This window comes from Methylomicrobium lacus LW14 (assembly GCF_000527095.1).
GTDB lineage: Bacteria > Pseudomonadota > Gammaproteobacteria > Methylococcales > Methylomonadaceae > Methylomicrobium > Methylomicrobium lacus.
Genome location: NZ_AZUN01000001.1, coordinates 460,754 through 517,850, shown reverse-complemented (window position 1 = coordinate 517,850; position 57,097 = coordinate 460,754). Strand labels below are relative to the sequence as shown.

The 57,097-nt window shown below is 54.6% G+C and carries 52 protein-coding genes and 1 pseudogene (2 of these 53 cut by a window edge); 28 read left to right on the top strand and 25 right to left on the bottom strand.

Annotated features, from left to right (window positions below):
* Positions 1-481 carry the beginning of an IS110 family RNA-guided transposase gene (locus tag METLA_RS0102295; RefSeq protein WP_024296689.1) on the bottom strand. It extends 506 nt beyond the left edge of the window, so the window shows 481 of its 987 coding nt (coding positions 1-481); it begins with the start codon at positions 479-481; its stop codon lies beyond the left edge, outside the window.
* A 372-nt stretch (positions 482-853) separates the two neighbouring features.
* On the opposite strand from METLA_RS0102295, the gene METLA_RS0102290 reads away from it, so the two are divergent.
* The 7 genes and pseudogenes from METLA_RS0102290 to METLA_RS0102270 all read left to right on the top strand — a co-directional run bounded on the left by METLA_RS0102290 (position 854) and on the right by METLA_RS0102270 (position 4,512).
* Positions 854-1,342, top strand: coding sequence for a hypothetical protein (locus tag METLA_RS0102290; protein WP_036281369.1), 489 nt, complete (start codon positions 854-856; stop codon positions 1,340-1,342).
* A gap of 21 nt (positions 1,343-1,363) precedes the next feature.
* Positions 1,364-1,675: a hypothetical protein gene (locus METLA_RS0102285; protein WP_152539353.1), complete on the top strand. Its 312-nt coding sequence runs from the start codon at positions 1,364-1,366 to the stop codon at positions 1,673-1,675.
* A gap of 110 nt (positions 1,676-1,785) precedes the next feature.
* A complete protein-coding gene (locus METLA_RS0102280; RefSeq protein ID WP_024297014.1) occupies positions 1,786-2,412 on the top strand; it encodes a hypothetical protein in 627 nt (208 codons plus the stop codon).
* An 83-nt stretch (positions 2,413-2,495) separates the two neighbouring features.
* Positions 2,496-2,828, top strand: coding sequence for a hypothetical protein (locus METLA_RS22390; RefSeq protein ID WP_152539352.1), 333 nt, complete (start codon positions 2,496-2,498; stop codon positions 2,826-2,828).
* A gap of 584 nt (positions 2,829-3,412) precedes the next feature.
* A pseudogene (locus tag METLA_RS23895) lies at positions 3,413-3,598 on the top strand (type II toxin-antitoxin system RelE/ParE family toxin); the annotation flags it as partial.
* Entirely contained in the window at positions 3,591-3,875 is a 285-nt protein-coding gene (locus tag METLA_RS0102275; RefSeq protein ID WP_024297013.1) for a helix-turn-helix domain-containing protein, read from the top strand. The pseudogene METLA_RS23895 and the gene METLA_RS0102275, both read left to right, overlap by 8 nt.
* Positions 3,876-4,098: 223 nt before the next feature.
* Complete coding sequence (locus METLA_RS0102270) at positions 4,099-4,512, top strand: DUF3024 domain-containing protein (RefSeq protein WP_024297012.1); 414 nt, start codon at positions 4,099-4,101, stop codon at positions 4,510-4,512.
* A gap of 52 nt (positions 4,513-4,564) precedes the next feature.
* Here the strand turns inward: METLA_RS0102270 and METLA_RS0102265 are convergent, their stop codons facing one another.
* Together METLA_RS0102265 and METLA_RS0102260 are read right to left on the bottom strand one after the other, a co-directional pair.
* Positions 4,565-5,563: an SMP-30/gluconolactonase/LRE family protein gene (locus METLA_RS0102265; protein ID WP_024297011.1), complete on the bottom strand. Its 999-nt coding sequence runs from the start codon at positions 5,561-5,563 to the stop codon at positions 4,565-4,567.
* Between the two features lie 566 nt (positions 5,564-6,129).
* Positions 6,130-7,443: a histidine kinase gene (locus METLA_RS0102260; protein ID WP_024297010.1), complete on the bottom strand. Its 1,314-nt coding sequence runs from the start codon at positions 7,441-7,443 to the stop codon at positions 6,130-6,132.
* 486 nt (positions 7,444-7,929) lie between these two features.
* Between METLA_RS0102260 and METLA_RS0102255 the strand changes: the two genes are divergently transcribed.
* The 3 genes from METLA_RS0102255 to METLA_RS0102245 all read left to right on the top strand — a co-directional run bounded on the left by METLA_RS0102255 (position 7,930) and on the right by METLA_RS0102245 (position 13,090).
* Complete coding sequence (locus METLA_RS0102255; RefSeq protein WP_024297009.1) at positions 7,930-8,724, top strand: hypothetical protein; 795 nt, start codon at positions 7,930-7,932, stop codon at positions 8,722-8,724.
* Between the two features lie 199 nt (positions 8,725-8,923).
* A complete protein-coding gene (argH, locus tag METLA_RS0102250; RefSeq protein WP_024297008.1) occupies positions 8,924-10,318 on the top strand; it encodes an argininosuccinate lyase in 1,395 nt (464 codons plus the stop codon).
* Between the two features lie 117 nt (positions 10,319-10,435).
* Positions 10,436-13,090 carry a class I adenylate cyclase gene (locus METLA_RS0102245; RefSeq protein WP_029646332.1) on the top strand — a complete coding sequence of 885 codons (2,655 nt, stop codon included), beginning with the start codon at positions 10,436-10,438 and terminating at the stop codon, positions 13,088-13,090.
* Positions 13,091-13,135: 45 nt separating this feature from the next.
* Here METLA_RS0102245 and smbP read toward each other — a convergent pair whose 3' ends face one another.
* Positions 13,136-13,483, bottom strand: coding sequence for a small metal-binding protein SmbP (gene smbP, locus METLA_RS0102240; protein ID WP_024297006.1), 348 nt, complete (start codon positions 13,481-13,483; stop codon positions 13,136-13,138).
* Positions 13,484-13,659: 176 nt separating this feature from the next.
* On the opposite strand from smbP, the gene METLA_RS0102235 reads away from it, so the two are divergent.
* Together METLA_RS0102235 and METLA_RS0102225 are read left to right on the top strand one after the other, a co-directional pair.
* On the top strand, positions 13,660-15,975 hold the full coding sequence (locus METLA_RS0102235; RefSeq protein ID WP_024297005.1) for a M20/M25/M40 family metallo-hydrolase: 2,316 nt from the start codon (positions 13,660-13,662) through the stop codon (positions 15,973-15,975).
* Positions 15,976-16,314: 339 nt separating this feature from the next.
* A complete protein-coding gene (locus METLA_RS0102225; protein WP_024297004.1) occupies positions 16,315-16,983 on the top strand; it encodes a lytic transglycosylase domain-containing protein in 669 nt (222 codons plus the stop codon).
* Between the two features lie 5 nt (positions 16,984-16,988).
* Here METLA_RS0102225 and METLA_RS0102220 read toward each other — a convergent pair whose 3' ends face one another.
* Complete coding sequence (locus METLA_RS0102220; RefSeq protein WP_024297003.1) at positions 16,989-17,666, bottom strand: esterase/lipase family protein; 678 nt, start codon at positions 17,664-17,666, stop codon at positions 16,989-16,991.
* Positions 17,667-18,038: 372 nt separating this feature from the next.
* On the opposite strand from METLA_RS0102220, the gene METLA_RS0102215 reads away from it, so the two are divergent.
* Together METLA_RS0102215 and METLA_RS0102210 are read left to right on the top strand one after the other, a co-directional pair.
* Entirely contained in the window at positions 18,039-19,022 is a 984-nt protein-coding gene (locus METLA_RS0102215; RefSeq protein ID WP_024297002.1) for a hypothetical protein, read from the top strand.
* 181 nt (positions 19,023-19,203) lie between these two features.
* A complete protein-coding gene (locus METLA_RS0102210) occupies positions 19,204-19,404 on the top strand; it encodes a hypothetical protein (protein WP_024297001.1) in 201 nt (66 codons plus the stop codon).
* 553 nt (positions 19,405-19,957) lie between these two features.
* Here the strand turns inward: METLA_RS0102210 and METLA_RS0102200 are convergent.
* Positions 19,958-20,944 (bottom strand): IS110 family RNA-guided transposase, encoded by a 987-nt coding sequence (locus METLA_RS0102200; RefSeq protein ID WP_024296689.1) that lies wholly within the window; start codon positions 20,942-20,944, stop codon positions 19,958-19,960.
* Between the two features lie 406 nt (positions 20,945-21,350).
* Here METLA_RS0102200 and METLA_RS0102195 point away from each other — a divergent pair, with 406 nt between their 5' ends.
* From METLA_RS0102195 to METLA_RS0102180, 3 genes are all read left to right on the top strand, one after another.
* A complete protein-coding gene (locus METLA_RS0102195) occupies positions 21,351-21,995 on the top strand; it encodes a DUF6928 family protein (protein ID WP_024297000.1) in 645 nt (214 codons plus the stop codon).
* An 83-nt stretch (positions 21,996-22,078) separates the two neighbouring features.
* On the top strand, positions 22,079-22,471 hold the full coding sequence (locus METLA_RS23100; protein WP_024296999.1) for a hypothetical protein: 393 nt from the start codon (positions 22,079-22,081) through the stop codon (positions 22,469-22,471).
* A 514-nt stretch (positions 22,472-22,985) separates the two neighbouring features.
* Entirely contained in the window at positions 22,986-23,348 is a 363-nt protein-coding gene (locus METLA_RS0102180; protein WP_024296997.1) for a hypothetical protein, read from the top strand.
* 429 nt (positions 23,349-23,777) lie between these two features.
* Here the strand turns inward: METLA_RS0102180 and METLA_RS22375 are convergent, their stop codons facing one another.
* Positions 23,778-24,080 carry a hypothetical protein gene (locus tag METLA_RS22375; protein ID WP_024296996.1) on the bottom strand — a complete coding sequence of 101 codons (303 nt, stop codon included), beginning with the start codon at positions 24,078-24,080 and terminating at the stop codon, positions 23,778-23,780.
* A 100-nt stretch (positions 24,081-24,180) separates the two neighbouring features.
* A complete protein-coding gene (locus tag METLA_RS0102170; RefSeq protein ID WP_024296995.1) occupies positions 24,181-24,678 on the bottom strand; it encodes a transcriptional repressor in 498 nt (165 codons plus the stop codon).
* Positions 24,679-24,769: 91 nt separating this feature from the next.
* Between METLA_RS0102170 and hemF the strand changes: the two genes are divergently transcribed.
* On the top strand, positions 24,770-25,684 hold the full coding sequence (gene hemF, locus METLA_RS0102165) for an oxygen-dependent coproporphyrinogen oxidase (protein WP_024296994.1): 915 nt from the start codon (positions 24,770-24,772) through the stop codon (positions 25,682-25,684).
* Between the two features lie 163 nt (positions 25,685-25,847).
* Positions 25,848-26,900, top strand: a complete 1,053-nt coding sequence (locus METLA_RS0102160) for a GGDEF domain-containing protein (protein ID WP_024296993.1) — start codon at positions 25,848-25,850, stop codon at positions 26,898-26,900.
* Positions 26,901-26,931: 31 nt separating this feature from the next.
* Here METLA_RS0102160 and METLA_RS0102155 read toward each other — a convergent pair whose 3' ends face one another.
* Positions 26,932-27,267: an ASCH domain-containing protein gene (locus tag METLA_RS0102155; protein ID WP_024296992.1), complete on the bottom strand. Its 336-nt coding sequence runs from the start codon at positions 27,265-27,267 to the stop codon at positions 26,932-26,934.
* Between the two features lie 113 nt (positions 27,268-27,380).
* On the opposite strand from METLA_RS0102155, the gene putA reads away from it, so the two are divergent.
* Positions 27,381-30,461, top strand: coding sequence for a bifunctional proline dehydrogenase/L-glutamate gamma-semialdehyde dehydrogenase PutA (gene putA / locus METLA_RS0102150; RefSeq protein ID WP_024296991.1), 3,081 nt, complete (start codon positions 27,381-27,383; stop codon positions 30,459-30,461).
* On the opposite strand, the gene METLA_RS0102145 is transcribed toward putA, so the two are convergent.
* A complete protein-coding gene (locus METLA_RS0102145) occupies positions 30,458-31,627 on the bottom strand; it encodes a PilT/PilU family type 4a pilus ATPase (protein WP_024296990.1) in 1,170 nt (389 codons plus the stop codon). The genes putA and METLA_RS0102145 overlap by 4 nt on opposite strands.
* A 119-nt stretch (positions 31,628-31,746) precedes the next feature.
* Between METLA_RS0102145 and METLA_RS0102140 the strand changes: the two genes are divergently transcribed.
* From METLA_RS0102140 to METLA_RS0102125, 4 genes are read left to right on the top strand one after another with little or no spacing between them, the layout of a single operon-like run.
* Positions 31,747-32,787 carry a tRNA (5-methylaminomethyl-2-thiouridylate)-methyltransferase gene (locus tag METLA_RS0102140; RefSeq protein WP_024296989.1) on the top strand — a complete coding sequence of 347 codons (1,041 nt, stop codon included), beginning with the start codon at positions 31,747-31,749 and terminating at the stop codon, positions 32,785-32,787.
* Positions 32,784-33,011: a sulfurtransferase TusA family protein gene (locus METLA_RS0102135; RefSeq protein ID WP_024296988.1), complete on the top strand. Its 228-nt coding sequence runs from the start codon at positions 32,784-32,786 to the stop codon at positions 33,009-33,011. The genes METLA_RS0102140 and METLA_RS0102135 overlap by 4 nt, the downstream gene beginning before the upstream one ends.
* Positions 33,012-33,069: 58 nt before the next feature.
* Positions 33,070-34,284, top strand: a complete 1,215-nt coding sequence (gene argJ, locus METLA_RS0102130) for a bifunctional glutamate N-acetyltransferase/amino-acid acetyltransferase ArgJ (protein WP_024296987.1) — start codon at positions 33,070-33,072, stop codon at positions 34,282-34,284.
* An 18-nt stretch (positions 34,285-34,302) separates the two neighbouring features.
* On the top strand, positions 34,303-35,256 hold the full coding sequence (locus METLA_RS0102125) for a Nudix family hydrolase (RefSeq protein ID WP_024296986.1): 954 nt from the start codon (positions 34,303-34,305) through the stop codon (positions 35,254-35,256).
* An 11-nt stretch (positions 35,257-35,267) separates the two neighbouring features.
* Here the strand turns inward: METLA_RS0102125 and yacG are convergent, their stop codons facing one another.
* The 9 genes from yacG to METLA_RS0102080 all read right to left on the bottom strand — a co-directional run bounded on the left by yacG (position 35,268) and on the right by METLA_RS0102080 (position 45,638).
* Positions 35,268-35,450, bottom strand: coding sequence for a DNA gyrase inhibitor YacG (gene yacG, locus METLA_RS0102120; RefSeq protein ID WP_024296985.1), 183 nt, complete (start codon positions 35,448-35,450; stop codon positions 35,268-35,270).
* Positions 35,451-35,458: 8 nt separating this feature from the next.
* Complete coding sequence (zapD, locus tag METLA_RS0102115) at positions 35,459-36,229, bottom strand: cell division protein ZapD (protein ID WP_024296984.1); 771 nt, start codon at positions 36,227-36,229, stop codon at positions 35,459-35,461.
* Positions 36,207-36,839, bottom strand: a complete 633-nt coding sequence (gene coaE, locus METLA_RS0102110) for a dephospho-CoA kinase (protein WP_024296983.1) — start codon at positions 36,837-36,839, stop codon at positions 36,207-36,209. The genes zapD and coaE overlap by 23 nt, the downstream gene beginning before the upstream one ends.
* A 12-nt stretch (positions 36,840-36,851) precedes the next feature.
* A complete protein-coding gene (locus METLA_RS0102105) occupies positions 36,852-37,742 on the bottom strand; it encodes a prepilin peptidase (protein WP_024296982.1) in 891 nt (296 codons plus the stop codon).
* A 64-nt stretch (positions 37,743-37,806) separates the two neighbouring features.
* Entirely contained in the window at positions 37,807-39,027 is a 1,221-nt protein-coding gene (locus tag METLA_RS0102100) for a type II secretion system F family protein (RefSeq protein WP_024296981.1), read from the bottom strand.
* A 6-nt stretch (positions 39,028-39,033) separates the two neighbouring features.
* Complete coding sequence (pilB, locus tag METLA_RS0102095) at positions 39,034-40,746, bottom strand: type IV-A pilus assembly ATPase PilB (protein WP_024296980.1); 1,713 nt, start codon at positions 40,744-40,746, stop codon at positions 39,034-39,036.
* Between the two features lie 110 nt (positions 40,747-40,856).
* The gene (locus METLA_RS0102090; protein WP_024296979.1) at positions 40,857-43,652 is read right to left on the bottom strand and encodes a valine--tRNA ligase; all 2,796 of its coding nucleotides are present in this window, start codon (positions 43,650-43,652) and stop codon (positions 40,857-40,859) included.
* Positions 43,653-43,703: 51 nt separating this feature from the next.
* A complete protein-coding gene (locus tag METLA_RS0102085) occupies positions 43,704-44,132 on the bottom strand; it encodes a DNA polymerase III subunit chi (RefSeq protein WP_024296978.1) in 429 nt (142 codons plus the stop codon).
* A gap of 18 nt (positions 44,133-44,150) precedes the next feature.
* Positions 44,151-45,638 carry a leucyl aminopeptidase gene (locus METLA_RS0102080; RefSeq protein ID WP_024296977.1) on the bottom strand — a complete coding sequence of 496 codons (1,488 nt, stop codon included), beginning with the start codon at positions 45,636-45,638 and terminating at the stop codon, positions 44,151-44,153.
* Positions 45,639-45,742: 104 nt separating this feature from the next.
* Between METLA_RS0102080 and lptF the strand changes: the two genes are divergently transcribed.
* The gene (lptF, locus tag METLA_RS0102075; protein WP_029646328.1) at positions 45,743-46,903 is read left to right on the top strand and encodes an LPS export ABC transporter permease LptF; all 1,161 of its coding nucleotides are present in this window, start codon (positions 45,743-45,745) and stop codon (positions 46,901-46,903) included.
* Positions 46,900-47,970, top strand: coding sequence for an LPS export ABC transporter permease LptG (gene lptG, locus METLA_RS0102070; RefSeq protein WP_024296975.1), 1,071 nt, complete (start codon positions 46,900-46,902; stop codon positions 47,968-47,970). The genes lptF and lptG overlap by 4 nt, the downstream gene beginning before the upstream one ends.
* A gap of 9 nt (positions 47,971-47,979) precedes the next feature.
* On the opposite strand, the gene METLA_RS0102065 is transcribed toward lptG, so the two are convergent.
* From METLA_RS0102065 to METLA_RS0102055, 3 genes are all read right to left on the bottom strand, one after another.
* On the bottom strand, positions 47,980-48,606 hold the full coding sequence (locus METLA_RS0102065; RefSeq protein ID WP_024296974.1) for a hypothetical protein: 627 nt from the start codon (positions 48,604-48,606) through the stop codon (positions 47,980-47,982).
* 144 nt (positions 48,607-48,750) lie between these two features.
* Entirely contained in the window at positions 48,751-50,499 is a 1,749-nt protein-coding gene (locus METLA_RS0102060; RefSeq protein WP_024296973.1) for a ShlB/FhaC/HecB family hemolysin secretion/activation protein, read from the bottom strand.
* 97 nt (positions 50,500-50,596) lie between these two features.
* A complete protein-coding gene (locus tag METLA_RS0102055; protein WP_161635374.1) occupies positions 50,597-52,276 on the bottom strand; it encodes a ribosomal eL19 family protein in 1,680 nt (559 codons plus the stop codon).
* A gap of 398 nt (positions 52,277-52,674) precedes the next feature.
* Between METLA_RS0102055 and METLA_RS0102050 the strand changes: the two genes are divergently transcribed.
* A complete protein-coding gene (locus tag METLA_RS0102050; RefSeq protein WP_024296971.1) occupies positions 52,675-52,887 on the top strand; it encodes a DUF4177 domain-containing protein in 213 nt (70 codons plus the stop codon).
* Positions 52,884-53,099 (top strand): hypothetical protein, encoded by a 216-nt coding sequence (locus METLA_RS0102045; protein WP_024296970.1) that lies wholly within the window; start codon positions 52,884-52,886, stop codon positions 53,097-53,099. Before METLA_RS0102050 ends, METLA_RS0102045 begins: the two co-directional genes overlap by 4 nt.
* 271 nt (positions 53,100-53,370) lie before the next feature.
* Here METLA_RS0102045 and glpK read toward each other — a convergent pair whose 3' ends face one another.
* From glpK to METLA_RS0102030, 3 genes are all read right to left on the bottom strand, one after another.
* A complete protein-coding gene (gene glpK, locus METLA_RS0102040; protein ID WP_024296969.1) occupies positions 53,371-54,855 on the bottom strand; it encodes a glycerol kinase GlpK in 1,485 nt (494 codons plus the stop codon).
* Between the two features lie 4 nt (positions 54,856-54,859).
* The gene (locus METLA_RS0102035; protein ID WP_084480041.1) at positions 54,860-55,990 is read right to left on the bottom strand and encodes a GGDEF domain-containing protein; all 1,131 of its coding nucleotides are present in this window, start codon (positions 55,988-55,990) and stop codon (positions 54,860-54,862) included.
* Between the two features lie 112 nt (positions 55,991-56,102).
* Positions 56,103-57,097: the 3' portion of a helix-hairpin-helix domain-containing protein gene (locus tag METLA_RS0102030; protein WP_024296967.1), read on the bottom strand. Its footprint extends 910 nt past the window's final position; the window shows 995 of its 1,905 coding nt (coding positions 911-1,905); its start codon lies off the right edge, out of view — the gene reads right to left on this strand; its stop codon occupies positions 56,103-56,105.

Below are 57,097 nucleotides of genomic sequence, written 5' to 3'. Positions count from 1 at the left end.
GCGTATCGATAACATCGGCTTTTTCCAACCGGTTGCGCTCGCGTTGCAGGTCTTGGGCAATCGCTTCACGGCGGGACAATAAGACTTGTAAGGTTCGAGCCTCTCTGGACGGCGGGGTCCAAATCTTGGGCTTGAGCAAGGCGCCGTAGCGGGCTAAGATCAAACTATCGATGCCATCGGTTTTAGTGCGAACACCGAGACTACGGCCAAAGTCTTTGACTTGAGCCGGATTGACAATCGAGACGGTGACTCCGGCATCGGCTAAAGCCAGCGCCGCCTGTTCGTGATAGACTCCCGTGCCTTCCAGGATAGCGTGAAGTTCTTGAGTCATGGCGTGCTGTTTCGCACACCAGGACAGGAGTTCGCCGACGCCGGCTTTAGAATTGGCAACCGATTTGGCCCGGCGTTTACTGCTAGAGACATCCACTAACAGGCTGCAATCCAGCTTGGCTTTGGAAACATCAATGCCTATGAAAAACATAAAGTTACTCCGAATGGCTAAAGTAAACCAACTGAGCTCACTTGCCTTGTGCATTCAGGGTCGAGGCCCTTGGCTACCGTTCAGTGTTCAGATTGGCATCAGCAGCGAGACAGAAGGTTTTCTCTTTGACACAAGGTTAACCCTAGGGACGCGCACAAACTCATTCTGCCTCAGGTTATGGTAGCTAATCATAACCGCTGTTAAGATACAAGGGACGCGCCGCCCGTTGGCGGTTTTGAAGGTTTGTTTTTGAATCAGGTTTGGCGGTTTCGCTTGGCTGCTATGAGCGGCGCGCCCCTTACCTTTACGTTATGCAGTTGGGAGCATGGCCCATCCCTATCTTCGGGCCAACACTTGAAGAGGAGAATGTTCATGGTTCGTAAAGCTATTTTTGCATCAATGCTGGTTGTTTCCACTTTTGCTAATGCTGGCCCTGTCGAAGATTTAAGTGGTGTTCTAAATGGTCGTGTTGGCGGCTCATCCGAGGATCGCCGTTCAGATGTTAAGCAGCTTGGTATTAAGATTGGTTGCAAAGGTGACACCTTAGAAGCAAGTGTCCGAATCACTGGTGTCACGGGCGCACAAGAAGGTGACACTGCAGCAATGTCCGTTACTTATAGCGGCAAGTATTATCGTCAAGGCTGGGACATTCCTTGCCAAAAAGTTTCTTCCAATCTTGGCGGACTGGAAGAAAAGAACGTTTCTGGAACTTACACTTTCCGGGTTACTGGCAAGGCATTCCAAAAACCAACCATCACTTGGGGGCAAGGCTCAAACTTCAGTGAAGTTAACGACCCTGGACATGACTCCAATGTTTTCGCCATTCGTGCTGTGCAAAATGCAATTGCAAGCGCGTTCTAATCTAATTTGAGGAGATTAAAAATGAGTTCATCATTGTTTACTAAAATTGCTGCAACCGGTTTAGTAATTATGGTTCCTACCATTGCAGTCGGAGAAAGCTCATCGCCCTCAACAACAGAATATGGATCTAGTGCAGCATCTCAGACATCCTCTCTCCCTGTTTACCAAAACAAAGGAGGAACAACTTATAATTTGCAAAGCACAACAACAGTTAATGGGGGCTATCAATACGGTGGCAGCGGAAATGTTGTTCCATCTAATAATCCAAACAGCCAATCATCCACATCGTATGGTGTTGGAGTCACAATTCCGTTCTCAACTGGAAATAGATAAAGAGCAAACATTAAAGTCAGCATAACTTAACGCTCAAGCCGACCTGCTTCCGCTACGCTCCAGCGGTCGGCTTAGCTTTACGTTATGCATATTAAGAAACAGACATACGTATGATTGAATATGGTTTCATAGGTGCCGGCTATCGAATATTAAAAGATATTTTCAGTTTTGCCCGTGGCAAGAAACGATCGCTATCTTCCTCTGAGAAGGTACAGTTAAGGCAAAAGTGGAAAAAGGAATTTGAGGAAATTATAGCTATCCGGCATAGAGATAAACTAAGAATGGATGTAATCATTCGTGACATGAAGCGTATTGATAACTATCCCGATGTTGATAATAAGAAGAAAGGTATTTCATCTTGGTTCAAGGCCGGTTTAATGGGTACATATCATAAAGGCATACAGGCGGGACTAAGTTGGGGATCACTGAAAATTGACCAACAAACAGGAAAATACAGATTTGTTGGCCGTAAAAACAAGGAAGAAGGCGATATTAATGTGATGCTAATCGGACTTATACCATACGAAAATATCGAAGCAACTGATTGGGAGGGAGATGAATATGGCGGGCATCCACATATTTACTGTCACTTTACAGAGAAGAACAAACAACCCTATGAGAGGTTGATTTTTTGCGAACAAAGGCAGTTAGACCAATTTACATACTACAACGAAGTTGCCGATTATGAAGAAGTTAGAAAGCTTAGCAAAAAACACAAAATCGAGCATTTTGCATAACAATGCGCTGCACCTGATCGCAATTTCGCTCCGCTTCATTGCGCCAGGTGAGCGCAGTCGTTAGAAATCATACCGGAAGCAACATGCGAGCAATGATTGTGTTTTTTCTGCTGGCCGTTCTGTCGGCCAATCCACTCGCAGGAGAGATAAAGGGAGCGGGCGGTTCGACGTGTGGAGCCTGGCTCCAATATCGCAAATCAAATGATTATGCCAGTGAACTAAATTGGATACAGGGGTTTATCAGCTCCTACAACCAATTTGTATATTCCGGCCCAAACCCTAATGGTATTTTTGGTTCTGCCGACTATCGTTCAATTGCTGTATGGATGGACAATTACTGCATGACGCATCCATTAGAATCTGTATATCGTGGAACATTGGAGCTTGTTGAGGAATTGAAGCAACGGGCACACTGAAAAAAAATGCAAAAAACGGGGTCAGGTATTGCAATCAAGCATTTATAGGGCCGTAGATGGGTAGAGCGGCAGCTAAACCCATCAATTTAATCCGGTGAAGCATGATTGTGTGCGACAGATTGCGGACTGGCATTATTCGTCGGCTCATCGATTCGTTAAATTCTAGCATGCCAGGAGTTTACTCCGGTGACAATAATTAAATCAAACCTAACAAAACAGTCAATTCATTGCAGCAGACAAGCTGCTGAATGCGGCGTTAGGAGATGCACTTCTTCTTGTTTCCAGTAATCCATTGGATTATACTGGCAGTTATGTTGATCACTGTCACTGGTAAGTGTTCACTTCCCCCTTTGAAAAAGGGGGATAGAGGGGGATTTATTTAAAAAAATCTCCCCTAGCCCCTCTTTTTCAAAGAGGGGAACTAAACGGTTACCTGTCACTGAGCTTCCTGAATACATCCGACGTGCCAATGAACTGCTCAATGAAGCAGAGCGCAAGGCGATCATAGACTATCTTGCTGCTCACCCGCGTAGCGGAGACATCATGGAGGGAACCGGTGGTATTCGTAAACTCGCTGGGCACGTGGCAACAAAGGTAAAAGCGGTGGAGTCCGAATCATTTATTTCTACCATGACCAACGTATTCCGCTCTATTTGCTTACCGTTTTTGGAAAAAATGAACAAGCGAACATCTCAAAATCTGAACGCAAGGAACTCGCCAAGTTGGTTTCAATACTCGTTCAAGTTGCTCTAGAGAGGGAACATGGCTAACGCATTTGAAAGTATCGCACAGGGTTTGCGCGAGGCAATTGCCCTCAATGAAGGTGAAGCAGTCCCTGCAAACACTTATCGCCCGGAAGAAATTGATGTGGGGCAATTGCGCCGCAGTTTAGGGCTTACGCAAACTGAGTTTGCAGCTAAGTTTTGCATCAGCCTCGGTACGCTCCGGCATTGGGAACGCGGCGATCGCAAACCGCATGGTCCTGCACTGGCCCTGCTGCATGTGGTTGCAAAAGAGCCTCAAGCAGTGCTTCGGGCACTGGCGTAGGCGTAAGGGTCGCCAAACATCCGGGAGTGTTGCGCGCGTTTTTAGCATCAAATTCGTAATAGCATGGCTCCGTTCCCTTGGACGCGGAGCGCCATTGTTTAGCACAACAAAACGGTCAAGGGACGCGCCGCCCTTTGGCGGTTTTTAAAGGTGGATTTTTGAATTGGGTTCGGCGGCTTCGCAAATACTTGGCGATTAGATAGTAGTGGTGAGTTGATTACAAATGACGAAGTTACGAAAAACGTGGGTCTATAGTCCCCAAAAACCACCGGCTCCCAAAGTACCTGCCAGCGTCAAGGCTGAGGCAGAACAAAAGGCTCGTCAACTCATTGAGACGACGCTAATACCACAGTACATCAAGCCAGCGCCGAAGGATTACGGCTTCAATTACCTCGTAGACATCTACACTAAGTGGTATCGGCATTACTTTTATTTCTGCGCGAAGTATTGCTCTCCTGACCCGAATGCCCTGTCGCCTGATTTCGAAACGAAGTTTGCTCGACTGGAGTATGTGGGAGAGAATCGCTTCAATCTATCCTTCATGCGTCACACAGGTGAATGGATAGAAGTTTATCCGAATCTATCATTTGACGAATGTTTAACGGCCATCAAAGTTGACCCTTTCTTTCGTCCGTAAGCCTTGTAGGTCGGGCACAAAAAGCGTGCCCGACCTACAAGGCAACGTCGTGCTACGGAATCGGCAACCCGCCAATATTTACTTCGATCTTGGAGAGATTCGGGTGCGGGGCTCCCTGCTGTGCTCCCAAGGCTCGGCTTATGGCGAAGCTAGCAATATACAACGTCTTCTTGTCATCGGCCTTCTTTCCGAATACCAGCGACGATGGCCCATCCAGCGGTGTTCCTTGCGCCAGTGTGGATAGATGCCCATCTTGGTCGATGACCGCCAAAGCATCCTGCCCATTTACCGCCACGTAGAGATTGCCCGACTTGTCGAAGGCCAGCCCGTCATTGCCTTTCAAGCGGTCATCCTGCACCCACACGTTGGGCGTGCCTGCCTCGCCGTTGGGTAGTACGGGGATACGAATGATGGCGCCACTATCAATGTTGCCGATGTAGAGATTGGATTTTTCCTTATCGAAAGCAATGCCGTCGGCGCCGAACCAATGCCCCACCAAAACCGGGTTATCGTGGTCGCCTTCCAGTAACGGGTGTTGTAGCCAAACCTCATATTGGCCGTTCGGGTCGACCTTCCAGATTTGACCATTGAAGGGATCGGTTACGTAAGTATTGCCTTCTCCGTCGAATGCCAGATCGTTGGGAAATCCATTAGGGTCGAGATGAGCTAACGGCGTAGCTTCGCCAGTGCCGTCGATGCGGAAGACATAAGAAGCATTGTCCGCCGGGTCGAAACTGCCGCTCCCGGCATAGAGATACCCATCCGGCCCGAATTTAACCCCCAGTGCGAAGCTACTCGGCGGTATAGGCAATTCTACGAACTGGGAAAGCTGTCCATCGGGGGTGAGTTTCTGGATGGTATTAGCCATTGAGAAATAGAAATTACCGGCCCCGTCCATGGTAACCGATTCCGGTAATTGAAACTGGTTAGCGTCGAAGAAGGTCACGCTTTGAGGGGTGTAATCCACAGCGTCAGCATCGGCCAAGGATGGCGCTGGAGTGAGGAATTGTAAAACGGAAAGCAAAACAGCAGCGTTGATTTCGAATCGCATATGTTGTCCTCAAGTATATTTTTGAATTTCTAGGCCGCGAAGCCCTGGCAAATTGACTCCCTTAGCAGGTCCTCAATATGCAACCGGAGTGTCGCTACCTCGTGATAGATTTTGGGAGATCTGAATCATCAAAATCGACTCGCCGGCGCGAACACCCTTGTTTACCCAGCCGGCCCGCGTCATACGGATCGATCCAACAAGGGGTCGAGACCTCACTCCATTATGACATGACTCCCTTTCACAATGCTTTAATGGTCCCCACGCTCTGCGTCACTGCCATTAAGTTAAGGCGGTTATCTCCCTCTCCCTTCGGGAGAGGGTCGGGGTGAGGGGAATAAAATAAGGAAAAATACTTTATTTTGATCCCCTCATCCTAGCCTTCTCCCGGAGGGAGAAGGGACCGGCCATCCTTAACTTAATGGCAGTGACGCTCTGCGTGAGAACGATGAAAGTTTCTTAAGTTGATGCAGGGCCATCAGACAGTCTTCTGTCTGATCAGGCGGGGCGGAAAACATACCATAGAAATACTCCCCAATGCCCCAGGATCATCTTTTTTCGCCTGCCGATTAGCGCGCCAGCGGGATGCTCGCGACGATACGCATCCCGTGTTGCGGCCGGGTGTCGATGCTGAACTCCCCACCCAAACTTTGGATGCGCTCCCGCATCCCCAACAGGCCGAAACCGCTTTTGATGTTGCCGTCGGCGCAGCCCTGGCCGTTATCGCTCACCTCCAGCTTGAGCCGCTCTTCCGGATCTTGAACTATTTGCAGCGTGATCGATGCCTGACTGGCCTCCGCATGGCGTACGATATTGGTCAGACATTCCTGCACGACCCGGAAAATCTGAATGGTGACTTTCTGATTTAAGGCATCCACGCAATCGGTGCAATCGAGGCTCAGGTGCAATTCCGGATGCCTGGAAGCCCAATGCCCCAGCAAATCCTCGACCGCCGCCTTCAGGCCCAGCTCGGTCAAGACCAGAGGATGCAACTGGTGCATCATCGAACGCACCACGGTCATCAAATGATCGGAGATACTTACGATCGCCTCGGTGGTTTGCTGGATGTCGGCTTTTTGGTGCGCCGCGGTGACCGCCATCACCTTGATCGCGGTCAGCGATTGCCCCAATTCATCGTGCAGCTCCTGAGCCAAGCGTTGCCGCTCGTCTTCCTGTATTTCCAAGGAATGCTGGGTCAAGGCCCGGTTTTCCTGCTGCGCCTTGCGGAGTTCGTCGGTCATGTGATTGATCGCCTTCGCGATGCTGTCATATTCGAGGGTCGAAAACTCCGGCAATTTTTGCAGGTAGCGCCCTTTTTCGATGTTCTCCAGCGCATTCACGATGATCGCTATCGAGTTCAAGGCCTTGCTGAAAGCGAAATGCACCGCCAAAAAAGTCAGCAGCGTCAGCACCGACAGCGAGATGAAAAACGCGACGCTTTCCGCCCAGACTTCGGTAATTTCATCGAGCGGATTGGCCTGGATCAGCAAAATAAACTGCTTACCGTCCGCGGTCACGATCGGCTGTTCGGTTTGGCTATATTTACCGCCGACCAAGGCGATAAACCATTGCGGCGGCAGTTCCTCGCCGGCATCGCCCGGCGCAGTATGGGGCACGTTCAGAATCTGCCCGGAGGGCGTTTGCAGTTGAATATGCAGGTGGCGCGTTGCTTTTAACGAATTGATGCCGCGCAGCCAGTCGGCCTCGTTGAACTGCGTTTGCGAAAAGCCGAAGCGAATCAGTTGCGCCGCCAAACTGACCGAGGCATCGATTTCCTCATTGACCGCCTGCCGCGCCTGCCAGACCGCAATGCTGCCGCCGAGCAGCAAAATACATACGGACGAAAACAGGATTCTGATATTGATTTGATAACGTAAGCTCATTATTTTCCGTAAAACCGTTAACAATATAAGCCCATATTACCAAAGAAAGGCTCCCAATAAGGCATGGCCGCCAGCGCAGGCAAAATGCGGGGCCCGCTTTTCGAATCCACTATTCCCAGCGATTTCTCATCTTTTTGTTTTCTCCGGAAGGCGCATTGTGTATGATAAAAGCCAGTCGTTCGGGTTGGCTTGTCAATCTTTTCCCCTAGTGCAGAGCGCAAAGGCAAGATTATTCAGCAAACCCTCGGACAATAATTTGATTTCGCTTTAACCCAAACAGCAGCCACACGCACGTGTCTTTGGGAAACTCCGGCCGATCACTCAAATACCCGCATCGTTCCGTCAGGGTTGTCGAGTGCATTGGATCGAGGCATTAAAACAATAACAACCGTCCTCCCGCTTTTTCTTTCGGAACCTCCGTTTCCGCCTGTTGCCGTCATACAGCGAAGTTTCGACCGGCTTTTTCACTACCCTCACCACCGACCTATGGAAACCAACATCCCTCCCCATGCCCACGATCATCCGCTCAAGGGCATCAACCTGATCAGCTTTTCGACCTCGATCAAGCTGCTATTCAGCGGCTATCTGACGACCGTTGCGGTCGGTTATCTGATGGCCTTGACTCAGATCCTGTTTACGCACGGCATGGCCGACGGCCAGTTCGGCCTGTCGTTCGACGACATTGTGTATAGCTACTACGGCGATCGCTCAAGCTCCACGCTGGAAGGTAAATTGAACGGCTCGATGAAGGCCAACGCGCCGGACGAAGACCGTTTCCGCATCATCCAATGGGTTCGGGACGGCGCGGACAAACAGGAATACACGGTTTATATCAAGCCGATCATCGACGACCACTGCGTGATGTGTCACAACGCCGACGCCGGCGCGCTGCCCGATTTCAGCACTTACGAGAACCTGAAAAAATACACGGATACCAACACCGGCGCGACCTTTGAAGCGCTGGTCCGGGTCTCGCACATCCACATCTTCGGGATCAGCTTCATCTTCATGTTCGTCGGCCTGATCTTCAGCTTCAGCACCGGGGTCAACAAGCAGTACAAATATGCGGCGATCGTGATGCCGTACATATTCCTGCTGGTCGACATCTTCTCCTGGTGGCTGACCAAACTTTCTCCGCACTTTGCGATCTTTGTGATTCTGGCCGGCGCGGGGATGGGCCTGTCGTTCGCCTACATGTGGTGCGTGTCGATGTACCAGATGTGGATACTGGGGCCGGTGAAGCACCAGGAAGACGGCCGGAATGCGCTGCTGCGCGATTAGGTAACCGCCCCTGCGCGGCAACATGCCTTTCACCTTGAGCTTGCCGAATCCTTCCAGGCGCCGGCAAGCTCGACCTCATCGCACGGCTCGCACGGAGCCGCTTAAAGCCTTCGGAAACCTGCTATAATGGCCCGATTTTTGACTGGGCGCGGATGCTGAAACCCGCATGCGCGCGCATTGACCCGACCCCGCCGAATCCATGACCAACGTTAACACCGAAAAACTTTCCAGCGCCCGTTTTGCCGAGGCGACCGATGCCTTTGTCGAAGTCTTTACCGCTTCGGTCGATTTCGACAAACGCATGGCCGAGCAGGATATCCAGGGCTCGATCGCGCACGCGAAGATGCTCGCGAAGACCGGCATCTTGACCGACGACGAGTGCTCTGCGATCGAGAAGGGCCTGACCCAAATTGCCGGCGAAATCAGAAACGGCGAGTTCATCTGGTCGATCAAGCAGGAAGATGTGCACATGAACATCGAGGCGCGGCTGACCGATCTGATCGGCATCGCCGGCAAGAAACTGCATACCGGCCGTTCGCGCAACGATCAGGTCGCGACCGACATCCGCCTGTATCTGCGCAGCGAAGTCGGCCAGATCGAGCAGCAATTGACCCGCCTGCAAACCGCGATTTTGAATCTGGCCGAACAACATGCCGGCACGATCATGCCCGGCTTCACGCATTTGCAGGTCGCCCAGCCGATCACCTTCGGCCACCATTTGATGGCCTGGTTCGAGATGCTGCAGCGCGACCGCGAACGCTTCCAGGACTGCCTGAAGCGGATCAATATCATGCCGCTGGGCGCTGCGGCCTTGGCCGGCACCAGCTATCCGATCGACCGTGCGATCACCGCCGAACTGCTCGGCTTCAGCCGGCCGTCGGCCAATTCGCTCGACTCGGTCAGCGACCGCGATTTCGCGATCGAATTCACCGCCGCGGCAAGCCTGATCATGATGCATTTGTCGCGCTTCTCCGAGGAATTGATTCTCTGGTCCAGCGCCCAGTTCAACTTCATCGAAATCCCGGACGCCTTCTGCACCGGCTCCTCGATCATGCCGCAAAAGAAAAATCCGGACGTGCCGGAGTTGGTGCGCGGCAAATCGGGCCGGGTGACCGGTCATTTGGTGTCGTTGTTGATGTTGATGAAAAGCCAGCCCTTGGCTTACAACAAGGACAATCAGGAAGACAAGGAACCCTTGTTCGACACGGTCGATACCGTAATCAACTGCCTGCGCGCCTACGCGGACATGGTGCCGCACATCCAGGCCAAGAAAGACAACATGTATCAGTCGGCGAAAAAAGGTTTTGCGACCGCGACCGATCTGGCCGATTATCTGGTCCGCAAGGGCATGGCGTTCCGCGACGCGCATGAGGTGGTCGGCCTGGCGGTGCGCCTCGGCGTGACGACCGAGCGCGATCTGTCCGAACTGACTTTGGCCGAACTGCAACAGTTTTCGCCGCTGATCGGCGCCGAGGTATTCGATTCGCTGACGCTGGAAGGATCGGTCGCCGCGCGCAAACATTTGGGCGGCACCGCGCCGGATACGGTCAGACAAGCGATTCAGACGGCCCGCAAAATTTTAGCCGATTCATAAAATTTCCTGAGCGGCAGGCTTTCGCCGCTCCGTTTCGAGCGCGAACCGCCTGCCTCGTTCAATAAAAAACACCCCTTGTACTATACTGGGAAGGAAATATTATAATCACCTTAAATCGTGCCCAATCAACTCCCCCCCATACAGCTAGGCGTTCCCGGAGAAGAGATCAGTTTTAGAGATCTTTGGACCCTCTCCAAACGTTTTAAAAAACTGCACCAACTCAAAAGAGAGAGCATTCGGCACATTTTGAACAGTAGCCAGCGGCAATTTCTGGATGCGTTGCCGCTGATTCTGCACATGAACCACCCTGCATTGCCGGGCTTTATCTCCACGGCAACGCCCGCGGGCATTTTTGCTTACCAGCCCGATAAACGGGCCATCAACGCCGCGCGGCAAATCAACCGCAGCTTTAATCTTCGGCCGCAAAGACGCCGCGATCACCATGCGGCGATCGACGGTCTGTTTTTGATGGGCAGCGTCGGCAGCATCGCCTTTACCAAAGCCAGCGATATCGATATCTGGTTATGCCACAAGGCCGATCTGACGCAAGCGGCACTCGGCGAACTGCAAAAGAAAGTCCAAACCCTGGAGGATTGGGCCGCGTCGCTGCATCTGGAAGTGCACTTTTTCCTGATCAACAGCAAACAATTTCTGCTCGATCAAAAAACGCCGGTTTCCGCCGACAGCAGCGGCGAAACCCAGCATTATCTATTGCTCGAAGAATTCTACCGGACATCGGTGTATGTCGCCGGCAAGGTGCTGGCCTGGTGGTTGGTTCCCCCCGAACACGAAAACGATTATCAAGGCTATCTTGCGCATTTGCTGGAACGCCGGTTTGTCAACGCTAACCAGATTCTCGATCTGGGCGGACTCGCACATGCCCCCGCCGATGAATTCATCAGCGCGACGCAATGGCACATCTATAAGGCGCTGAATTCGCCGTACAAATCCTTGTTGAAGTTGTGCCTGCTGGAATGCTATGCGAGCGAGTATCCCTATACCAACTGGCTGTGCATCGCCATCAAGCGCGCGGTTTATCAAGGCCAATTGACCGGCCTCGAGATCGATCCCTATGTGCTGATCTACCGCAAATTGGAAGATTATCTGCTCAAAGCGCAGAGCCACGAAAGACTGGCGATGATTCGGCGGATTATCTGTCTCAAGGTGACCGAAGCGTCGGGTGATCATCGGCAAACTGGCCCACTGTCGCCTTACGAGAATTATTTTCGCGAGATGGCCGCAAGCTGGCAGTGGCCGAACAATCCGCTCAATACGCCATGCGATAGCAATGCTTGGGATATTGAAACATTACTGGCCGAAAATGCGGCGATCGTCGAACAATTGGCGCATTGCCATAATAAAATACTGCGTTTTGCGCACGAGCATATCGATCCTGATTTTCAGGAAAGCAACGACATGAAGTTGCTCGGCAGAAAACTGATCGCTTTTTTTGAAAGAAGGCAAGGCAAGATTGAAATTAGCACGACCCGAGGATACGGGCTGCCGATCAAGCATAGCCTGTCGATCGTCGAAAGTCAGTCCGCTGCGCCCGAGGCCGAATGGGCTTTATTTGTCGATCACAACAACGCCCAGGATGCGGCTCTGCGAACACCGCTGTATCGCCGGCCGACGCTGATCGAAATGTTATGCTGGCTCAGCGTCAACGGTTTTTATCGTCCACGCGCGCCGATTCAATGCAAGGTCGAATCGTTCAAGCTGACGCCGATCGAGCTGAACACGGTACTGGATCGCTTGGACAAGTTTTTCAAATGCCATTTCGATTTTTCGGACTCACTCGGCAATTATGAAGGCGATAACAGCTTAACGCACTCGCTGCTGCTGATCAATATAGGCCAAAGACTCCCGGATACGGAAGACGGCCCCTATGTGCTCAGCCCCAGGAATAACCCGTTGAGCCATGGCGCGCGGCGCGAATGCCTGGTGCGAACGATAGACCGGGTATCGCTCAGTCATTGGAATGAAGTGTTGACCAGCCACGAACAGGGTATCGAAGGCCTGCTCAATTGCCTGATCGAAATGATCAACGACACGAAGGAGCCTGTAGCGGCCGATTGCCTGACGGTCATGTGCCAAACACCGGGGCATGCCGATAACATCATCCGGCGCATCGAACAGTTGTTCGAGGCCTTGCTCGAACTCCATCGCGATGATCCGGCCAATCCGGCGCCCCGTTACGTGCTTGCGGGCGGCGAACGCTATTTCATTGTTTCGAAAAAAGATTCCAGTTTACAGTACCAGCCTTGCGCCAACGAAGGCCAATTAATCAAAGCGCTGTCCACGCCGCAAGCACTTTACGGATCGGTCGTTTTCGATGCCGAGGTGCTGGCAGAGACACCGATTCCTGCGCTTTACCGGGAAAACCGGCCGCACACCGTGCAGTGCTTCTTTTACCGGGAAGCCATCGGCGCCACGGTCTATATCCTGGATGAGCAAGGTTCACTGTATAGCCGGCAATATCAGGACGCCTCCTTGAACCCGCTCGTGAGCCAATACGCGCGTTTTTTGACTGCCGCTTCATCCCGAAAGCCAACCGCAGCGACCGCAATCGAATTTTTTGAACTGAAAAAAAATGCCGCGGGCGCTTGGTCGTGTATTGAGATCTCACGCTCTCTACCTCAGAAGCAGAGATGCAACGAACTTGATCTGCCGCCTTCGACATTTGCCATTACCGACGCGGCAAATCGACAAATGCTGCATTTTCTCGAATGCAAGAAAAGCCTCGAAGCGCGACTTGACGACAAACAAAATTGAGTTGTTTAAGGGCGGCCGTATAGCTTAGCCGCCCTACGTAAAGACTTACTTATTGGCCGCTTTTAAATGGTCGACCGCTTCCTCGGCGGCTTTTGTCGCGATGGGTTCATGGCCGGCGCCCTTTTTGCCGTGTTCGATTGCGACTTCCAGCGATTTGATCGACGCATCGATATGCGTCTTGGCTTCGCCTTTTGCAATATCCGAGGCCGCATGCGCATGTTTCAACGCTTCCGTGGCATGGTCCACCAGCATGGACGCATGTCCGGCCTCACCATGCATCACCGCCTGATTGGCGTGTTCCAAAGCCGCTGCCGCGTGTTCCTCCGCAACAACAACAGAGGCAGAACCCAGCAACAGCAATAAACCCGCACCTAACAACGCAATTTTGTTCATTTTTATCTCCTAAATTCGAAAAATGATCCGCTTGCCGGACATGCGTCAACGGCTGCGCCGACCTATCCACTACCTACACTTCATCACTGAAGTGTAGGCATAAGACACGGACGAAAATTGTCAGTTCCGGCGGAGCTGTTTAAACTTCAGTTTTCGTCACCCGGCATCCCGATCCCATGTCCCCAAAGATCGCCTGGCAACAGGCTTCCATCATCCTCCTGTTCTGGGGCCTGGCATTTTGGGCCTGCGGCCTTATGCTCGTCCCGCCCGCACTCGATCGAGGTCGAGGCGAGACGGCGTATTCGATCGAGCATGCGCTTGCGCACTTGCGGCATATCGCCGCCAAACCGCACCCGGTAGGCTCCAGGCCGCATGATGAAGTCGCCGCTTATTTGCTGGAACAAATCGAAGCGCTCGGCTATCACGCCGAGGTGCAGGAAACGATCGCTTCCGCGCGCTTTGATACACCGGAGCCGTTCGTAAAAGCCGCGCGGATCAAAAACATCATGGTGCGCGTGCCGGGTAAAAAGAGTCAGGGTGCGGTGCTGGTCGCGGCGCATTACGATTCGGCCGAGACTTCGCCCGGAGCGGCGGACGACGGCGCGGCGGTCGCCTCGATGCTGGAAGCGCTACGCCTCTTGAAACATCGCGCTCGCGCCCAAAACGACCTGATCTTTCTGTTCTCGGATGCTGAAGAGTTGGGCCTCTTGGGCAGCCGGGCATTTGTCGAGCGGCATCCCTGGGCAAAGGACTGTGCAGTCGCGCTCAATTTCGAAGCGCGCGGCAACGGCGGCGTGCTGTTGATGTTCGAAACCAGCGACCGCAACGCCCGGCTGGTCGAGCATTACGCGCGCGCCGCCGTCCATCCGGTCGCCTCCTCGCTGATGTTTTCGATCTATAAAAAACTGCTGCATAACGATACCGACTTCAGCGTCTTCCGGGAAGCCGGCATCGCCGGGATGAACTTTGCGTTCATCGAAGGATGGACCGATTATCATACCGCACTCGACAGCCTGGAACGGCTGGACCCGCGCACCCTGGCGCTGCAAGGCGAAAACCTGCTGCAACTGGCCCGGCATTTTGCCGATGCCGATCTGAAAAATCTGGATCAGGATGGCGACCTCGGCTATTTCAACCTGCCTTTCGGCAAATTGTTGCTGTTTTCTCTGGACGCCCCTCTTCCGCTGCTGATCGCCGGTGCGGCGCTCCTGTTGTTTGTCCTGCTCGCGATGGCCGGCGGTTATTACCGCCGGCTGGGCATGCGGCAATATTTTCTGCAAACGGCGATTTTCCTGCTGCTGGCAGGCCTGATGACGGGCATCAACTTCACCTTCCATGTCGCGGTCATGCACCTTTATCCAAATTACCGCTGGCTGCAGGAGCCTTATAACGCGACGCTCTACTTTCTGGCGTCTTGCTGCTTAACCGTCGCCGCATTTATGCTGCTGCATAGGAGACTCTCCCGATGGATCCAGCCGCGCGAATTTTCGGCGGGCGTCCTCAGCCTCTGGCTGGCGGCGGGCATCTATCTGGCCCTCGCATTTCCGGGCGGCGTATTTTTTGCGCTGGTCCCGGCGTTGGCCATGCTTGCCGATTGGGCATTCCGCCTAGTCTGGTCGGGTATGCGGAACATCTTCATTACCGGCGCCTGCTCGACGGCCGTTTTACTGATCGTCGCGCCGACGCTGTATCTGGCCCATCATGCGCTCGGCTTTCATGCCGATTGGCTGCTGATGATCGTCGCTGCGCTGACGCTGGGCCTGATCGCCCCTGCCCTGGACATCCTGGCTCGCGCGTTCGGCTGGAGCCTGCCGGCCGGTTTCCTCGCGGCCGCCAGCCTGTTGCTGATCCAGGCCGACCGCGCATCCGATTTCAGCCCGGACCGCCCCAAACCCAACAGCATCGATTATGCCTGGGACGGCGCGACTGATACGGCCCGATGGCTCAGTTACGATGCCGAAGCGGATGACTGGACCCGCCAATTTCTAACCGCAACACCCGCGATCAGCACTAACGGAATTTTTGCTGATTTCGTTCCGGTGCGGCGCCTGTTGGTGCGAGAAACCCAGCCTATCCCGCTTGCGGCGCCCGACGTCCGCGTCGTGGAGCAACGCCGCGCCGAGGGAAAAAGTTATCTCGGCATCCATATTCGTTCGCGGCGCGCTGCCTCGACGATCCGCTTGAAAGCCGACAACATGGCGGCTGCGGTTCAAATTTATGCGGACAAACAATTGATTTATCAGAACCCTCGTGCGGACTCGCCGATTCAGTACATCGAATTCCATGGACTGCCGGCTGAAGGCATCACGTTGACCTTTGTGCTGCCGGCCGATTTGCGCATGAAGTCGCTGGAAATCATCGAAATTCGTTCCGATCTGGGCGAAATTTGGCAGAAAAACTTTAAATCACGGCCCGAAAATAACATCCCGATGCGCTCGTCGTCGGCCATGCCGGTCGATGCGGTCATTCTGCGGCAGTCGTATCGGCTCTGAATCGCCCCTCGGCAATCGCCTTTCTTATGTCGGCAAAATGCCCATAACCATTATTTTTCAATGGTTTAAAAAATATTCATCAAATAAAACAGAGGCTTAAAAAAAAGACAGGCATAAACTTTTTGCTTTGGCAAATGCGCGGCAAAAGTTTGCACCTGCCGTGATTATGCGTTAAGCTTCAAAACGTCACCAACACCAGCGAGTCTGTTATTAACTTTTTTTTCCTTATTTTTCCGGCAATTGTCATGACCTTTTGCCTGATATTGCCGTTCAATCCCGGGTTTGCCAAGCGGTGTGGCGCTGACGGCAACATAACCCGTAAATAACAAGAGGCCGAATATGCGAACTCAAATCTTGCTAAAACGCGCTTACCACGATACTGTCACCATCCCGCTGCTATTTTTGATTGGTGCCGGGTTAACCCATCAACCCTCGCGGGCTGCCGTGCCATCGATGAAATTCGATCCGAGCGATTCGCACGAATTTCAGCAGGAAGCGGCCAACACCGATCCGAACATTCTAAAAATCAAGGCGCTGTCCGGCTACATCAAGGAACGATTCAAAATTTCCGAAAACAAGGCGGCGACGATCGTCTCCGAGGCATTTCGACACGGATTGCAACAAGGCCTGCAACCTGAATTGATTCTGGCCGTGATTGCGGTCGAGTCCAGATTCAAGGAAAAAGCAATCAGTCCGGCCGGCGCGCGCGGACTGATGCAGGTTCTGGCCAGAGCCCATCCGAAGAAAGTCCAAAATCTCGGAGGCTTGCCCGCCTTGTATGATCCGCGCAAAAACATCAAGCTCGGCACCCATATCCTGGCGCAATACAAGGATGTCAGCAACGGCAATATCCGGCGCACCTTATTGCGCTATAACGGCAGTTTGGGCAAATCGAAATCGCGCTATCCCGACAAGGTGATGCGCGTCTACAAACAAATGAAAACGACGGCCCGCCTGAGCGAGCAATTACAGTTGGCGCAAGCCAATCGGACGACGCTCCAGCAGTAACCTAGCTATTGGACGAAGCGGCCTTGCTGAATGAAGTGTAAGGCCTGCCGGATCACTTGATCGCGCCGCATGATGAACGTATGCGAGTAAGGCAGCACGATGAAATCGCACATGCCGTCGACGTGGGTCCGGCTGACCGCCACCTTGCCGTCATTCGCTTCCGGAAACAATAGCGACAGCAAGGGATTGGCGGTTTTATCGCCGGCAATCACGCCGGCTTCGAAATTGACCGAGCCGAGCCGATTCGGCAAACTGTCCGGTTCCGTGCCGAGCTGCAATCCGGCCGGACCATTCAGCAGATAAAACAGCCGCCAATTACCGAGCCTATCGACAATTTCGCTGCCCTTATTCGGCGGCGCGAGCATCACCACGCGCCCGAGTTTTTCGATCGACGCGACCGACAGATAATAACGGATCAGGATACCGCCCAGGGAATGCGTCAGGAAATGAATTTTTTTGACGTCGGCGGCCTCGCATTCCTGCACAACCTGCCCGATGCATTGCAGCGCCAGCGGCTCGATTTTCTGCTGCGTCGAAGGATAGCTCGCATTGACGATTTTATAACCGTAGCTCGCCAGCACGCTGCCCGCCTTGTCCATGCTGCGGTAGGTGCGCTTCAGACCATGCAGGAGTACGATCGCCTCTGAATCTTTTTCAATCGCGGTCAAGGTGAAGTCTTTCATCAGCTTTTAGAATCCAGCAAATTGCAGTATAAAGCGTTTGATCCAGTTCGTATAAGCCTGCTCGGTGCGGATGCTGGAATGCTTTCAGGCGGATTTTGTCCCTAACCTGATCGAGCAACTTGGGCGGCTTACAAAAAAAATTTGCTGACGGGAATTGCATTTTATTTAGGATGTGATAATTTCGCGCGCATCAATGAAAATAAATCAGTTTTATGATTTTACAACTATTTAGACAGCCTTATGACGCAATTTTTTGCGCCTGTTAGGATGTCTAATTATAGTTAGCGGCCCCTCAAAGTTTCAGGTTTGTAGAGCAAGACGAAGCTCGGGCGACATCCACTACGAGCAAGTAAGTAAAATAATAGGTGATCCATGGAAGAACAAGAAACTCCTCAAGAGTTCCATAGCGGGCAGCAGATAACGCTGCAAATGAGTCTTACTCGTGAACAATATTCCGCCTTGGCAGAGTGGTCCGCTAGTATTCCTACTCTATATTTCTTAGATATTTGCGTCGTAGGCGCAACAAAGCTTACTGATGCGACTCTCGAAACGAATCCTCGGAAGTCAAGGTTAGTTGCCCATCTTCGTGAGTTGGATAAACCTCGAAATTGTTTCTCATACCTTTGTGCATTGTTGGAAAAGGTCAGTGATTCGCGTGGAAAAATCACTGACGCTGAATTGGAAGAGCAGATAATTTGTGATCTTTCTGCACTAAGAGCTTTTTTCAAAAATGCCAGTGTGTATGAACCCGATGAATTTATCATCACTTTCCTTCGGGATTTAAGGGGAGTTGCCATTGAAGTCAAGCGACCCGATTATTTGGCGCTTCTTGAAACCGCAAATAACCGATTTGCACTTAAAGATTCGATATCACCGAAACTCAGATTTGAGAAGACAAGGCAAATAGTAAAGGAGGCTGATGCTTTGGAGATAAGCAGACAGCATCCAATAGTAACGATAACGTTAGCCTGCCTCTATGGAAATTCTGCCGCTAAAAATCTGATGAAATTTAAAGCCGATCCCGATAAATTCGAGGCAGAAAACGCCTTGGCTGACATCATGGCGATCTCAAGATTCTCCCAAATTAAGCTGCAAATTGAGTACCTTGGCCGCAAAGGGGGGAGGTTCTTACGCTCGGACTTTATTACTGACGATGATGGGCTTAGTGAATTAATTAAATGTTATAAACCTAATTTCGTTAAGCATGAAAATACGTCCGATGGCCGCGAAACACGGTTCTCATTTGATGTAGACCTCAAGCGGATTCTGACGGAGATCAAAGCGGATGAGTATGAACAAGTTCTTGACCTATTGAATCAAGAGCCTGGTGCGAGCTCCAGCGAATCCGGCCGCTAACAAGGTGCTGCACCGGACGGCAATTCCACTGCGTTCCATTGCCGCCGGTGAGCTACAACGTTAGGCCTCACCACCCATGCCTGTGTAGGTCTTCCTTCACCAAGGGGAAAGACTTCCTGGGGCTTCAGATTTTGTCGACACCGCGACGTTGTCCTCGGTCTCAGCCCACTCAACAGTAGCCATGAACGAACAATCACTTGAAGGAATGACGGTAAACGAACGACTCTTTCACCTAAACCTGTTCGAGTCTTTCGACGCGGCCGCGAAGTCCAGGGACTTCGAAGCAATGGTTCAGGTACTTCTTCAAGCACGACTCTCTGAGCAGCAGGCGAATGAGACGGCTGGCGCCATACTGGCCAACCCAGTTCGTTATGGCTTCTGAGTGCGCCGGCCTGGCCCTCACCGAGAACTTCAAGTTCCCTTCGCACACATCAGAGCAAAGCACGCCACAAGTTGCCCGTCATGGAACTTGCACATTCGTTCCGTGTGCAGCCAGTGAGGCCTAACCCTTCGCTCGAGCGGACCCTCTCCGGCATGCCACCCCGGCCGCCCAGGGCCGTTTACCATGTTGCACTGGGCGGCCGGGGCGTCATGCCTCCGCTGTCCGCTCATTTTAAACGTTAGACGGCGACAAAATCAAAAGGCTTGGGTCGCTCCTTCCGGGCACGGAAAGGCCGTTCCGTTTTCCACGGCGACTCTTATCCGTTCGGCCTGATCCGTTTGCGTCACGCTCGCTCGGCAAGGCTTTGGCGGTGTCCGAGACACCCCAAAGGTTTTTAGGGCCTTGGCTTTAACGCGGCGCGACGCAAGCCGGGGAGTCCTGCCGGACGGCAAGGACTTTCTGCTGGCGCAGGCCCTCGTTTTTTTCCTTGGCTTCGCCCAGGGTCTGTTTTACAATCGGTCTAACCCGGCGGTCAAAGATACCGTCTTAAAAGTCAAGCTTTAACGCCATAGTCAGATCGGTAAGGCTCTCTGGTCTTAAGAACGCCAAAGCACAAATGCACCAGTTTTCGCATTACCGCACATAGAGCGGACATTTTCGATTTACCCCGTTCCTGTAGCCGTTGATAAAGTGCTTTAAGGTGGAGGTTATAACGGGTTGCTACGATAGCTGCCATATAAAGGATAGCCCGCATCTGTGCAGGGCCCGCTTTAGACAAGCGAGGTCGACCTAAAACAGATGAGCCAGATTGCCTCTCCACCGGCACTAGCCCGAGATAAGCTGCCAATTGCTCAGCCGATTGGAAGTGGTGGGTATGAATAATGGACAGCAAGTGATTACTGACTTGCGGCCCGACTGCTGGAATGCTGAGCAACAGATCACGGTCGGCTTTTAAGTTGGGATGCCTGTCAATGTGGTTGTCTATGTCTTGTTGGAGCTTGCTGAGTTGTTGCTCCAGAAAGGCAACAGAATCGACAATGGACTGATGGACGCGGGATGGCGTATCGATAACATCGGCTTTTTCCAACCGGTTGCGCTCGCGTTGCAGGTCTTGGGCAATCGCTTCACGGCGGGACAATAAGACTTGTAAGGTTCGAGCCTCTCTGGACGGCGGGGTCCAAATCTTGGGCTTGAGCAAGGCGCCGTAGCGGGCTAAGATCAAACTATCGATGCCATCGGTTTTAGTGCGAACACCGAGACTACGGCCAAAGTCTTTGACTTGAGCCGGATTGACAATCGAGACGGTGACTCCGGCATCGGCTAAAGCCAGCGCCGCCTGTTCGTGATAGACTCCCGTGCCTTCCAGGATAGCGTGAAGTTCTTGAGTCATGGCGTGCTGTTTCGCACACCAGGACAGGAGTTCGCCGACGCCGGCTTTAGAATTGGCAACCGATTTGGCCCGGCGTTTACTGCTAGAGACATCCACTAACAGGCTGCAATCCAGCTTGGCTTTGGAAACATCAATGCCTATGAAAAACATAAAGTTACTCCGAATGGCTAAAGTAAACCAACTGAGCTCACTTGCCTTGTGCATTCAGGGTCGAGGCCCTTGGCTACCGTTCAGTGTTCAGATTGGCATCAGCAGCGAGACAGAAGGTTTTCTCTTTGACACAAGGTTAACCCTAGGGACGCGCACAAACTCATTCTGCCTCAGGTTATGGTAGCTAATCATAACCGCTGTTAAGATACAAGGGACGCGCACAAACTCATTCTGCCTCAGGTTATGGTAGCTAATCATAACCGCTGTTAAGATACAAGGGACGCGCCGCCCGTTGGCGGTTTTGAAGGTTTGTTTTTTAATCAAGGTCGGCGGCTTCGCTGAAGGTTTGCCCCCAGCGCGCGCCTTACCTTTGCGTTGGGCCTCTTTATTCCTCAGGAGCTGATCTATGGGTGCAAAAACTTGGATGCTCGTGCTTGCCGACTCTAATGCCCGTGACGCGTTCACGGCGAACCCGTCGTTGGACAGAGAGGCAACCCAGAAGCTGGCCGAAACACTCTTCCCGGGCGAGAGGCTTGAGCCAATTGGGGACGGTGATCTTTCCTATACATGTCCTCCAGACGATGAGGTACATATAGGCTGTTTTCCTGGGGTATCGGTAGTCGCTGCCAAAGAATTTGGCATCGACTACCCATCAAAGTTACACCAGCGGTTCATCGCCGCTGGCGGCAACGGAACGGTCACGCTTCACGCCATGCACAGCGTAGTTGATTGGTTTGCATATGCGACGTGGGCAAATGGAAAACTAGTACGTTCCCTGAGCCTGTCTCCGGATAACGGCATCATGGAAGACATCGGACAACACCTTCCTTTTGAAGAACCGTACTGGTCTGGAGCGCATCCCGCAGTTGATGACGAAGAAGAGGATGCCTACCCTTTCCCGTTTCATCCACTGGAACTTGGGGAGGCGACTTTGAAGGATCAGTTCGGCTACCAGCTTGAGGGCCATATAGATGCCTCACTGCTTGAACCTGAGTCGATTCCGTTGGTTCGCTACAAACGTTCCCGTTCTCCGTGGTGGAAGTTCTGGTGACGAGGCCCAACCCATCATTCCACCGGACCTTGCGCATAAAGCCGCGCAAGGCCGTTGAATTCAAACGTTATGTGTGGTAAAGAATGAGTAAACGCAAGGACAGGCTTCAAGGAGATATAGGGGCCTTTCTTAAGCAATATCAACGAAAATCATACCCAACTCATGATCCCAACGACCGTCATTACAGTAGAGACGTCGAAAAAAAGATTAAATCAATGCGCCCAGAAGAGTTTGGAGAGCTTATGAGCGGTGAAGGCGAAGATATACTGCTCGAAGAGGAAGAAAGTTGGTTTTCCGGAAACAATCCTCCTGGTGTGCTTTTTTCGCTGAATGAAGCTGTCGAGATCAATGAAGTTGGGCGTGGCGCAGTGGTCTCTTTGCTGCGGATTCGGCCAGTACCGAAATATTTGGTGGAGCTGGGCGATGGCAAAGAAATTGAGGTGTTTCAAGATGCCATTTCAAGAATCAGCACATAACAAGTCGCTCGTGTGGGATGCATCGCCGCGATACGGCTCGCGCCCCACAGCTTGTCGTTGGGCGGCGCTTCCCGAAAAATGATCGACCTCGACGACCTTGCCTACTTTTTTGAGTGTTCCCCCGTGGTCACGCCGAGTGACGTCCCATGGGAGTATGCAGGCGTAAGCCTCCGTTTCGAGTCAGGCGAAGACAATCTAAGCTGTCGTATGGCCCCAGGTGAGGGTGAGCTTTCATTGGTCTGGCATCAGGGGAGCCAAAAGCGACTTGAGCTCTCCTTGAATGGCTACTTCGACGTCAAACTTGAGTCGCAGTCCGGGCGTGAGCGGTTGGTGGCAATCCCCAATCAAGAAAACCTTGCCCTTTTTGTGCTTCAACTACGGCCGCATGTCTTCGTCGCACTCGGAGCTGTCCGGCAATGGTAGCTTTTCGATACTCAGCGCCCAACCCGGCGGTCGAGAGAGACGCCTGCCAGCAAGCCGGCAGCCGCCCCTCACCTCTACGTTGGGCGGCAACATGATTGACAAAACCTACGCTCGCCTCGCCAACACGAATGCACTGTCCGAGGTGAGGTTCGTCCATGACTACGTGCAGTTCATTTTCGAGCCACATACGCTTTCCCTCTATGCACCACTTCGGGTTCTGGCTGAGGGGCGCTCTCTTGGGCCCAACGATGTTGGGTACTACGACAGGATTTGTTCACTTGTCGGTCAGCACTTAATCGCTGTTGCTCGCCAGGAAAACGAACAGTTGGAGTTCGCGTTTTCCAACGGAGCAAAAGTGGTGCTTTCGCTTCGCGGCGAGGACGCTGTTGGTCCCGAAGTGGCTGAACTCTCTACGCCTGGCAGAGAGATCATGGTCGAGGGCTATGGCCGCTAGCCGCCCAACCATCATTCGAGCGGACCTACGCGAAAAGCCGCGCAGGCCGCTCAGTTCACACATTAGGCACTCCGCGTGATCGAATCCGAATTCATCGCCAGCATTGACTGTGCTTTTCCCTATCTTGCTCCGGTGAAATGGCGTCGCACCGTTGCGGCCGCATTAAACCTATCGCCGAACTCTGTATTTATGGTTGTCCACGAGCTTTGCCGCCCGCCAAAGTCTTACGGCGTCAGGCTGCACAACGCCTGGCAATTTGGCAGTTGCTACACTTCGGAGGGCGTTAAAGCATACGGGAGCCATGATGTTCGAACGAAAGCATGACAAACTCGCCTCGAGGGTGGTTTTTCTCAGGAGGGTGGACGCGTCCGTGTTAATGGCCGCCGGCTTGATTTCGGCGACCTTGTGCATCGGTATTTTGGGGTATCGTTACATCGCGGGGTTTGTCTGGGTCGATTCGCTGTTGGAGGCGTCCATGATCCTGGGCGGCATGGGGCCCGTCAATCCGTTGACGGCGGTGCCGGCGAAAATTTTCGCGGCGGGATACGCGCTGTTCAGCGGCTTGTTATTTATCGCGGGATTCTGCTTGCGCCCGCAATCCATCGCATGCTGCATAAATTCCATGTCGACGAGGATGATTTGCGAAGTTGATGCCGGGGCGGCGCGGCGAACACTGCCGCGGGCGTTGCCCTGATGGAAAAGCTGACCGGCCTTAAAGCGATGAATCTTCATTTCCAGGTGTCTGGGGGAAATGGTTTAGGCAGTAGCCCAGATGAAACGAACAGGACTTACGAACAAACAGCGAATAGTTACCAAAATTCAATATCGAAACTTATCCTCCGGCATTCGGGGCCTTCGAACATTTGGCGCAAATGCCATGAATCTCAATCGCCTTGCTGTGCGCAGTAAAATCCGCTCGTTTGATTTCGGACGAAAGCGCTCTCATCACTTCAGGCGCCGGGCGTTCCTCGACTTCGAGGCATTGCTTGCAGATCAGCAATAACTGCTCGTGCTGCTGCCCGGAACAGTTGCAGCCGATGAAGGCATTCAGGCTTTCGATCCGGTGAATCAGGCCCTGGTCGATCAAAAAATCGAGCGCCCGGTAAATCGTGGCCGGCTTCGCTTCCTGTTTCAAGGGCTTGAGGCGGTCCAGCAAGTCATAGGCCTTGACCGCTTGGTGGCTTTCCCAGATCAGTTTCAATACTTGCAGACGGATCGGCGTCAATTGCACGCCGCGCACGACGCAGAGTTGTTCGGCGGTGTCCAGGGCGGCGCTGACGCATTTGGCATGGTCATGTTTTGCCGGGACAGAGTCGGATGACGAAGTCATGAGAGGACGAATAAACTAACAAGCATGTGATAATATAACATAAATTGCCTTTTAATCGATCAGCCCCCGAATTACCGCACCCGACCCAGACATGAACACACACAACATTGAAGCCGTAAAAGACTATTTGTTAAGCCTGCAAAATCAAATCTGCGCCGCACTTGAGAAAGAAGAGGACGGCGCGCGTTTCATCGAGGATCCGTGGCAGCGGGCCGAAGGCGGCGGAGGCCGAACCCGCGTGCTGGCGAATGGTTCGGTATTCGAGCAGGCCGGCGTCAATTTTTCGCATGTGTCGGGCTTCAAGCTGCCGCCCTCCGCAACAGCGAAACGTCCGGAGCTGGCCGACCGTCAATTTCAGGCGATGGGCGTCTCGCTGGTGATTCATCCCTTGAATCCCTATGTGCCGACCTCGCATGCGAATGTGCGCTTTTTGATTGCCGAGAAGCCCGGCGAAGCGGATGTCTGGTGGTTTGGCGGCGGCTTCGATCTGACGCCTTTCTATCCGTTCAGGGAGGACGTGCTGCATTGGCACCGGACCGCGAAGACAGCTTGCGAACCTTTCGGCGAAACGGTCTATTCCACTTATAAGAAATGGTGCGACGACTATTTCTTCCTGAAACACCGGAACGAGACGCGCGGCGTCGGCGGACTGTTTTTCGATGATTTAAACGAATGGGGTTTCGATAAAACCTTTGCATTCATGCAAAGCGTCGGCAACCATTATATACCGGCCTATCTGCCGATCGTGCAGAAGCGCAAAAACACGCCGTATGGAGAGCGGGAGCGCGAGTTTCAACTGTACCGGCGCGGACGCTATGTCGAATTCAATCTGGTCTACGACCGGGGCACGCTGTTCGGTCTGCAATCGGGCGGGCGCACCGAATCGATCCTGATGTCGATGCCGCCGGCCGCGCACTGGCGCTACAACTGGCAACCCGAAGCGGGCAGCCCCGAAGCCGAGCTTTATACGCACTATTTAAAACCGCAAAACTGGCTGGAAAGTTAATCCCTCCGCCCCTATTTTTTGAACTTCAGGCTTGCACAAGGCGTTAAGGCGACATAAGATAAGCCCTCGCGTTAACCCCCATCGGTTCAGTGGGAATTGCAGGATGAGTCTTTCGCCTATTCTGATGGGCAATTCTGAATAGGAATCAAAAAACAGGAGCGGCATGAACAGGATGATAAGAAACGGTAGTGAAGAACGACAGAACTACCGTATTTTTATGGTAATCAATTCGGTCGGCTATATCGGCATCGTGGTTCATCTGGCCCTGATACCGCTGCTTTATTGGCTGGGATTCCCCGGCTTGTCCTTGCTGAATATTTTCAGTTCGATCCTGTGGATCAGCGCGTGGGCCTCGAATCAGCAAGGCCAGCACCATTCGGCCATCGTGCTGATGACGGTCGAGGTATTTTTGCATACCTTGTTGGTCGTTCCGACGCTCGGATGGCAGGCCGGTTTTCAATATTATCTTTTTGCCGCGGTTCCTTTCACGCTGTTCAACAATAAGTTCGATGGCAAGGCGATCATTTTTGTTTCGCTCGCGCTGGGCGCGGAGTTTTTGTGGCTCAGCCTCTATACCCATGATCAACCGCTCAACCCGGCGCTTTCGGATCAGCAGGCCAGACTGCTCGAGCGTAGCAATATCGTCATTGCATTTGCCGCGCAGTGCATCATCAGCTACTACTTCCGCCTGGCGTCGATCTTCCTGGAACAGGAGCTTGAAAATCAGGCCCATACCGATTCTTTGACCGGCCTGTACAATCGGCGCCGAATGACCGATTTTTTGACCCAGCAAGGCAAACTGGCGGCACGCGAACACACCACATTATCGGTCGCTTTCGTCGATATCGACCATTTCAAAAAGATCAACGACAATTACGGACATGAATCCGGCGATCAGATTCTGAAAGCGGTCGCGTATTTCATCAAGCGGCAACTCCGGAAAGACGACACGCTGGCGCGCTGGGGCGGCGAGGAGTTTCTGCTGCTGTTGCCGCATACCGACATCGGCGGCGCGCGGGTGCTGGCCGAAAAAATCCGCGATACGGTGGCGGGGCATACGTTTCAGATCGAGGGCAGCGAATATGCGGTGACGTTGACGATCGGTCTGTGCGAACATCGAACCGAACACCCGATAGAGGAAAGCGTCAAATTGGCGGATATTGCGCTCTATCGGGGTAAGCAGGCCGGGCGTAATCGGGTAATGTGTTATTCCTGAGCGTCCGGCGGATCAATCCTGCGCGCGGGGACTAGGCCTCGACCAGCGCGGCAAAGCTGTGCACCCAAACCAGGCTGTCCGGGTTCCATTCCATGCCGGGATGCATTCTGATGATCAAGCCTTTATAAGTTTCCAGATCCGGAAAACCTTCCGCCTGCGCATCCTTGTCGGTCAAATCGCCTAAACGCTGGCGGTCCAAACCGGTGATCACAAACTCCTGGCCGTCCAGGATAAAGTTTTCGCCCGGCCAGCCGTACACGCCGTCTCGGCGCTGTTGGGTTTTGACGCCCGTTTTGGCCGCCTCAATGAGTCTCGGTTGAGTCAACAGACGATCGATCGAACACGTTTTATCAGGATACTTTTCCATGCGTTTTACTCTAATGCTGTGAAGTTAGGGAAATCGTGTACATGATAGTCTAAATCATAAATTTTTCATCCCGTTATTGTTTTCGGAAACCATTTTCTGCCCGGGAGAACGCCATGAACGCCGATCTGTTACCCGCGTTACGCGCCGCGATCAATGACGCCTATCTGGCCGATGAAGATCGGATTTCCGCCGGGCTGGCTCAGGGTTTACGATCTTATGACGCCTCCGCCGCCGCGAAGCTGGCCCGCAAGCTGGTTGCGGCGGTCAGAGCCGAAAGCACTCGGCAAGCGCTGATCGATACGCTGCTGCATGAATACCCGTTGCATACCCGTGAAGGCATCGTGCTGATGGAGATGGCCGAAGCCTTGCTGCGGATCCCCGATGCCGCCACCCAGGATGCTTTTTTGCAGGACAAACTGAGCTCGCTCGATTGGGGGCAGCATCAAGCCTTGCATGATACGCCGTGGGTCAGACTGCTGACCGGCGCTTTGTCGGTGACCGGCCAAATTGAAAACCTGGGAGACGGAGGCGGCGCGTGGCTCACAACGCTCAGCGCGCCGTTGATCCGCGCCACCGCCAAACAGGGCATGCAGTGGCTGGCGCAGCATTTCGTTTTCGCCGAAACGATCGCGGCTACGGCCAAAAAACCTGTCACAGAAACCGGAGCGCTCTATTCGTTCGACATGCTCGGCGAGGCTGCCTTGACCGCCGAGGATGCCGAGCGCTATTTCGAGGCCTACCGGCAGGCGATAGCACAGCTGGCAGAAGTTGCCGAACATGCCGACCCCTTCATGAATCCGGGCATTTCGATCAAACTGTCCGCGCTCTGCCCGCGTTACGAACCGCTGCAAAGACAACGCGCGGTCGGCGCGCTGAGCCTCAAGCTGCTCGACTTGGCGGGTCAGGCGCGGCAAGCCAACCTCAGCCTGACCGTCGATGCGGAAGAATCGGAGCGGCTGGACATGTCGCTGGATATTTTTGCGGCGGTGTTCGGCCATCCGGACCTTGAAGGCTGGCCGGGCTTCGGCCTGGCCGTGCAGGCTTATCAAAAGCGTGCGCTGCCGGTGATCCGCTGGCTGGCCGCGCTGGCTCAATCGCATCGGCGCCGGATTCCGGTCCGTCTGGTCAAGGGCGCGTACTGGGACGGTGAGATCAAACGCGCCCAGGAATCGGGACTGGCGGCTTATCCGGTCTTTACCCGCAAGACCGCGACCGATGTGTCGTATCTGGCCTGCGCGGAAACGCTGCTAGCCCATCCCGAAGCCTTCTATCCGCAATTCGCGACGCATAATGCGCAGTCGGTCGCGGCGATCCTGACGCTGGCGAAAGCGCAGACAGGCTTCGAATTTCAACGGCTGTACGGGATGGGAGAACCGCTTTATCGACAATTGGCTCGGCATCACGCCCTGCCCTGCCGAATCTATGCTCCGGTCGGCAATTTTGAGGATTTGTTGCCGTATCTGGTTCGGCGCTTACTCGAGAACGGCGCGAATACCTCGTTTTTGAACCGGGTTGAAAATCCGCATTACAGCGTGGACGAGATCGTAGCAGACCCTGTCGCAAGATTGCAGGAGCCGCCTATCCGGATCGCGCAGCCTGCCGATCTTTTCGGACAGGAGCGCGTGAATTCGGCCGGAATCAACCTGAGTGACACCAAAGTTCTTATCCAATTACAGGCCGATCTCGACGCGCTGGCCGAACGCGATTGGGAGGCCTGTCCCCTGATCGACGGCCAGCCTTATCCCGGCCACCCCCAGCCGGTATTCGATCCCTGCGATCAGCGCCGGCAAATCGGCCAGGTGATCCATGCAGACCCGGATGCCATCGGCAAAGCCGCCGCCGGCGCGTTGAAGGCTTTCACTGACTGGCAGCGCAATCCGGCACACGCGCGCAGCGCCTATCTGAAAAAAGCGGCCGATCTGTTCGAAGCGCACCGGCTTGAACTGGTCTCGCTGTGCGTGCGCGAAGGCGGCCGCACGATCAAGGATGCACTCGCCGAAGTACGCGAAGCGGTCGATTTTTGCCGCTATTACGCGGCCGAAGCCGAAAAGCTGTTCACTCAGCCGGTCCGGCTGCCGGGGCCTACCGGGGAAGAAAATACTCTGAGTCGAACGGGGCGCGGCGCGATCGTCTGCATCAGCCCCTGGAATTTTCCGATCGCGATTTTTGTCGGGCAAATCGCTGCGGCGCTGGCGGCCGGCAATACCGTGATCGCAAAACCCGCAACCCAGACCGCGCTGACCGCGATGCGCTGCATTCAGCTGCTGCATCGGGCCGGCATTCCGGGCGAGGTCCTGCAATTTCTGCCGGCCGAAGGCGACTTGATCGGCAAGCATTTGTTGACCTTTCCGGGCCTCGGCGGCGTCGTCTTTACCGGCTCCACCGCGACCGCGCGCCGGATCAACCTGACCCTGGCCGAACGGCAGACGGCCATCGTGCCGTTGATCGCCGAGACCGGCGGCCAGAACGCGATGATCGCGGACAGTTCGGCGCATGTCGAACAACTGGTCCAGGATGCGCTGACTTCGGCCTTTAACAGCGCGGGCCAGCGCTGCTCGGCGCTGCGGGTCATGTATGTTCAGGAAGACATCGCGGACCGAGTGATCAAGCTTTTGATCGGCGCGATGCAGGAGCTGACCCTCGGCGATCCCGGCCAACCGGCGACCGACATCGGGCCGGTCATCAATGCCCGGGCCGCCGCTCAACTGGCGGAGCATCTTAGCAGGATGCGGAAGGAAGCAAAGGTTCTGTACCAGGTCCCTTTAGCTGCCGATTTGCGCGCCGGCAGTTTCTTTCCGCCCAGCCTGATCGAAATCGGCGGCATCGAGCAACTCGAACAGGAGGTGTTCGGCCCGGTTCTGCATATCGTCCGTTACCGCGCGGACCGATTGACCCAGGTGATCGAGAGCATCAATGCCACAGGCTACGGCCTGACGCTGGGAATTCATAGCCGGATCGAGAGCCATATTCAAACCCTTGTCGAACGGGCCCGGGTCGGCAACATCTATGTCAACCGCAACATGATCGGCGCGGTGGTCGGCGTGCAGCCGTTCGGCGGCATGGGGTTGTCGGGCACCGGCCCGAAAGCCGGCGGCCCCGATTATCTGCGCCGGCTGTCTTCGGAACAGACGGTCACCATCAACAGCGCGGCGATCGGGGGCAATGCGGCCCTGTTATCCGAAGCGCTGTTTTAGGTTTCTTCTTCCTCTGCTTCTGTTTGGATCGCCTGCAATGACAGGGAACCGAGCCCGCTGCCTTGCGAATCCTTGGAATCCGCCATTTTGGCCGTAGCGGACCCGACACCTTCGCTCAAATTGATCTTCAGCTTCAGATTGTTCGGCGAATCGGAATTTTGCAACGCCTCTTCGAGCGAAATCACGCCCGACTTGTAAAGCCGCAGCAAATGGCTGTCGAAGGTCTGCATGCCGATATTCTCGGACTTTTCCATCGCTTCCTTGATGCTGTGCACATCGCCTTTTTGAATCAAATCGCGAACCAGTTGCGTGCCCAGCAAAACCTCGATCGCGGCCGTGCGTTTGCCGTCGACGGTCGGCACCAGGCGCTGCGAGACGAAGGCCTTCAAGTTCAATGACAGATCGAGCAATAATTGATTATGGCGTTCTTCCGGGAAGAAGTTGATGATCCGGTCCAGCGCCTGATTCGCATTGTTCGCGTGCAAGGTGGACAAACAGAGATGGCCGGTTTCGGCGAAAGCCAAGGCATGCTCCATCGTTTCCTGGCTGCGGATTTCGCCGATCAGGATCACATCCGGCGCCTGCCGCAGGGTATTCTTCAGCGCATCCTCATAGCTCAGCGTATCGACGCCGACTTCGCGCTGGTTGACCAGCGATTTTTTATGCGGATGGATGTATTCGATCGGGTCTTCGATCGTAATGATATGGCCCGACGCATGAGTATTGCGATAGTCGATCAAGGCGGCCAGCGAAGTCGATTTACCGGAGCCTGTGCCGCCGACGAACAGGATCAGGCCGCGTTTTTCCATGATCGTTTTTTTCAAGACCTCCGGCAGGCCGAGCTTGTCCGCATTCGGAATATCCACCTTGATATTGCGGATCACCAGCGCGAAGCTGTTGCGCTGCTTGAAGATATTAACCCGAAAACGGCCGATGCCGGGCTCCGAAAGCGCCAGATTCAGTTCGGGCACCTGCTCGAAGGCCTTTTGCTGATCGGCGTCCATCAGGCTATAGGCAATCTCCTTAATGCGCTCCCTGGTCAGTTTACTGTTTTCCAACGGTTTCAGGGTGCCCTGAAATTTGGCCGCGGGCGGCGCATCGACCGTCAGATAGAGATCGGAGCCGTCGTGTTGCACCAGGATTTTTAAATAATCTTTGAATTCCATAGTCGTGTAATCCGCTAACGATGAGAGTTGACCTGGATTCAGTTTAGGAGAAGTCGTAGAGAAGTGAAGCCATCTGCAAAAATTACCGGTTATAATAGGCGCTTTTTGATTAAAACCAGATGAGCATACAACGCAAAGCCGTCGCGCTGATTTCCGGCGGCCTGGATTCGATGCTGGCCGCGAAAACGATCATGGACCAGGGCGTCCATGTCGAAGGCATCAATTTCTTCACCGGCTTTTGCGTGGAAGGCCATACGCATGCGATCCGGGAAAAGGATCGCGCCAAACCGAAGCGCAATAATTCGCTCTGGGTCGCCGAGCAGCTCGGCATCAAGCTGCACATCGTCGATGTGATCGAAGAATACAAGAACGTGCTGATCAATCCGAAGCACGGCTACGGCGCGAATTTGAACCCCTGCCTGGACTGCAAGATTTTCATGGTCAACAAGGCCAAGCAATGGATTGCCGAAAACGGTTTCGACTTCATCATCACCGGCGAGGTGATCGGCCAGCGGCCGATGTCGCAGCGCAAGGACACGATGCCGGTCGTGGCCCGGGAATCGGGCGCCGACGACTTGTTGCTGCGGCCCTTGTGCGCGAAGAATCTGGCGCCGACATTGCCCGAGCGCGAAGGCTGGGTCGATCGCGCCAAACTGCACGATTTCAGCGGCCGTTCGCGGAAGCCCCAGATAGAAATGGCCGAGCGCCACGGTTTTCACGATTATTCGCAGCCGGCCGGCGGCTGCTGCTTTTTGACCGACAAGAAATATTCGGCGAAGCTGGTCGATTTGTGGCAGTCGCACGGCCACAAGGATTACGAACTCGACGACGTGATGCTGCTGAAGGTCGGCCGTCACATCCGCCCTGCCCGCCATTTCAAACTGATCGTCGCGCGCGAGGAAGGCGAAGGCCGCTTTTTGCAGGGCTATCAAAAAGAGTTCATCAGCCTGTTGGCATCGAGCCATAGCGGCCCGCTGGTGTTGATCGACGGCACGCCCTCCGCGGAAGATTTGTATCTGGCTGCCGGCATCACCGCCCGCTACGGCCAGGGCCGCGATGCCGAACAGGTCGATGTCACTGTCACGGATAAGGACGGCTCGGAGCGGACGATCCAGGTCAAGCCGCTGGCGAAAGACATGCCGCAGGAATGGTTTATATGATCCGGGAAACCCTGAACGCGCGGCGGCTTTTGTGTCCGCTGCCGGTAATCCGCACCCAAGACAAGATCAAACAGATGCAGCCCGGCGACCAGCTGGAAGTGATCTGCACCGATCCCGGCGTGATGCAGGACATTCCTGCCTGGAGCCGGATTCATGGCCACACGGTGCTCGAAACGCGCAGCGGCGATCATGAATATGTGATTGTCCTGGAAGTCGGCGGGTAAGCCGGATAGCAAGCATCCCTACATTATTTTTTTTCATTCAATTTACGAGGAACACACGATGGCGGTAGGTCGCTGCGATTTTCCGATCATGCCGGAGATTCCCGGCATTCGTTTGGGCACCGTTTGCGCGGGCATCAAGCAGACGGTCAGGGACGATCTGTTGGTGTTTGAAATGGCCGAACAAGGTAGCTGCGCCGCGGTCTTTACGCAGAATGCCTTCTGCGCCGCGCCGGTGCAGGTCGCCCGGGACCATTTGGCATCCAAGCCGCGCTGGCTGCTGATCAATTCCGGCAACGCGAACGCGGGCACCGGCAGGCAAGGGCTGCAAGATGCGCTGACCTCCTGCGAACTCCTGGCGCAGCTTACCGGCGGCTCCGCCGGACAGGTGTTGCCGTTTTCGACCGGCGTCATCGGCCAGCCGCTGCCAATCGATAAGATCGGCTCTGCCTTGCCCGATGCGGTGCGCAATCTCAATCCTGCAAGCTGGGACAAGGCCGCCAAGGCGATCATGACGACCGATACGTTTCCGAAGGGCGTCAGTCAAACCCTGGAGATCGACGGCCGGACGATCACTTTCAACGGCATCGCCAAGGGTGCCGGCATGATCCAGCCGAACATGGCGACGATGCTGTCGTTCATCGGCACCGACGCGAAAATCAGCAGCGCCTTGTTGCAGCAATGCCTGAAGCGCGCCGCCGAACTGTCCTTCAACCGGATCACGGTCGACGGCGACACCTCGACCAATGACGCGCTGGTCGTGATGGCCAGCGGGCTTTCCGCCGCTCCGGAAATTTTGCCGGATAGCGAACATTACACTCGCTTCGCCGATGCCTTGCTGGATGTGTGCAAGCGCCTGGCCGAAGCGATCGTCCGGGACGGCGAAGGCGCGACCAAACTGATGCGCATCGTGGTCGAGGAAGCGCAAAGCGATGAAGAAGCGGTCCGCGTCGCGAAAACGATCGCGCATTCGCCCCTGGTCAAGACCGCATTTTTCGCGAGCGACCCGAACTGGGGACGCATTCTGGCTGCGGTCGGACGCGCCGGCGTCGATAACATGGTGCTGGAAAGCATTCGGATCTTTCTGGACGACGTCTGCATCGTCCGTGAAGGCGGACGCGCCGACGACTACACCGAGGAAGCGGGACAACAGGTGATGGACCGCGAAGAAATCCGCGTGACGGTCCAACTGGGCCGGGGCGATGCCCGTCAGGAAGTGTTGACCTGCGATTTCTCGTATGACTATGTCAGGATCAATGCGGAATATCGCACCTGATCGGTATTCGGAAATCCGATGAGCCATAGGCAAAAAACCGCAACGAAGTCGCTGCAAGTCGCGGCCGGGGTGATCAAAGGCACGGACGGCAGAATATTGATCGCCAAGCGCGACGCGTCCCTGCATCAGGGCGGCTTGTGGGAGTTTCCGGGCGGCAAGATCGAAGCCGGCGAAACACCGGAGCAGGCCTTGTTCAGAGAACTCAAGGAAGAGCTGGATATCGACGTAAAGACGGCCGCCCCACTGATCACGGTTCATCACCGTTATCCCGATCGGGCCGTCACCTTGCGGGTATTCGTAGTCGATCGCTTTTCCGGCACTGCAACAGGCTGCCTGGGCCAGCCGATTCGCTGGGTGGCGCCGAACGAACTGGCTCAATTCGCCTTCCCGGCCGCCAACCGGCCGATCGTGACCGCCGCGCTACTCCCGCCTTATTATGCGATCCTCGACGATCAGGTCAGCGGCGACCTGATGCAGGATTTGCATCAATTCCTCGCGAACGGCATCAGGCTGATTCAGGCGCGCTTGAAAACCTCATCACGCGCCCGTATCGGAAATTTTTTGGCGGAAGCCTATCCGCTTTGCCGCGCACACGATGCCGGATTGCTGATCAATTCCTCTGTGGATTTCGGCAATGCAACCGCCGATGGCCTGCACTTGACCGCCAACGACTTGCTCGCTTTACAGGAACGGCCGGAGGCTTATCGATGGCTCGGCGCTTCGTGCCACACGCTGGCGGAGCTCGAGCATGCCGAGAAGATCGGCGCTGATTTTGCGGTTTTGGCGCCGGTGTTGCCGACCCAAAGCCATCCCGAAACCGCCGCCCTGGGTTGGGACAGATTTTCCGCGCTGATCGAGCAGATCAACATTCCGGTGTATGCATTGGGCGGCTTGGCAAAAGAGGATCTGAACGCCGCCCGCGCCGCCGGCGCGCAGGGCATTGCCGGCATCCGGGCGTTCCTCGGCGAGTAAAGCGGGCCTGATCAGTGAAAGGGCTGGCTTTCTTCCGTTTCGTCCCCGTCATCCAGTTCCTCGGAAATCCGGTGTTCTTCGGCCGCCCAGGCACCGAGGTCGATCATTTTGCAGCGTTCGGAACAGAACGGCCTGTAGGGATAGTCCGCCGTCCATTCCACCGAACGTCCGCACACAGGGCACTTAACTGTCATCGCGGTCATCAAAACTGGCAACAGGATAGGGTGAAAGGCACGTCGTCGCTGCTTTGCAGCGGACGTTTTTCGTCATTCGACGGCACCATGAAGCGTATGGTGCAACGATGCTTGCCGCCGCTGATTTCGGCAAAATAACGCAGTGATTTATCCAGACTGACTTTCACCAGTTGATAGGGCTGGCTGTGATCCAGGGAAATTTGAAAAAATCCAGCCTTGGCGAGTTCTTGTGTATCACGACGGCTGTTGCGGATCAGATTCAGGATCAGTTCGATCGCATTTCTAATGTCGTTGAAAGGCGTACCCCATTGTTGCAGATCCTTCAAGCGAATCGCTTCTTCCTGCTCCAGCCAGTAATGAAACTCGGGCAAGTCGAAAGAACAGGTGCCGCCCGGAATCGAGCTGCGTTGGGCGATGCTTTGAAACAGATCGCTCTCCATCACATGGATGCCGATTTTACCGCTCGATGCATAGAGATTCTTGCTGGTTCGGCTTACGTCATTCAGCAACCGACTCAATTTTTCCGAATCCACGCCCTGGCTCTGGGAAAGTTTACTCAGGACTTTGCCGTGGCGGTCGAGTTCTTTAAGCAACTCCGATTTCAAATCGTTGCGGCTGAAGATAGCCATGATGTCGAGCAGCACATTCAGTGCGGCGCGCTTGTCCCAAACGGAGGTTCCGTTTAAGAAATGATTGAATTGTTTAAAGAGTTGTTCGAGCCTAATGAAAACCCGGATGCGTTCGTTGAGAGGAAATTCATAAGTGATGGTGTTGGTCACAGGTAAGTCTAGTCTGACAGGCGCTTATAGAAAGGTATAAATTGTGCAGTTTTTTGACTTGTTCTGCAAGTGTATTGTCAGTCTGTGAGTTGTCCAGCAGGTCGTCCGCATGCGCCAGGCGATAGTCTCGATGAACCTGGCTATCGATGATAGCCCGGATGGTTTCAATGGCAAGCCGGTCTCTTTGGCTGACGCGCTCTATTTGCAGTTCGACCGGACAGTCCACGACCAGGATACGATCGACGATCGCCTCCATCTTCGTTTCGAATAACAACGGAATGCTCAGAATGCAATAAGGCGCCGCCAATTGCGCGCTTTTTGCGTTTAATGCGGCCCAAATCAGAGGATGCAGCATCGCTTCGAGTTTTCGTTTCTGCTCGGCATCGGCAAAAATGATCCGTTTGAGTTGCAGGCGGTTCAACGAGCCGTCTGCATTCAAGATTTGTTCGCCGAATGCTTCACGAATTCGATCCAACGCGGGCTGTCCCTTCTCGGTCAGTTCACGCGCAACCTGATCGGCATCCAGGATCGGAACGCCGAATTCGGCAAACAGATTGGAAACCGTCGTTTTACCGCAGCCGATGCCGCCGGTCAGGCCCACTCTTAGCATGACTGAAAGCGATCAAAGACCGACTGAGTCGAGATAGAGACGATTGATCGCATCCCCCCAGATCAGCGCAATCCAGCCGGCAACGGCCAGATAGGGACCGAAAGGGATCGGCGCGGCATGGTCGCGTTTGGCGAATAGGATTGAAGCGATGCCAAACACCGCGCCGGTCAGTGCGGAAAGCAGAATGATCAGCGGCAGGCTCTGCCATCCGAGCCAGGCGCCGAACAGCGCCAGCAATTTGAAGTCGCCAAATCCCATGCCTTCCTTGCCTGTAGCCAGCTTGAACAGATGATAGACGATCCAGAGCGAGCCATAGCCGGCAGCCGCGCCGATGATGCTGGCATGCGCATCGGTATAGAACCCGAACAAACTGAGTAACAGCCCAAGCCAAAGCACCGGCAGATTGATCGAATCGGGCAACAGATGATGATCGACATCAATAAAGCTCAACGCAACTAAAGACCAGGTCAATAACAGCGCAAACACGGCTTGCAGGGTATAGCCGAAATGCCAGGCAACCACGGCGGACAGCACCGCGGTCAACAATTCGATCGCAGGATAGCGAAAGGATATGCCGGCGCCGCAATGCGCGCATTTGCCTCGCAAAAACAAATAACTCAATACCGGAATATTGTGATAAGGCTTGATCGGCGTTTTGCAGGACGAGCAGCGCGATAATGGCAGGGCCAGATTAAAGGGCTCTTCCTCGGTGATCTGGACATTGCCGGCGCCTTGCGGAACCGGCACGGCCTCCGGCGCCAGTTCCAGAAACTCGATGCATTCCTTGCGCCAGCCCCGGTACATCATGATCGGCAGGCGGTAGATCACCACATTCAAAAAACTGCCGACCATCAGGCCAATGATAAAAACGAGGTAAGGTAAAAAATCGCTCAGTTCTGCCATGTAATCTGCCCATATTTCCGTGTCATTGCGTGTCCCGATCAACCCGTTGCAGCGCGGTTGAATCTTAACCCACAGCCGCCCCCAATTTGAAGATAGGCAGATACATCGCGATCAAAAGACTTCCGACCAAAACGCCGAGAATGGCCATGATCAAAGGCTCCATCAGGCTGCTTAAATTGTCGATCAAATTGTCGACTTCTTCTTCATAAAAATCCGCGACCTTGGCGAGCATCGCATCCATCGAACCGGATTCTTCACCGATCGCGACCATCTGCTGCACCATGTGCGGAAACAAACTGGTTTGCTGCATCGCAAACTGCAAGCGCTGACCCGTCGAGACTTCCTCGCGCATCTTCAGGACCGCTTCGGCATAGACTATATTACCACAAGCGCCGGCGACCGACTCCAAAGCCTCGACGAGCGGCACGCCGGCCGCCGACATCGTCGACAAGGTTCTGGCGAAGCGCGCGATCGATGATTTATTCAGAATCATCCCGACCACCGGCACCTTCAGCAAGGTTCTGTCCAGATAATGGTTAAACGCATAAGAGCGTTTTTTGAAGTAAAAAAAGGTATACGCGGCGCCGCCGATCGATCCGAAGAGTATCCACCACCAACTTCTGAGCCACTTCGACATATCGATGAACATTTGCGTGAATGCCGGTAAATCCGCTCCGAAACTCTTGAACAAATCCTCGAACACCGGCACCACGAACATCAGCAGGACAGTTGTAACGATCACCGCGACGATGATCACCGCGGTCGGATAGGTCAACGCTTTCTTGATCTTTTTCTTGATCGATTCGGTTTTTTCCTTATAAGTCGCGATTTTATCGAGTAAGGCCTCCAAAACCCCGGCCTGCTCGCCCGCCTCGACCAAATTGCAGAACAATTCGTCGAAATACAGCGACTTTTCGCGCAAGGCTTGCGCCAGCGTATTACCGCCTTCGATGCTGCCCTTGATCGACAACAGCATCTCCTGCATACTTAGATTATCGTGGCCCTTGCCGATGATATCGAAAGACTGAACCAGAGGAACGCCGGCTCCGAGCATTGTCGCGAGTTGCCGCGCAAACACCGCAATATCGGCCGGGGTAATTTTTTGGACTTTCTTGAATAAGGGCTTCGGTTTTTTCTTGATTTTCTGGACGCGAAAGCCTTGCCTTTTTAGATCGGCCTTGGCGATCGTCTCGCTCAGCGCCGAGATCGGGCGATTTTTGATTTTATTGCCCGCCTTGTCGACGCCGTTCCAGATAAAATCGATTTGTTCAACTTTTTGTGCCATCTTCGCTTATTCCTTGGTAACCCGATCAATTTCTTCAATGCTGGTGACGCCCTGACGGACTTTGTTCAGGCCGGAAGCCCTGAGATCGTTAATGCCCTCCTCCTTCGCCTGCTCGGCCAGCTGCATCGCGTTACCGCCCTCCAGGATCAACCTGCGCATGCTTTCGCTGAGCGTCATCACCTGATAGATGCCGACCCGGCCCTTATAACCGTTAGTACAATGCTCGCAGCCCACGGCTTTATACATTTGCAACGTTTTCAATTCTTCTTTCTTGAAGCCGGTCGCAATCAACACATTTTCGGGATAATCGGCGAGCTCCTTGCAATGCACGCATAAACGGCGCGCCAGCCGCTGCGCCATGATCAGATTGATCGACGACACGATATTGAACGCGGGAATCCCCATCTGCATCAGCCGGTTCAAGGTCTGCGGCGCATCGTTCGTATGCAGGGTCGACAGCACCAAGTGACCGGTTTGCGCCGCTTTGATCGCTATCTCTGCGGTTTCGAGGTCGCGAATTTCGCCGACCATGATCACATCGGGATCTTGCCGCAAAAAGGCGCGCAAAGCGCTGGCGAAGGTCAGGCCTGCCTTCACGTTCATGTTGACCTGATTGATGCCTTCGACGGTGATTTCGACCGGATCTTCCGCGGTCGATATATTGCGCTCGATCGTATTCAGGATATTCAGTCCGGTATATAACGATACCGTTTTACCGCTGCCGGTGGGGCCCGTGACCAGCACCAGCCCATAAGGGCGATTGATCGCTTCCAGAAAAAGCTTTTGCTGGTCGGGTTCAAAACCGAGCTTTTCGATGCCCAATTGCGCACTGGTCGGATCCAGGAGACGCATGACGACTTTTTCGCCGAACAGGGTCGGACAGGTATTGACCCGGAAGTCGAGGTTGCGATTCTTGGAGACGATCAATTTGATCCGCCCGTCCTGAGGCACCCGGCGCTCGGCGATATCGAGCCTGGACATGACCTTGATGCGGGAAATGATCTTGGTCGCGACCGAGGATGGGGGGCTGGCGACCTCGTGCAGCATGCCGTCGGTGCGGAAACGGATACGGAAGTTTTTTTCGTAGGGCTCGAAGTGAATATCGGAGGCGCCTTTTTTGACCGAGTCGAGCAGGATTTTATTCACGAAGCGTACAATCGGCGCATCATCGATATCCGAATTCGCCTCGTTTTTGGCGGCCTCGTCTTCGCCGCTGGAAACCGCCAGATTATCGAGATCTTCGTCGAGCAAGGCGGCCATCGAGGTGTCGGGGGCCTCCAGAGCGATCTCAATCGCCTTGCTCAGCTTATCCTCTTCGACCACGATGCATTCGGGATGCAACCGAGTTTGAAACTTGATTTCGTCGAGCGGCTGATGGTTCATCGGGTCGGATACCGCGATGAAAATGGTTTTGCCGCGCGCGAACAGAGGCAGGACTTGATGCTTGCGGATCAATTTTTCATTGATCAATTTGACCGGCAGCGTCTTTAAATCGATCGCATCCAGATCGAAAAAAGGCACGCCAAATTCGGCGTAAACGGCAGACGCGATCGCTCTGCCGCTGACCAATTTATTGGCGACCAGATAACTGACCAGGGAAATGTGTTTCTTTGCCGCCTCCTGCACATGGGTTCGCGCCTCGCCTTCCGAAAGCAAACCTTTTTGTATCAGGCACTTGGTAATACCGTTAAAGTAAAACTCGGTCGTCGGTGTAGCCATCGCTAGTCAGATCGTCAATAGGGAATTTGATACCAAATATAGATGATCGGCCGGCAACTACAAGGCAGGCGCGAAAAAGAAAGCGATTCTATCTCACAAAACGGCTCCTCTTACAGACTCTGAATCTTCCGGCGCTGCTGTTCGAGATTATCCAAAGACGAGCGCAGTTCCGCCAGTTTTTGCTCTTCTTTCTTCAGCACCTCGGCCGGCGCCTTATTCACAAAGTCCGGATTACCCAGCTTGCCTTCGACGCGCGGCAGATCCTTCTGAATTTTTTGAATTTCCTTGTCCAGGCGCGCGAGCTCTGCGTCTTTATCGATCAGACCCGCCATCGGGATCAGTATTTTCAATGCGCCGACCAAGGCAATCGCCGATTCCGGCGCGGCATCCGCATCGGCCAGCCAGGTCGCCGATTCGAGACGCCCGAGCTTATGCAGATAGATGCTGCTGTTCGCAAAAAATGCCCGGTCCTGCTCGCTGCCGTTTTGCAGTAATATCGATAACGGCTTACCCGGCGCGATGTTCATCTCGCCGCGAATCCGGCGCACGCCGAGGATGAAACTCATCATCCAGTCGACTTCGGCGACCGCCGCGCTGTCGGCCAGGGCGGGGTCCACGGCCGGATACGGCTGCCGCATGATCGTTTCGCCCTGAATGCCGGCCAGCGGAGCGGCCCGCTGCCAGATTTCCTCGGTGATAAACGGAATGATCGGATGCGCGAGCCGCAGCGCGGTTTCGAGCACCGTGACCAAGGTTTGACGCGTACCGCGCTGCAAGGCCGGATCGTCCGCTTGCAGCGAAATCTTCGCCAGTTCCAGATACCAGTCGCAGAATTCATTCCAGATGAATTCGTAGATTGCCTGCGCGGCCAGGTCGAATCGGTAGTTGTCGATCGCCTGACGGGTCGATTCGGTGACCTGATTCAATCGGGCGAGAATCCAGCGGTCGACCTGCGTCAACCGGCAAGCTTCGCCCGAAAGACCATTATCCTGGTTTTCAGTATTCATCAGCACGAAACGCGCCGCATTCCAGAGCTTGTTGCAGAAGTTCCGGTAGCCTTCGGTACGCGCCAGATCGAAACGAATGTCGCGTCCGGTCGAGGCCAGCGATGCAAAGGTGAAGCGCAACGCATCGGTGCCGAAAGACGCAATGCCGTCCGGAAACTGCTTGCGCGTCGCCTGCTCGATTTTTTTCGCCAGATGCGGCTGCATCATGCCCGAAATCCGTTTCGCGACCAGGCTCTCGAGGTCGATGCCGTCGATGATGTCGATCGGATCGAGCACGTTGCCTTTCGATTTGGACATTTTCTGCCCTTCCGCATCGCGCACCAGGCCGTGGATGTAAACTTCCTTGAACGGCACCTGGCCTTGGAATTTCAGTCCCATCATGATCATCCGCGCGACCCAGAAGAAAATGATGTCGAAGCCGGTGACCAGCACGCTGGTCGGATAATGCCGCGCTAGTTCCGGGGTTTGCTCCGGCCAGCCCAGGGTCGAAAACGGCCACAACGCCGACGAGAACCAGGTATCCAGCACGTCTTCGTCCTGGTGCAGCGGATAATCCGCCGGCAGATGATGCTGTTCGCGGACCGCCTGTTCGGAACGGCCGACATAGGTATTGCCGGCGTCGTCATACCAGGCCGGAATCCGGTGTCCCCACCAGATTTGCCGGGAGATGCACCAGTCCTGGATGTTGCGCATCCATTCGAAATAGGTATTTTTCCAGTTGTCGGGCACGAACTTGATGTCGCCGTTCTCGACCGCTTCGATCGCGGGCCCTGCGAGCGGCGCCACCCGAACATACCACTGGTCGGTCAGGAACGGTTCGATCACCGCGCCGGTGCGGTCGCCGCGCGGCACCATCAGCTTGTGGTCGGCGATCTTTTCGAGCAAGCCTTGCGCTTCGAGATCGGCGACGATCTGCTTGCGCGCCTCGAAGCGGTCCAGGCCGCGGTATTTTTCCGGAATCAGCTCGTCATCCGTGACGCTCGCATCGCGGCTAAAGATGTTGATCAAACCGCCATTCGGCAGGTTCTGGATCACCGTGTTCGCCCGGTGCCGGTTCCAGACTTCGTAGTCGTTAAAATCGTGCGCCGGCGTGATCTTCACGCAGCCGGTGCCGAATTCCGGATCGACATAATCGTCCGCAATCACCGGAATCTTGCGCCCGGTCAGCGGCAGTTCCAAAAATTCGCCGAGCAGATGTTTGTAACGCTCGTCGCCGGAATGAATCGCGACCGCCGCGTCGCCGAGCAGTGTCTCCGGCCGCGTGGTCGCGACGATCAGATGCCCCTGCCCGTTCGACAACGGATAGCGGATATGCCACATCGAACCGTTTTCTTCTTCCGAAAGCACTTCGAGGTCCGAAACCGCGGTATGCAGCACCGGGTCCCAATTGACCAGGCGCTTGCCGCGGTAAATCAGGCCTTCCTCGTAGAGGCGGATGAACACTTCCTGCACCGCATCGGACATGCCCTGGTCCATCGTAAACCGTTCCCGGCTCCAATCGACCGACGAGCCCATCCGGCGCAATTGCCGGGTGATCATGCCGCCGGATTCTTCCTTCCATTGCCAGATGCGCTCGACGAATTTCTCGCGTCCGTAATCGTGGCGAGTCTTGCCCTCGGCGTTGCACAAACGTTCGACGACCATCTGCGTCGCGATACCGGCATGGTCGGTGCCGACCTGCCATAAGGTGCTGTTCCCCTGCATCCGGTGGTAGCGAATCAAGGCATCCATGATCGTGTCCTGAAACGCATGCCCCATGTGCAGGCTGCCGGTCACATTCGGCGGCGGAATCATGATGCAGTAGGACTCGCCTTCGGGCTCGGCCGCGAAATAGCCGTTTTCTTCCCAGGTGTTATACCAGCGTTGTTCGATTGCGTGAGGGGCGTATGTTTTATCCATTAACGATTTATTGTTTTAAGAAGCAAAAATGGGATGGGTTGCCTGGCGGCGTCACACCTTGTGGGTGACGACCGCAATGCCGGACTGTTGATAGCGACGATAACGCATTCGGCCTTCCGCCTTGATCTCCGGATTGTCGTCGAGAATTTCCAGGATGCGTTCGGCCTGATCGATCTGTTGCGGGCCTTGACCGGACAGGTTCACGATCACCTTTTGCCAGCGCGCCGGCGGCTCCAGAGAACCGATCAAAATCACGTTGTCGACGGCAGGCAATTCCCCTTCGTAGCGTTGATGGGGAATGAAACTGCCCGCCCGAAAAGTCCACAGCAAATCGTCGAGCCGCTCAGCCTGGGCATCGTTAGCGGTCAGCACATAGCAGTAACTGCCGCTCCGGTAAGCCTTTTCGATCAGTCTGCAGACGAACAGCAAGCGCTGCGACTCGGCATCGGAAGCCAGAACATAGAACGTAACGTCGGGCATCGATCCTGAAATAGTGAATTAGGCCTTTTGGCTGCGATTCAGCAGATACTGGCACAACAGCGGCACCGGACGGCCGGTCGCGCCTTTGTTCGAGCCGGTGCGCCAGGCCGTGCCGGCGATGTCCAGATGCGCCCAGCGGAAGCTTTCGGCGAAACGCGCCAGGAAACAGGCCGCGGTAATCGTGCCCGCATCCTTGCCGCCGACATTGGCCATGTCCGCAAACGGCGACTTCAGCAATTCCTGATATTCTTCCCACAACGGCAAGCGCCAGACGCTGTCGACCGCAGTTTCGCTCGCCGCGATAATATCGTTGCAAAGCTCATCGTCATTGCCGAGCAGACCGCTCGGCACGCGTCCGAGCGCGACCAGGCAGGCGCCGGTCAGGGTCGCCATGTCGATCACCACCTCCGGATTGAAACGTTCGGCATAGGTCAAGGTATCGCAAAGAATCAGCCGGCCTTCCGCATCGGTATTCAAAATCTCGATCGTTTTGCCGGATAGGCTGGTTACGATGTCGCCCGGCTTGTTCGCATCGCCGTCCGGCAGATTTTCGGAGGACGGCACCAGGCCGATCACATTCAACGGCAAATCCATTTCGGCAGCGGCCTGCAGCACGCCGAGCACGGTCGCGCCGCCGCACATGTCATATTTCATTTCATCCATGCCGAGGGCCGGCTTCAGCGAAATGCCGCCCGCATCGAAGGTCAGGCCTTTGCCGATCAACACGATCGGCTTGCTGTTGCGCTCGCCGCCCTGATAATCCAGCACGATCAATTTGGCCGGCTGGCGGCTGCCGCGCGAGACCGACAGCAAAGATCCCATGCCCAAAGACTCCATCTCGGCTTCTTCGAGGATATTCACGCTCAATTTGTCGAAGCGGCCGAGTTCCAGGGCCTGTTCGGCCAGATAGGACGGCGTGCAGACATTGCCGGGCAAATCGCCGAGCAACTTGGTCAAATCCATCGCCGCCGCGATCGCCTTACCCTGCGTCAAACCGGATTGCGCTTGAGCCTGCTCGCTCTCCGATGCGGTAATCGCGATGCGTTGCAATTTGGAATCGACTTCCTTTTCCGCCTTCAACTGGGTAAACTGATAGACCGCGTCATTGAAGACTTCGACGATCTGCCGGGTCTTCCAGGCCAAATCAACGCCTTTAACCTCCGCCTCGGCAAGACCGCAGACGGCCGATTTGACGATCGTCTTTTTGAGGGCGTTCACCGCGGACGACAAGGCTTTACGGTAGGTTTTGGCCGATAAGGCGTCTTTTTTGCCGAGGCCGACCAAGAGCAGCCGTTCGATGCCGCCCTCGGGCAGCGCATTGATCAACACCGTTTCGCCGTTCTTGCCGCTCAGATCGCCGCGTCCGACGATTTTTTTGACCAGTCCATGCGTCTGGGCGTCGAGCGCCGCCGCGGCAGGCGTAAACTGGCCGTCCTGGTAGATGCCGACAATCATACAATCATATTGCAGTTTTTCTATGGGCGCACTTTCTATAAAATAATCCATGACTTTTTCTTTTGATCTGATCGCTTTGGGGTCGTCGTCCGCGCCGGAAAAAAGAGCCCGCGCGGGTGAAAATTTGCTGCGATTATACACCACTTATCACGAATATGATTGAGGAGACGCGCTTGGAAGCAAATTGGCCGCAAGGCAATAATGCGGTACGCCGGCCGCTGTTTGGCGTGCTGGACAGGATGATCGCAGCAGACCTGTTCAAAACGATGCTGTCGGTCTGGTCGGTGATCGTGGTGATCATCGTCAGCCGTAAATTCATCAAAGTGCTCGACCAGGCGATCGACGGGCAGATTTCGAATGACGCACTGCTCAAGATCCTCGGCCTCAAAACGATCGCCGCCGGCGTGGCGTTTTTACCGGCCGCCACCTTCATGGCGGTGTTGATGGTGCTGGGCCGCATGTACCGCGATCAGGAAATGTCGGCGATTCAATCCGCCGGCGCCGGCGCGGGCGCGATTTATCGCTCGGTCTTTCAATTCGTAATCCCGTTGAGCCTGGCCGCCGCCGGCCTGTCGTTTTATGCCGCGCCCTGGGCAGAAGCCACGACGGAACAACTGATCAGCAAGGACAAACAATCCGCCGACATCCGCGGCATCGCGCCCGGAAAATTCAGCGAATACAGCGGCGGCGATCTGGTGTTTTATGTCGAGGACATCGGCAAGGATAAAAAAATGCACAAGGTCTTTGTGCAGCACCGGCAGAAGCACGGCGGCACCCTGGCCATCGTGAACGCCGAATCCGGGCGCCTGGAAGATTTGCCCGACGGCCGCTACATGATATTGGAACAGGGCGAACGCATTCAGGGCAAACCCGGCGACCTGAATTATGTGATTGAAGAATTTGCCGAATACGCGGTCAGAATCGAGGGCAAGGAATCCCTGGCGCGCGAGGTACCGGAAGCCGCGTCCAGCTCCCTGTTGTGGTTATCGGACAAACTGCCCGACATCGCCGAACTGCAACGGCGCCTGGCGATTCCGCTCGGCGCCCTGCTCCTCAGCTTCATCGCCGTGCCGCTGGCGCAGCTATCGCCTCGCGGCGGCGTTTACGGCAACATCCTGACCGGCTTTCTGATCTTTTTTATTTACGGCAACCTCGAACGCGTCAGCCAGGGCTGGGTCACCAAGGCGGTCATTCCGCCCTGGCTCGGCCCGACCAGCGTGCATGGCTTGCTGGTGTTAATCGGCCTGGTCTATCTGGCCCGTTATTTCGGCTGGAAGTGGCTGATGCTCAAAATGAAGGAAGTGAGATCCCAATGAATGTACTGACCGGCTACATGGCCAAAGAAATCCTGAAAGGCGCGTTTCTCGCGATTCTGTTTTTGTTGACGCTGTTCAACCTGTTCACCTTTACCGACGAGATGAGGGATTTAGGCAAAGGCAGTTACGGGCTGAAGGAAATCGCCTTGTATCTGGCCCTGACCTCGCCGCGGGTGTTCTACGAACTGGTGCCCGCCTCGGCTCTGTTAGGCAGCCTCTTCATCCTCGGCGCGATGGCGAACAACCGGGAACTGATCGCGATGCAGGCGGCCGGTTTATCGGTGCCTGGCATCATTCGCGCGGTGATGACCGCAGGCGCGATCCTGGTGCTCATTTCGATAGGCGTCGGCGAATATGTCGCACCGATCGCCGAGCGCAAGGCGCAACTGATCAAGTCGACCGCGCAGCATGACCAGATTCCGACCCATTCGCTGTACGGCATCTGGCTGCGTGAAAACAACAAATTCATTAATGTGCGCAAGATCGAGGACAACGGCGATCTGGCCGACATCAGCATCTATGCGCTGAACGACAACCGGCGACTGCAAAGCGCGCTGCACGCCGACCATGCCAGCTTCCTGGGCGACAAACAATGGCAACTGAAACAGATTAGGCAGTCGGACATTTCTAACGAAAAAATGCAGGCTGCCGCCTTCCCCGAACAACGCCTGACCTCTTCGATCGCTCCCGACATTCTGAACATTACCGTGGTCAGCCCGGATAACTTGTCGATACTCGAACTGGCCCGGTATGTCGATTTTTTGAAGCAGAACCATCAAAAGTCGCAGGTGTTCGAACTGGCCTTGTGGGGCCGCCTGATCAATCCCTTCGTGACTTTTGTGATGCTGATGATTTCGGCGCCTTTCGTGATCGGCGTCAGGCGCGGCATCAGCGTCGGCGCCCGGATGATTATCGGCGTGATCATCGGTTTGGGATTCAACATCATCGACAAAATCGTCGGGCATTTGGGGCTGATCTATGAACTCAACGCCCCGCTGGTCGCGCTGCTGCCGAGTCTGCTGACCTTCATCGCGGCCTTCTGGACCTTGCGTCGCAGTTATATCTGATTCATCGGCTTAGCGCATGAATTTGATCGTGCTTGGCGACTTGCGGTTGTGCGGCAGGTCAAAAAAAAGACTTAGCGATGACACTAACAGAAGATAGTATCCGTTCATTTCCGAAAGCTCTTCATACAACTGATAAGATTTAAATACCGGGCCATCAAATAAACTGGCAACGCCCACCAGCACCCCTCCAGCAACCAAAAACACGCCGGAGCGGGTGGGTAACATGTGAACAGCCAGCGCCAGATAATGCTTATAGTCACGTATCAATAACACGCCGAGCAACAGCCATAAGCTGCCCAGCAGGATGTTCCGGCCATAGCCGTCATCTGGAAGTACAACGGCATACGGCAAATCAAATTCACGCAGAATCAATGAAAGACAAAGCAAGGCGCCAAAACAAGGGAGCAGTCTTTGGCCTTTTTGTACATAAAACGTTGTCTGCAAGAAAGCCATCCCAGAAGCAAATAGCAGGATGGCCTGGAGATTTTCCAGAAAATGATTTTCGTTAGCGATTTCAGCGTCGCCGCTTACGCAAACCTTAAAATAGACAATCGAATCGACTAAGATGGCGATAAATAAGGGCGAAATTTTCTGTTCGACTGCTAAAGCCAGCGAATTCGGTTTTGAGAGAATCATAAGGTTCTGAATGCTTTTTACGGTTAAAAACGCAAATTTCAGATCCCATAATACTGATGATTCAATGTCGCGGCTATTGGACTTTAGGCCAATAGGATTCCGCCTCGGCGTTTCGAAGCGGAATCCTCCTCGCCACATGCGGGGCTAATTCGGAAGGCCGAAATTGACTCCGAAATTGATGTTATCGAAAAAATTACGGCTGGTTCCGCCTTTGATCCCCTGGGAAAGCGAAAAGTCCACATTCAACGCTTCCGAGTCCGCATTGAGCACGCGAACGCCTAGCGAGCCTGACATGATGTGATTCCCCTCCACGTTAAGTTTATTCCCGCTCTGATCCTTCCCCTCCGCCCAGGCGCTTTCAAACAGGATATAGGGTTGAATGCCTTTGATGTTGTACAAAGGCAGGGAATAATTCAGCGGGATCAACGAATTGATCTCGAAGCTGGCGCCAACACCGGAGTCCCCGGCGATCTTGCCGGGCCGATACGCCCTGCCGAAGCTATAGCCGCCATAGATGATCCGTTCGGTAATCGGCAGCGTATCGCCGCTGTACTGGCCACCAACAGTAAACGAGGTACCGAGCAGACCGTAAAAAAAATAATCCTTCTGGTTGAAAATCGCATTCAGCTTAAAAAAATCAACATCATACGGATTCGTCCCTAGAATCGTTTTATTCTGTCCGCTTGCGGATAAAAACTGTTCAAACTTCTTGGAAGAACCCAAACCATCGATCCCTTTGGTCATCACCAGATTGACCGCGCGGCTCTGGGTCGCTATTCTCTCGGAATACGCCACGCCCCAGGAAAATGCGCGCACATCGGTTTCCATTTCCGATGTAAATGTAAACGGTGTCGGCTGTCCAATGCTATTTGTGCCAATACCATTTTGGCTCGTAAAATCCGTAAATTTACTCGAATAAAATGAAACATTGCCATTCAGCAGTTTATTCAGCGTCAAATAAAACGGATACGAAATATCTACACCGAAGCGATTCGAACTGATCTTGCGCCCAACTCCCGGCCCAAAAGCGGCAACCTGGTCACCGACATAGGAAGAACCGTCAAACTTTACCAGCAAGCCATCGGTGCCGATAGGCTGCGTATAGGTGCCGGCATAAAACTCTTCATCATTCTTCGACAGCAAGGATGAAAAAGTGATCTGCTCAGCTAACGGCGTCAAGGCAGTGGTTTTCGCGGTGAAATTGATCCGGGAAAAGCCATCGACCACTTCCGCGCGCCCATAAGCATCGATCGGCCGGCGCTTCACATTCAGGGTCAAATTGGTGCCCCCGTCGGCTTTTTGGGGCAGTTGAAGATCCGCCTGCACCCTCAAGCCGGGCAACTGCGACAGCAGCGAGACATAGCGCTCCATCGTTTTTTGCGTCAACGGCTTTTCAGCCAGCAAATGCTCGCCAATGCCGCGCATCTTGCTTTCCGCGCCGCCCGGATTACCTTCGATGTTGATATGTTCGATATAACCCTCGATCACCACGATTAACAGGTTACTCGCGGTAAAATCCTGCTTCGGCAGATAACAGAAAGAGAGCGGATATCCTTTTTCCCGATACAGCGCGGTGACTTTTTGCGTGATCTCGACCAGTTGGCCGATAGTGATTTCTTTCTGGACATAAGGCGTAAAGAACGCGCTAACCTGATCGAACGGGATGCTTTTGACCCCCTTGATACCGAATGCGGAAGGTTGGATGACCGTGTCGAGCATTTTTTTCAGTTCCTGGTCTTGCTCCCTGGCTTTTTCAATCGTCAACGAAATCTCGGACTTTTTATTGAATGAATCCACTTTGGGCAGGGTGTCGACAAGATTCTGGTTAGCCCAAACCTGGCTGGTCATCAGTACGCAGCCGATCAGTTGGGCAGTGATGTATTTTGCTTGCATCAAAATTTCCCTAATATAAAACTGCCTTTCCTAAAATAAAAAAACCCCGGCGCATGACTGCTGCCGGGGTTTAGTATAGACGACTATCAGGATTTGTTTATTGACCCAACAAGCCTGTCACAGGCGATAACACAGTGCCGCCAGTACTGGTTGCACCGGTCAAGGTACCTAATAATGGCGCCAGAGGCGCGAGCAAGCCGCCACCTAAAACCGAACCGCCCGCTGAAGCGCCGACGACTCCCTGAGCCGAGCCATTTGTCAGCGGTATCAGTCCTTTAGGGCCAATCAGCGGATCCAGGGCTGTCTGGGTACCGGATGGGCTGGTCAGCGCCAAGATGCCGTTAGGACCGACCACGCCATTCAGCAAGGCATTCGAACCGGTCGCAGAGCTTGTCACCGGCAGAAGTCCGTGTGGACCCACGACTGGATCCAGTAGAGTCTGAGCTCCGCCCGGGCTGGTCACCGGCAACAGGCCGCTGGCTCCGACTAAAGGATCAAGCAAAGTGCCGACGGTTCCGGTCAGCGACGACAAAAGACCGCCGTTGGGTCCGAGAACAGATCCCAACAGGTCGCCTCCGGTCAATCCACCCAGCAGGTTGCCGCCAGTCAATCCGCCCAGCAAGTTGCCGTTGCCGCCAACCAATCCGCCCAGCAGGTTACCCCCGGTCAATGCTCCCAAAAGGTTGTTGCCGGTCACTGAACCGAGCAGGTTACCCCCGAGCAACGGCCCCAGCAAACCGCCGGTTGTGCCGGTCAGTCCCCCCGTAGAAACCAGAGAAGAAACCAGAATCCCGCTGAATGATGTATTCAACTGCGGCAAGATTCCGCCAGTCACGCCTTTTACTGTGGTCAACACCCCATCGACCGTATCGAGCACCGGATAAACGGCGTTGGCCACGGTTTGCACCACCGGCTTGGCGACGCCTTCGACGTTGGTGGTGACCGGAGTCAGGACATTATCGGCAACCTGCGTGACTTGGCCGACGAGGCCGCCCGCGGTCGCTGTGACCGGGGCCAACGTGCCGGCAACATTAGTCGTGACCGGGGTCAAAACGCCGCCCACTGTCGTTGTGACCGGAGCCAATACCCCTGCCGCGGTTTGCACGACCGGAGCGAGAACGCCGCCCGTCGTAACGAGAACCGGACTCAGAGCGGTGGCCGCGGTTTGTACGACCGGCGTCAGAATGCCTCCGGTTGTGCCGGTGAGCGGAGCCAAGGCATTGGTTAACGGCTCCAAGGTGCCAATGACGGGAGTGAGAGGACCGGCCAGAGGCGCCAGCGCGTTCGCCACCGGGGCCAAGGAGTTGGTCACCGGTTGCAATGCGCCGGTTACCGGCGTCAACGCATTCACCGCCGGCTGCAGTGCGTTAGTCACTGGAGCCAGGGCGCCGGTCGCCGGCGTCAAGGCATTGGTTATCGGAGCCAGAAGGCCCGTGACCGGCGCCAAGGTATTGAGGACCGGAGCGGCCCCGTCCGTTACCGGCTGAAGCAAACCCGTGACCGGAGACAACGTATTGTTTAACGGACCTAAGGCCGTAGTGACAGGAGCCAAGGCGCCAGTCAATCCACCGCCCGTATTGCCGCCTCCGGTGTTACCACCGCCTGTATTACCGCCTCCCGTATTACCGCTTCCCGGACCATCGGTTGGAGTTGGGCCGTTAGCTGCGGAAATCGGCTTTATCGCTCCACCGCCTGAGTCGCATCCGGTCAGCAAAACTGGCATCGCCAGCAACACCAGAGCAGCCAGTTTTTTAATTGTAAATGATTCGTTACTCATTTTCAGTTTCCTGCTATAACTTAATTCGATTGATTTCAAAAACTGCCATTGCGGCTAACCTACGCAGTCTCTGTGCCGCAAATTTAACTTAAAAAATATGCGGCTGCAAATAAATTCCTGAAAAGCACCCATCGAAACATATAAGCTATTAATATATAAAACAATAACCTATCTTAAATAACCCTGAAGAGGGAGGTATCCCCCCCTAAATATTTAAAAAATTAGACGCAGTTCACAAAAAAATAATTTATATTTGCTTTTCCTTAAAAAACTAACACCTCTAGTCAAGCGATATTTTCAAGATACCGTTGCGGAATTTTACTTACCCGCCACACGGGCAATTCATTCTTGGTTTATTATAATAATAGCCCCTTTTGAACGACCCCATGGGTGACAGCATGAAAGAATATAAAGTCGTGATTTACCAGGAAGGCCTGCTCGGCTCCCTGCTGCTTGGCGCTTCGAAAGTCGACCCAGTCCGGTTCAGCGAGTTTTTGAACAGCAACGCTCAGCAAGGCTGGCGCGTGGTCACGATGGAAAAAGACATCCGCCGCATGTTGCTGCTTTGGCGGCGCGAGGCTTATCTGGTGATCATGGAGCGCGACCAATGAAAACCGGCGCGATCATCTGTCTGAGCATTTTCGTCGCCTGGGTCTTCGTCGCGCTACTGCAATTATGGTTCGATCTGTTGAGCGGGGAAATCTTCTGGAAACTGACGCTGACCGCCGGCGCGCTGTTTGTCGTGGTGTTGGGTGTTGCCCTGGTCAGGCGCGAGTATATTCAGGAGAAAAAAATGAAGGATGACGGTTATATCGATAGCTAACCACCGCTGAATGGCGGCACGGCAGGCGCCGGGCGCGAGGCTCACTGATATTACGCACGATCAATATCCACGAAAGGCACGAAAATAGGAATCGGGAAATTGGGTACGAAGAAGCGTATTACAAAATACAAGGTCCGCTACAACGGGAGCGCATAAAGGCGCAGGCGCCGAATGACCTAAAAGCGACGGGAATGCACTTGGGTTTGCGGGTCAACTTTACATGAAATTTTTCGTGCCTTTCGTGTTTTTCGTGGACAATGCTTCACATCAGTTACTCAACCCAAGCCCTGGCTCTTGCGACCGCCTTCCGCCACTGTTTCTTGTGCGTTTCGACCGCTTCGGCCGGCATGGTACACTGAAAAAAACGATCGCTGCGCCATTGAGTTGCCAGTTCCTCCAGAGTCCAGACACCCACCGCGAGGCCGGCCAGATAGGCCGCCCCCAACGCTGTCGTTTCAAGATGGGCAGGACGCACGACTTCGAGCGCGGAAATATCGCTTTGAAATTGCGCAAGGAATTGGTTGGCCGCGGCGCCGCCGTCAATCCGTAATTGACTGACCGGCCGACCGCAGTCCTCGGCAAGCACCTCCAGGATGTCATCCACCTGAAAGGCGATGCTCTCCAGCGCGGCGCGGGCGATATGCGCCGCGCTGACGCCGCGGGTCAGGCCGAAGATCGCGCCCCGCGCATCAGGATCCCAAATGGGCGCGCCGAGCCCTGTAAAGGCGGGCACGAAATAAACACCGCCATTGTCGCTGACCGATACCGCGAGACTTTCACTGTCGGCGGCATGCTCGAACAAATGCAGGCCGTCACGCAGCCACTGGATCGCCGCGCCGCCGACAAAAACGCTGCCCTCCAGCGCATAATCGACCCGGTCGCCGATCTTCCAGGCTATCGTGGTCAGCAGCCGATGCTTTGACACGACTTTTTCCGCACCGGTGTTCATGACCAGAAACGATCCGGTGCCGTAGGTGCATTTGGCCATGCCCGGCTCCACGCACAACTGCCCGAACAATGACGCCTGCTGATCGCCGACGATCGCGGCAATCCGAATACCCGCCCCGATCAAGGGATCACGCGTCAGGCCATAACATTCGCTCGACGCTTTGACCTCTGGCAACATCGCGGCCGGAATCCCGAACAGATCGAGCAATTCACGATCCCAACTCAAGGTATCGATATTGAACAGCAAGGTTCGCGAAGCGTTCGATACATCGGTGACATGCAATTCGCCCTGCGTCATCTTCCAGGCCAGCCAGGTATCGATCGTGCCGAACGCCAGTTCGCCTTGCAGCGCCTTGTCGAATGCGCCCTCCACATGATCGAGAATCCAGCGGATCTTGGTCGCGGAAAAATACGGATCAAGCAGCAAACCGGTTTTAGCCTGTACCTTTTCTTCCCAGCCGGCTGCCTTCAAGCGCGCGCAATGTTCGGCGGTGCGCCTATCCTGCCAGACGATCGCCGGGTAGACCGGCGCACCGGTTTGCCTGTCCCAAACGACGACCGTTTCGCGCTGGTTGGTAATGCCGAGCGCGGCAATATCGGCCGGCTGAAGATGTAACTGCCTTAGCGCTTCCCGGCACACCGCCGCCTGGGTTTGCCAGATTTCCTCGGGATCGTGTTCGACCCAGCCGGGCTGCGGAAAAATTTGCCGGAATTCGCTCTGGGCGGCGGCTGCCATTTTGCCTTCACGATCGTAAAGGATGCAGCGTGAACTGCTGGTGCCCTGGTCGATGGCCATGATATAGCGCATGGCATTAACCGTTCAGCACCAGCGGCCGATCCAAGCGAATTTCATTGTATTCGACTCGGTTGCGGCCTTTGTTTTTGGCCTGGTACATCGCCGAATCGGCCGTATTGACCAATCGCGTCGCGGCCTCGGCGGTCGCCAACGGTTGATTGAGATCGGACCGATAAGTGGCTAAACCGATCGACAAGGTGACCGGTATCCTGTTTCCGCTGAAAGTGATCTCGAGTGACTGCACGTTTCTACGCATCCGTTCGGCGATTTCAAGGCCGGTGGAGTGGCTGATATTACTCAAGAGCCCGATGAATTCATCACCGCCATAGCGCACCAGTATGTCGCTGTTTCTTAGCTGGGTTTTGATCGCCTTGGCGACCGTGGACAACACCCTATCCCCGGTCTGATGGCCGTACTTATCGTTGATCGACTTGAAGCCATCGATATCCAGAAACAGACAGGTCAACGGGTCGTCGCTTCTCTGGCAGCGGGAAAGCTCCTCGCCGAGGCGCTGTTCGAGAAAGCGTCGATTATTGACGCCGGTCAGCGTGTCGATATAACTGGTGCGCTGGATCGTATCGATATTGAGATGGTTTTCGAAGCAGATACCGATGACCATGCTCAAGTAGGTGATCAAATCGTTCGTTTGCATGCAGGAAAAACGATCGGCCTGGCTGCTGCCCATGTTCAGGGTTCCGAGATACTTCCCTCCCCGGTATAGAGGGATAATCGCGATACTCGCGGGCGGAACCTCTAAGGCGGTAAAAAAATAGCCGAAATGCTCGTGTTCGAAGGGCCCCAGATAGGAATGCACGAAGTAGCCGAATTTCGCTTGCAACGCTTCCCTGTCGCGCACAACCATTAGCCCTTGCTGATCGGTCAGCTTGACTAAGGCTTCGCCTAGCAAACGGCTGAAGTCGCCGTGCTCGTCGAGCAAACAGAGCGTGATCTGATCGAGATCGAAAACGGCTTTCGCATTGTCGAGAATATAAGCGATCACCTCCGCCAGCGAGCTCTGATTGAACAAACGCATCTCGAAAGACTGAAAGGCCTTTAACATCGCGCTGCCTTTTCTTACGGCATCGAACAGGCTATTGATGTGGCTTTCCAGCACGATCAAATCTGTTGTCAAATCATCTTCCATCATGTTTACTCCGCCTCAAAGCCGCAGATTGTGATGGACCGCCTGCCAAGTCTAGCGTTTACAATCCTCTCACTTCGCTAGAAGTTTATTGCATAGCATACTAATTTGTAAATAATTATTTAAGCATCTCCAGATACTCCGCTTCACCGATCACCTTCACGCCTTTTTCTTGCGCCGCAGCGATCTTCGCCGCTCCGACATCACTGCCTGTGACCAGAAAATCGGTCTTGCCGCTGACCGAACTACCGACCTTGGCGCCGAGCCGTTTCGCCTCGCGGGTCATGTCCTCGCGGCTGCCGTGCTGCATCGCGCCGGTAAAGACGATCGTCTTGCCGGCGATCGGGCTGGCCGCTGGCGCCTGTTCGCTGCGCAGCGGCGTCCTGATCAGATTGAAGCCGAGCGCATGGATGCGCATGAAATCGTCCTTGATTTTCGCAAGACTGATAATCACCGCCTCGCCGGTTTTTTCCGCGAAGCCTTCGATCGAGACGATGTCCTCCAGCGTCAGATCGAAGATCGAAAGCAACGGAAAATGCTGCAACAGCCGTTCGCAATTGCCGAGCCCCATCCGGTAAATGCCGAAGGCGCCAAGAAAGCGCCAGTCCTCGAGCGGATCGATGCGGCTGCGCAACAGCTGATCGAGCAGATTTTGCGAGGTTTTGTCGCCGAAACCGAGGCCTTGCAAGTGCTCTAAATCCAGTTGATAGATTTGATAGACCGAACGGATGCCGGCCGCATGCAGCTTTTCGATCGTCTTCTCGCCGAAGCCGTCGATGTTGCGGAGCGTCCTGAAAAAATGTTCGATCGTGTTTTCGATTTGCGCGGGGCATTGCACGGTATTCGGGCAATACAGATAATCGCTGTCCCAGACCAGTTCGCTGCCGCAGCTTGGACAGGTGCTCGGAATCTGCGGGGTCATCGGGGTGATCACGCGCTCTATCTTCGGAATCACCAGACCCGAGCGGGTCAATTCGATCACGGTGCCCGCGCCGATGCCCATTTCTCTGACCATCTTGTAATGATGCGCGGTCGCCCGCGAGATGACCGCGCCGCTCAGCTTGGTCGGCTCCAGCTCGGCGACCGGATTGACCCGGCCCGAGCGCGAGGTTT

Coding starts and splice junctions, on each gene's coding strand:
- METLA_RS0102290 (WP_036281369.1), top strand. CDS start 854: ATGGTTCGTAAAGCTATTTTTGCATCAATGCTGGTTGTTTCCACTTTT.
- METLA_RS0102285 (WP_152539353.1), top strand. CDS start 1,364: ATGAGTTCATCATTGTTTACTAAAATTGCTGCAACCGGTTTAGTAATT.
- METLA_RS0102280 (WP_024297014.1), top strand. CDS start 1,786: ATGATTGAATATGGTTTCATAGGTGCCGGCTATCGAATATTAAAAGAT.
- METLA_RS22390 (WP_152539352.1), top strand. CDS start 2,496: ATGCGAGCAATGATTGTGTTTTTTCTGCTGGCCGTTCTGTCGGCCAAT.
- METLA_RS0102275 (WP_024297013.1), top strand. CDS start 3,591: ATGGCTAACGCATTTGAAAGTATCGCACAGGGTTTGCGCGAGGCAATT.
- METLA_RS0102270 (WP_024297012.1), top strand. CDS start 4,099: ATGACGAAGTTACGAAAAACGTGGGTCTATAGTCCCCAAAAACCACCG.
- METLA_RS0102265 (WP_024297011.1), bottom strand. CDS start 5,563: ATGCGATTCGAAATCAACGCTGCTGTTTTGCTTTCCGTTTTACAATTC.
- METLA_RS0102260 (WP_024297010.1), bottom strand. CDS start 7,443: ATGAGCTTACGTTATCAAATCAATATCAGAATCCTGTTTTCGTCCGTA.
- METLA_RS0102255 (WP_024297009.1), top strand. CDS start 7,930: ATGGAAACCAACATCCCTCCCCATGCCCACGATCATCCGCTCAAGGGC.
- argH (WP_024297008.1), top strand. CDS start 8,924: ATGACCAACGTTAACACCGAAAAACTTTCCAGCGCCCGTTTTGCCGAG.
- smbP (WP_024297006.1), bottom strand. CDS start 13,483: ATGAACAAAATTGCGTTGTTAGGTGCGGGTTTATTGCTGTTGCTGGGT.
- METLA_RS0102235 (WP_024297005.1), top strand. CDS start 13,660: ATGTCCCCAAAGATCGCCTGGCAACAGGCTTCCATCATCCTCCTGTTC.
- METLA_RS0102225 (WP_024297004.1), top strand. CDS start 16,315: ATGCGAACTCAAATCTTGCTAAAACGCGCTTACCACGATACTGTCACC.
- METLA_RS0102220 (WP_024297003.1), bottom strand. CDS start 17,666: ATGAAAGACTTCACCTTGACCGCGATTGAAAAAGATTCAGAGGCGATC.
- METLA_RS0102215 (WP_024297002.1), top strand. CDS start 18,039: ATGGAAGAACAAGAAACTCCTCAAGAGTTCCATAGCGGGCAGCAGATA.
- METLA_RS0102210 (WP_024297001.1), top strand. CDS start 19,204: ATGAACGAACAATCACTTGAAGGAATGACGGTAAACGAACGACTCTTT.
- METLA_RS0102200 (WP_024296689.1), bottom strand. CDS start 20,944: ATGTTTTTCATAGGCATTGATGTTTCCAAAGCCAAGCTGGATTGCAGC.
- METLA_RS0102195 (WP_024297000.1), top strand. CDS start 21,351: ATGGGTGCAAAAACTTGGATGCTCGTGCTTGCCGACTCTAATGCCCGT.
- METLA_RS23100 (WP_024296999.1), top strand. CDS start 22,079: ATGAGTAAACGCAAGGACAGGCTTCAAGGAGATATAGGGGCCTTTCTT.
- METLA_RS0102180 (WP_024296997.1), top strand. CDS start 22,986: ATGATTGACAAAACCTACGCTCGCCTCGCCAACACGAATGCACTGTCC.
- METLA_RS22375 (WP_024296996.1), bottom strand. CDS start 24,080: ATGAAGATTCATCGCTTTAAGGCCGGTCAGCTTTTCCATCAGGGCAAC.
- METLA_RS0102170 (WP_024296995.1), bottom strand. CDS start 24,678: ATGACTTCGTCATCCGACTCTGTCCCGGCAAAACATGACCATGCCAAA.
- hemF (WP_024296994.1), top strand. CDS start 24,770: ATGAACACACACAACATTGAAGCCGTAAAAGACTATTTGTTAAGCCTG.
- METLA_RS0102160 (WP_024296993.1), top strand. CDS start 25,848: ATGAACAGGATGATAAGAAACGGTAGTGAAGAACGACAGAACTACCGT.
- METLA_RS0102155 (WP_024296992.1), bottom strand. CDS start 27,267: ATGGAAAAGTATCCTGATAAAACGTGTTCGATCGATCGTCTGTTGACT.
- putA (WP_024296991.1), top strand. CDS start 27,381: ATGAACGCCGATCTGTTACCCGCGTTACGCGCCGCGATCAATGACGCC.
- METLA_RS0102145 (WP_024296990.1), bottom strand. CDS start 31,627: ATGGAATTCAAAGATTATTTAAAAATCCTGGTGCAACACGACGGCTCC.
- METLA_RS0102140 (WP_024296989.1), top strand. CDS start 31,747: ATGAGCATACAACGCAAAGCCGTCGCGCTGATTTCCGGCGGCCTGGAT.
- METLA_RS0102135 (WP_024296988.1), top strand. CDS start 32,784: ATGATCCGGGAAACCCTGAACGCGCGGCGGCTTTTGTGTCCGCTGCCG.
- argJ (WP_024296987.1), top strand. CDS start 33,070: ATGGCGGTAGGTCGCTGCGATTTTCCGATCATGCCGGAGATTCCCGGC.
- METLA_RS0102125 (WP_024296986.1), top strand. CDS start 34,303: ATGAGCCATAGGCAAAAAACCGCAACGAAGTCGCTGCAAGTCGCGGCC.
- yacG (WP_024296985.1), bottom strand. CDS start 35,450: ATGACAGTTAAGTGCCCTGTGTGCGGACGTTCGGTGGAATGGACGGCG.
- coaE (WP_024296983.1), bottom strand. CDS start 36,839: ATGCTAAGAGTGGGCCTGACCGGCGGCATCGGCTGCGGTAAAACGACG.
- METLA_RS0102105 (WP_024296982.1), bottom strand. CDS start 37,742: ATGGCAGAACTGAGCGATTTTTTACCTTACCTCGTTTTTATCATTGGC.
- METLA_RS0102100 (WP_024296981.1), bottom strand. CDS start 39,027: ATGGCACAAAAAGTTGAACAAATCGATTTTATCTGGAACGGCGTCGAC.
- pilB (WP_024296980.1), bottom strand. CDS start 40,746: ATGGCTACACCGACGACCGAGTTTTACTTTAACGGTATTACCAAGTGC.
- METLA_RS0102090 (WP_024296979.1), bottom strand. CDS start 43,652: ATGGATAAAACATACGCCCCTCACGCAATCGAACAACGCTGGTATAAC.
- METLA_RS0102085 (WP_024296978.1), bottom strand. CDS start 44,132: ATGCCCGACGTTACGTTCTATGTTCTGGCTTCCGATGCCGAGTCGCAG.
- METLA_RS0102080 (WP_024296977.1), bottom strand. CDS start 45,638: ATGGATTATTTTATAGAAAGTGCGCCCATAGAAAAACTGCAATATGAT.
- lptF (WP_029646328.1), top strand. CDS start 45,743: ATGATTGAGGAGACGCGCTTGGAAGCAAATTGGCCGCAAGGCAATAAT.
- lptG (WP_024296975.1), top strand. CDS start 46,900: ATGAATGTACTGACCGGCTACATGGCCAAAGAAATCCTGAAAGGCGCG.
- METLA_RS0102065 (WP_024296974.1), bottom strand. CDS start 48,606: ATGATTCTCTCAAAACCGAATTCGCTGGCTTTAGCAGTCGAACAGAAA.
- METLA_RS0102060 (WP_024296973.1), bottom strand. CDS start 50,499: ATGCAAGCAAAATACATCACTGCCCAACTGATCGGCTGCGTACTGATG.
- METLA_RS0102055 (WP_161635374.1), bottom strand. CDS start 52,276: ATGAGTAACGAATCATTTACAATTAAAAAACTGGCTGCTCTGGTGTTG.
- METLA_RS0102050 (WP_024296971.1), top strand. CDS start 52,675: ATGAAAGAATATAAAGTCGTGATTTACCAGGAAGGCCTGCTCGGCTCC.
- METLA_RS0102045 (WP_024296970.1), top strand. CDS start 52,884: ATGAAAACCGGCGCGATCATCTGTCTGAGCATTTTCGTCGCCTGGGTC.
- glpK (WP_024296969.1), bottom strand. CDS start 54,855: ATGCGCTATATCATGGCCATCGACCAGGGCACCAGCAGTTCACGCTGC.
- METLA_RS0102035 (WP_084480041.1), bottom strand. CDS start 55,990: ATGATGGAAGATGATTTGACAACAGATTTGATCGTGCTGGAAAGCCAC.